Source organism: Mesorhizobium opportunistum WSM2075, assembly GCF_000176035.2.
GTDB classification, from domain to species: Bacteria; Pseudomonadota; Alphaproteobacteria; order Rhizobiales; family Rhizobiaceae; genus Mesorhizobium; species Mesorhizobium opportunistum.
This window is the reverse complement of sequence record NC_015675.1, coordinates 1,301,355-1,355,597: the sequence shown is the minus strand read 5'-3', so window position 1 is coordinate 1,355,597 and position 54,243 is coordinate 1,301,355. Positions and strand designations below refer to the sequence as shown.

Annotated in this window: 60 protein-coding genes and 1 other RNA gene (1 of these 61 cut by a window edge); 26 read left to right on the top strand and 35 right to left on the bottom strand. The window is 63.4% G+C overall.

What is annotated here, in order from left to right; all coding sequences use genetic code 11:
- Positions 1-88: the 5' end (the start) of a protease adaptor protein RcdA gene (gene rcdA / locus MESOP_RS06475; RefSeq protein ID WP_013892527.1), read on the bottom strand. The gene continues 446 nt to the left of window position 1, outside the view; the window shows 88 of its 534 coding nt (coding positions 1-88); the start codon lies at positions 86-88; the stop codon falls past the left edge of the window.
- A gap of 578 nt (positions 89-666) precedes the next feature.
- On the opposite strand from rcdA, the gene MESOP_RS06470 reads away from it, so the two are divergent.
- Positions 667-1,218 (top strand): DUF2269 family protein, encoded by a 552-nt coding sequence (locus MESOP_RS06470; RefSeq protein ID WP_013892526.1) that lies wholly within the window; start codon positions 667-669, stop codon positions 1,216-1,218.
- A 41-nt stretch (positions 1,219-1,259) separates the two neighbouring features.
- On the opposite strand, the gene MESOP_RS06465 is transcribed toward MESOP_RS06470, so the two are convergent.
- The 3 genes from MESOP_RS06465 to MESOP_RS06455 form a co-directional block, all read right to left on the bottom strand.
- Complete coding sequence (locus tag MESOP_RS06465; RefSeq protein WP_013892525.1) at positions 1,260-2,030, bottom strand: sulfite exporter TauE/SafE family protein; 771 nt, start codon at positions 2,028-2,030, stop codon at positions 1,260-1,262.
- A gap of 119 nt (positions 2,031-2,149) precedes the next feature.
- On the bottom strand, positions 2,150-2,878 hold the full coding sequence (locus tag MESOP_RS06460; protein ID WP_013892524.1) for a class I SAM-dependent methyltransferase: 729 nt from the start codon (positions 2,876-2,878) through the stop codon (positions 2,150-2,152).
- 111 nt (positions 2,879-2,989) lie between these two features.
- Positions 2,990-3,439, bottom strand: a complete 450-nt coding sequence (locus tag MESOP_RS06455; protein WP_013892523.1) for an Lrp/AsnC family transcriptional regulator — start codon at positions 3,437-3,439, stop codon at positions 2,990-2,992.
- A 134-nt stretch (positions 3,440-3,573) separates the two neighbouring features.
- Between MESOP_RS06455 and MESOP_RS06450 the strand changes: the two genes are divergently transcribed.
- From MESOP_RS06450 to MESOP_RS06410, 9 genes are all read left to right on the top strand, one after another.
- Complete coding sequence (locus MESOP_RS06450) at positions 3,574-4,458, top strand: DMT family transporter (protein WP_013892522.1); 885 nt, start codon at positions 3,574-3,576, stop codon at positions 4,456-4,458.
- A 140-nt stretch (positions 4,459-4,598) separates the two neighbouring features.
- Entirely contained in the window at positions 4,599-5,246 is a 648-nt protein-coding gene (locus MESOP_RS06445; protein ID WP_013892521.1) for a thiamine phosphate synthase, read from the top strand.
- Between the two features lies 1 nt (position 5,247).
- Complete coding sequence (locus tag MESOP_RS06440) at positions 5,248-6,291, top strand: tetratricopeptide repeat protein (protein WP_013892520.1); 1,044 nt, start codon at positions 5,248-5,250, stop codon at positions 6,289-6,291.
- 164 nt (positions 6,292-6,455) lie between these two features.
- Positions 6,456-7,022, top strand: coding sequence for an elongation factor P (efp, locus tag MESOP_RS06435; RefSeq protein WP_013892519.1), 567 nt, complete (start codon positions 6,456-6,458; stop codon positions 7,020-7,022).
- Positions 7,023-7,106: 84 nt separating this feature from the next.
- Entirely contained in the window at positions 7,107-7,907 is an 801-nt protein-coding gene (locus MESOP_RS06430; RefSeq protein ID WP_013892518.1) for an inositol monophosphatase family protein, read from the top strand.
- Positions 7,908-8,057: 150 nt separating this feature from the next.
- Positions 8,058-8,762 carry a PAQR family membrane homeostasis protein TrhA gene (gene trhA, locus MESOP_RS06425; protein ID WP_013892517.1) on the top strand — a complete coding sequence of 235 codons (705 nt, stop codon included), beginning with the start codon at positions 8,058-8,060 and terminating at the stop codon, positions 8,760-8,762.
- 152 nt (positions 8,763-8,914) lie between these two features.
- Entirely contained in the window at positions 8,915-9,940 is a 1,026-nt protein-coding gene (locus MESOP_RS06420; RefSeq protein ID WP_013892516.1) for a MotA/TolQ/ExbB proton channel family protein, read from the top strand.
- A gap of 1 nt (position 9,941) precedes the next feature.
- Entirely contained in the window at positions 9,942-10,973 is a 1,032-nt protein-coding gene (locus MESOP_RS06415) for a peptidoglycan -binding protein (protein ID WP_013892515.1), read from the top strand.
- A gap of 250 nt (positions 10,974-11,223) precedes the next feature.
- Entirely contained in the window at positions 11,224-11,649 is a 426-nt protein-coding gene (locus tag MESOP_RS06410; protein WP_013892514.1) for a hypothetical protein, read from the top strand.
- 99 nt (positions 11,650-11,748) lie between these two features.
- Here MESOP_RS06410 and MESOP_RS06405 read toward each other — a convergent pair whose 3' ends face one another.
- Positions 11,749-12,102: a DUF1304 domain-containing protein gene (locus MESOP_RS06405; RefSeq protein ID WP_013892513.1), complete on the bottom strand. Its 354-nt coding sequence runs from the start codon at positions 12,100-12,102 to the stop codon at positions 11,749-11,751.
- Positions 12,103-12,242: 140 nt separating this feature from the next.
- Here MESOP_RS06405 and MESOP_RS06400 point away from each other — a divergent pair, with 140 nt between their 5' ends.
- Positions 12,243-13,727, top strand: coding sequence for a carboxypeptidase M32 (locus MESOP_RS06400; protein WP_013892512.1), 1,485 nt, complete (start codon positions 12,243-12,245; stop codon positions 13,725-13,727).
- Between the two features lie 66 nt (positions 13,728-13,793).
- On the opposite strand, the gene MESOP_RS06395 is transcribed toward MESOP_RS06400, so the two are convergent.
- Positions 13,794-15,593 carry an ABC transporter transmembrane domain-containing protein gene (locus MESOP_RS06395; protein WP_013892511.1) on the bottom strand — a complete coding sequence of 600 codons (1,800 nt, stop codon included), beginning with the start codon at positions 15,591-15,593 and terminating at the stop codon, positions 13,794-13,796.
- 206 nt (positions 15,594-15,799) lie between these two features.
- On the opposite strand from MESOP_RS06395, the gene rpmE reads away from it, so the two are divergent.
- Positions 15,800-16,021: a 50S ribosomal protein L31 gene (gene rpmE / locus MESOP_RS06390; protein WP_010912060.1), complete on the top strand. Its 222-nt coding sequence runs from the start codon at positions 15,800-15,802 to the stop codon at positions 16,019-16,021.
- A gap of 201 nt (positions 16,022-16,222) precedes the next feature.
- Here the strand turns inward: rpmE and MESOP_RS06385 are convergent, their stop codons facing one another.
- Entirely contained in the window at positions 16,223-16,864 is a 642-nt protein-coding gene (locus MESOP_RS06385; RefSeq protein ID WP_013892510.1) for a TetR/AcrR family transcriptional regulator, read from the bottom strand.
- A 110-nt stretch (positions 16,865-16,974) separates the two neighbouring features.
- Between MESOP_RS06385 and MESOP_RS06380 the strand changes: the two genes are divergently transcribed.
- Positions 16,975-17,454, top strand: a complete 480-nt coding sequence (locus MESOP_RS06380; RefSeq protein ID WP_013892509.1) for an anthrone oxygenase family protein — start codon at positions 16,975-16,977, stop codon at positions 17,452-17,454.
- A 57-nt stretch (positions 17,455-17,511) separates the two neighbouring features.
- Positions 17,512-17,661 (top strand): glycine zipper domain-containing protein, encoded by a 150-nt coding sequence (locus MESOP_RS33395; RefSeq protein ID WP_083833219.1) that lies wholly within the window; start codon positions 17,512-17,514, stop codon positions 17,659-17,661.
- 18 nt (positions 17,662-17,679) lie between these two features.
- Here the strand turns inward: MESOP_RS33395 and MESOP_RS06375 are convergent, their stop codons facing one another.
- The 3 genes from MESOP_RS06375 to MESOP_RS06365 form a co-directional block, all read right to left on the bottom strand.
- Complete coding sequence (locus MESOP_RS06375) at positions 17,680-17,997, bottom strand: Rdx family protein (protein WP_013892508.1); 318 nt, start codon at positions 17,995-17,997, stop codon at positions 17,680-17,682.
- Positions 17,994-18,743, bottom strand: coding sequence for a YebC/PmpR family DNA-binding transcriptional regulator (locus MESOP_RS06370; protein WP_013892507.1), 750 nt, complete (start codon positions 18,741-18,743; stop codon positions 17,994-17,996). The genes MESOP_RS06375 and MESOP_RS06370 overlap by 4 nt, the downstream gene beginning before the upstream one ends.
- 203 nt (positions 18,744-18,946) lie before the next feature.
- A complete protein-coding gene (locus MESOP_RS06365; protein ID WP_013892506.1) occupies positions 18,947-19,270 on the bottom strand; it encodes an ArsR/SmtB family transcription factor in 324 nt (107 codons plus the stop codon).
- A 51-nt stretch (positions 19,271-19,321) separates the two neighbouring features.
- Between MESOP_RS06365 and MESOP_RS06360 the strand changes: the two genes are divergently transcribed.
- From MESOP_RS06360 to MESOP_RS06350, 3 genes are all read left to right on the top strand, one after another.
- A complete protein-coding gene (locus MESOP_RS06360; protein WP_013892505.1) occupies positions 19,322-19,804 on the top strand; it encodes an SRPBCC domain-containing protein in 483 nt (160 codons plus the stop codon).
- Between the two features lie 24 nt (positions 19,805-19,828).
- The gene (locus MESOP_RS06355; protein ID WP_013892504.1) at positions 19,829-20,221 is read left to right on the top strand and encodes a VOC family protein; all 393 of its coding nucleotides are present in this window, start codon (positions 19,829-19,831) and stop codon (positions 20,219-20,221) included.
- A 148-nt stretch (positions 20,222-20,369) separates the two neighbouring features.
- Positions 20,370-20,846 carry an SRPBCC family protein gene (locus MESOP_RS06350; RefSeq protein ID WP_013892503.1) on the top strand — a complete coding sequence of 159 codons (477 nt, stop codon included), beginning with the start codon at positions 20,370-20,372 and terminating at the stop codon, positions 20,844-20,846.
- Here MESOP_RS06350 and MESOP_RS06345 read toward each other — a convergent pair.
- The 6 genes from MESOP_RS06345 to ssrS all read right to left on the bottom strand — a co-directional run bounded on the left by MESOP_RS06345 (position 20,843) and on the right by ssrS (position 24,049).
- Positions 20,843-21,130, bottom strand: a complete 288-nt coding sequence (locus tag MESOP_RS06345; RefSeq protein ID WP_013892502.1) for a BrnA antitoxin family protein — start codon at positions 21,128-21,130, stop codon at positions 20,843-20,845. The genes MESOP_RS06350 and MESOP_RS06345 overlap by 4 nt on opposite strands.
- Positions 21,111-21,398, bottom strand: coding sequence for a BrnT family toxin (locus MESOP_RS33390; protein WP_083833218.1), 288 nt, complete (start codon positions 21,396-21,398; stop codon positions 21,111-21,113). Before MESOP_RS33390 ends, MESOP_RS06345 begins: the two co-directional genes overlap by 20 nt.
- A gap of 78 nt (positions 21,399-21,476) precedes the next feature.
- Positions 21,477-22,244, bottom strand: coding sequence for a TerC family protein (locus tag MESOP_RS06335; protein ID WP_013892500.1), 768 nt, complete (start codon positions 22,242-22,244; stop codon positions 21,477-21,479).
- Positions 22,245-22,314: 70 nt separating this feature from the next.
- Positions 22,315-23,139 (bottom strand): TIGR00282 family metallophosphoesterase, encoded by an 825-nt coding sequence (locus MESOP_RS06330; protein WP_013892499.1) that lies wholly within the window; start codon positions 23,137-23,139, stop codon positions 22,315-22,317.
- A gap of 71 nt (positions 23,140-23,210) precedes the next feature.
- Positions 23,211-23,798, bottom strand: coding sequence for a 5-formyltetrahydrofolate cyclo-ligase (locus tag MESOP_RS06325; RefSeq protein ID WP_013892498.1), 588 nt, complete (start codon positions 23,796-23,798; stop codon positions 23,211-23,213).
- A 95-nt stretch (positions 23,799-23,893) separates the two neighbouring features.
- Positions 23,894-24,049, bottom strand: a non-coding RNA gene (gene ssrS, locus MESOP_RS33385) — 6S RNA.
- Positions 24,050-24,193: 144 nt separating this feature from the next.
- On the opposite strand from ssrS, the gene MESOP_RS06320 reads away from it, so the two are divergent.
- A complete protein-coding gene (locus tag MESOP_RS06320) occupies positions 24,194-25,033 on the top strand; it encodes an AAA family ATPase (protein WP_013892497.1) in 840 nt (279 codons plus the stop codon).
- Between the two features lie 15 nt (positions 25,034-25,048).
- Here MESOP_RS06320 and MESOP_RS06315 read toward each other — a convergent pair whose 3' ends face one another.
- Positions 25,049-26,614 (bottom strand): MFS transporter, encoded by a 1,566-nt coding sequence (locus MESOP_RS06315; RefSeq protein WP_049802441.1) that lies wholly within the window; start codon positions 26,612-26,614, stop codon positions 25,049-25,051.
- 136 nt (positions 26,615-26,750) lie between these two features.
- Here MESOP_RS06315 and MESOP_RS06310 point away from each other — a divergent pair, with 136 nt between their 5' ends.
- From MESOP_RS06310 to msrB, 4 genes are all read left to right on the top strand, one after another.
- On the top strand, positions 26,751-27,614 hold the full coding sequence (locus MESOP_RS06310; RefSeq protein ID WP_013892495.1) for a LysR family transcriptional regulator: 864 nt from the start codon (positions 26,751-26,753) through the stop codon (positions 27,612-27,614).
- Between the two features lie 65 nt (positions 27,615-27,679).
- On the top strand, positions 27,680-28,126 hold the full coding sequence (locus MESOP_RS06305) for a GNAT family N-acetyltransferase (protein ID WP_013892494.1): 447 nt from the start codon (positions 27,680-27,682) through the stop codon (positions 28,124-28,126).
- 6 nt (positions 28,127-28,132) lie between these two features.
- A complete protein-coding gene (locus tag MESOP_RS06300) occupies positions 28,133-29,323 on the top strand; it encodes a vWA domain-containing protein (RefSeq protein WP_013892493.1) in 1,191 nt (396 codons plus the stop codon).
- Positions 29,324-29,418: 95 nt separating this feature from the next.
- Positions 29,419-29,823, top strand: coding sequence for a peptide-methionine (R)-S-oxide reductase MsrB (gene msrB, locus MESOP_RS06295; RefSeq protein ID WP_013892492.1), 405 nt, complete (start codon positions 29,419-29,421; stop codon positions 29,821-29,823).
- A 65-nt stretch (positions 29,824-29,888) separates the two neighbouring features.
- On the opposite strand, the gene MESOP_RS06290 is transcribed toward msrB, so the two are convergent.
- The 13 genes from MESOP_RS06290 to MESOP_RS06230 all read right to left on the bottom strand — a co-directional run bounded on the left by MESOP_RS06290 (position 29,889) and on the right by MESOP_RS06230 (position 44,981).
- Positions 29,889-30,182, bottom strand: a complete 294-nt coding sequence (locus MESOP_RS06290) for a hypothetical protein (protein WP_013892491.1) — start codon at positions 30,180-30,182, stop codon at positions 29,889-29,891.
- Positions 30,183-30,623 carry a hypothetical protein gene (locus MESOP_RS06285; protein WP_013892490.1) on the bottom strand — a complete coding sequence of 147 codons (441 nt, stop codon included), beginning with the start codon at positions 30,621-30,623 and terminating at the stop codon, positions 30,183-30,185.
- Positions 30,624-30,770: 147 nt separating this feature from the next.
- Positions 30,771-31,031 (bottom strand): DUF2312 domain-containing protein, encoded by a 261-nt coding sequence (locus tag MESOP_RS06280; RefSeq protein ID WP_010912082.1) that lies wholly within the window; start codon positions 31,029-31,031, stop codon positions 30,771-30,773.
- Between the two features lie 162 nt (positions 31,032-31,193).
- Positions 31,194-34,652 carry a pyruvate carboxylase gene (gene pyc, locus MESOP_RS06275; protein WP_013892489.1) on the bottom strand — a complete coding sequence of 1,153 codons (3,459 nt, stop codon included), beginning with the start codon at positions 34,650-34,652 and terminating at the stop codon, positions 31,194-31,196.
- A 293-nt stretch (positions 34,653-34,945) separates the two neighbouring features.
- Positions 34,946-36,064 carry a branched-chain amino acid ABC transporter substrate-binding protein gene (locus MESOP_RS06270; protein ID WP_013892488.1) on the bottom strand — a complete coding sequence of 373 codons (1,119 nt, stop codon included), beginning with the start codon at positions 36,062-36,064 and terminating at the stop codon, positions 34,946-34,948.
- Between the two features lie 137 nt (positions 36,065-36,201).
- Positions 36,202-36,549: a DUF6867 family protein gene (locus tag MESOP_RS06265; RefSeq protein WP_013892487.1), complete on the bottom strand. Its 348-nt coding sequence runs from the start codon at positions 36,547-36,549 to the stop codon at positions 36,202-36,204.
- 105 nt (positions 36,550-36,654) lie between these two features.
- On the bottom strand, positions 36,655-37,383 hold the full coding sequence (locus tag MESOP_RS06260; protein ID WP_013892486.1) for an ABC transporter ATP-binding protein: 729 nt from the start codon (positions 37,381-37,383) through the stop codon (positions 36,655-36,657).
- Positions 37,383-38,915 (bottom strand): ATP-binding cassette domain-containing protein, encoded by a 1,533-nt coding sequence (locus MESOP_RS06255; protein ID WP_013892485.1) that lies wholly within the window; start codon positions 38,913-38,915, stop codon positions 37,383-37,385. Before MESOP_RS06255 ends, MESOP_RS06260 begins: the two co-directional genes overlap by 1 nt.
- Positions 38,915-40,510: a high-affinity branched-chain amino acid ABC transporter permease LivM gene (livM, locus tag MESOP_RS06250; RefSeq protein ID WP_013892484.1), complete on the bottom strand. Its 1,596-nt coding sequence runs from the start codon at positions 40,508-40,510 to the stop codon at positions 38,915-38,917. Before livM ends, MESOP_RS06255 begins: the two co-directional genes overlap by 1 nt.
- A 4-nt stretch (positions 40,511-40,514) precedes the next feature.
- Complete coding sequence (locus MESOP_RS06245) at positions 40,515-41,417, bottom strand: branched-chain amino acid ABC transporter permease (protein ID WP_013892483.1); 903 nt, start codon at positions 41,415-41,417, stop codon at positions 40,515-40,517.
- 334 nt (positions 41,418-41,751) lie between these two features.
- Positions 41,752-42,753: a 4-hydroxyproline epimerase gene (locus MESOP_RS06240; protein WP_013892482.1), complete on the bottom strand. Its 1,002-nt coding sequence runs from the start codon at positions 42,751-42,753 to the stop codon at positions 41,752-41,754.
- A 30-nt stretch (positions 42,754-42,783) separates the two neighbouring features.
- Entirely contained in the window at positions 42,784-44,034 is a 1,251-nt protein-coding gene (locus MESOP_RS06235; protein ID WP_013892481.1) for an NAD(P)/FAD-dependent oxidoreductase, read from the bottom strand.
- Positions 44,035-44,087: 53 nt separating this feature from the next.
- Positions 44,088-44,981, bottom strand: coding sequence for a dihydrodipicolinate synthase family protein (locus MESOP_RS06230; protein WP_013892480.1), 894 nt, complete (start codon positions 44,979-44,981; stop codon positions 44,088-44,090).
- Positions 44,982-45,050: 69 nt separating this feature from the next.
- On the opposite strand from MESOP_RS06230, the gene MESOP_RS06225 reads away from it, so the two are divergent.
- On the top strand, positions 45,051-45,743 hold the full coding sequence (locus tag MESOP_RS06225; protein WP_412033926.1) for a GntR family transcriptional regulator: 693 nt from the start codon (positions 45,051-45,053) through the stop codon (positions 45,741-45,743).
- Positions 45,744-45,757: 14 nt separating this feature from the next.
- Here MESOP_RS06225 and MESOP_RS06220 read toward each other — a convergent pair whose 3' ends face one another.
- Together MESOP_RS06220 and MESOP_RS06215 are read right to left on the bottom strand one after the other, a co-directional pair.
- Positions 45,758-46,054, bottom strand: coding sequence for a hypothetical protein (locus MESOP_RS06220; protein ID WP_013892478.1), 297 nt, complete (start codon positions 46,052-46,054; stop codon positions 45,758-45,760).
- A 270-nt stretch (positions 46,055-46,324) separates the two neighbouring features.
- Complete coding sequence (locus MESOP_RS06215) at positions 46,325-47,821, bottom strand: CoA-acylating methylmalonate-semialdehyde dehydrogenase (RefSeq protein WP_013892477.1); 1,497 nt, start codon at positions 47,819-47,821, stop codon at positions 46,325-46,327.
- 376 nt (positions 47,822-48,197) lie between these two features.
- On the opposite strand from MESOP_RS06215, the gene MESOP_RS06210 reads away from it, so the two are divergent.
- The 3 genes from MESOP_RS06210 to MESOP_RS06200 all read left to right on the top strand — a co-directional run bounded on the left by MESOP_RS06210 (position 48,198) and on the right by MESOP_RS06200 (position 51,856).
- The gene (locus MESOP_RS06210; RefSeq protein ID WP_013892476.1) at positions 48,198-49,079 is read left to right on the top strand and encodes a LysR family transcriptional regulator; all 882 of its coding nucleotides are present in this window, start codon (positions 48,198-48,200) and stop codon (positions 49,077-49,079) included.
- Between the two features lie 174 nt (positions 49,080-49,253).
- Positions 49,254-49,697: a phospholipase A2 family protein gene (locus tag MESOP_RS06205; protein ID WP_013892475.1), complete on the top strand. Its 444-nt coding sequence runs from the start codon at positions 49,254-49,256 to the stop codon at positions 49,695-49,697.
- Entirely contained in the window at positions 49,694-51,856 is a 2,163-nt protein-coding gene (locus MESOP_RS06200) for a phospholipase D-like domain-containing protein (RefSeq protein ID WP_013892474.1), read from the top strand. Before MESOP_RS06205 ends, MESOP_RS06200 begins: the two co-directional genes overlap by 4 nt.
- 11 nt (positions 51,857-51,867) lie before the next feature.
- Here MESOP_RS06200 and MESOP_RS06195 read toward each other — a convergent pair whose 3' ends face one another.
- The 3 genes from MESOP_RS06195 to rnk are packed head-to-tail and all read right to left on the bottom strand — an operon-like array spanning position 51,868 to position 54,219.
- Positions 51,868-53,187 (bottom strand): D-amino acid dehydrogenase, encoded by a 1,320-nt coding sequence (locus tag MESOP_RS06195; RefSeq protein WP_280739553.1) that lies wholly within the window; start codon positions 53,185-53,187, stop codon positions 51,868-51,870.
- Positions 53,188-53,239: 52 nt separating this feature from the next.
- Positions 53,240-53,794, bottom strand: coding sequence for a GreA/GreB family elongation factor (locus tag MESOP_RS06190; protein ID WP_245265058.1), 555 nt, complete (start codon positions 53,792-53,794; stop codon positions 53,240-53,242).
- Positions 53,795-53,796: 2 nt separating this feature from the next.
- Positions 53,797-54,219 (bottom strand): nucleoside diphosphate kinase regulator, encoded by a 423-nt coding sequence (rnk, locus tag MESOP_RS06185; protein WP_013892471.1) that lies wholly within the window; start codon positions 54,217-54,219, stop codon positions 53,797-53,799.
- Between the last annotated feature and the right edge of the window lie 24 nt (positions 54,220-54,243).

Genomic DNA, 54,243 nt, shown 5'->3' with positions numbered 1-54,243 from the left:
CCTGGTAGAGCGGTTTGAAGGAGTGCGAAAAAACCCGGCGCTCCGCCAGTTTGACGGTTTTCGCACTGCCCTTCGAAGCCTCGTTCATGGATACGCCCCTGCACTTGCAACCGGCCGATTCGGCTCACTGCCGATACACCCGGGACCCTATAAGACTGAAGCTTGAAAATGCGCTTCGCCAGGGGTGAAGGCAAGCACATGTTTAACAGAAGGTTAACAGCGATCCCGTGCGCGCAATGTCGCTGGAATGCGGACAAAAAAAGAGCCGCGGATAAGGCGGCTCTCAGGAGTTTAACAGGGAGGCGTCAAACAAAGTGGCTCCAACCACTCGGTAAGAATCCAGATCACTGGATGGACATAGTAAACGCCTGTAAAGCTTAATGGACCCTTAACGGCGCCGATGTTTTTTGACCGAACGCCCCGCTCCTGTGCCGTAACAGCACACGGACCAAACCTCGCTTCAGGCTCGGAGCCTGTTTCGAAATTCGCTCTGGCGAAACCGCGCACCGGGCTGTTGCCGGGAGCCGCGCCGATCGAACCGCCGAAACACAGGCGGTTTTTCGCGACATCGTTCCGAAACAGGCGCTGCGCTAAACGCCCGCTCCTCTGACGGCTGGCGCATGTCCGCTCCGCCGCGGCAACCCGAAAATATTCCAGGAGCAACCGATGGACTGGTATTCGATCGTCAAATTTCTCCACATCGTCTCAGCCACCTTGTGGGTCGGCGGCGGCTTCGTACTGTTTCTGCTCGGTATGCTTGCCGAGCGCGCCGGCAACATCGAGGACAAGCTTCAGGCGATGCGTGCCAGTGGGCAGTTGGGCGGGCGTTTCTTCGCACCGATGTCGATGCTTACCTTGCTCTTCGGCCTTGTCATGTGCGGCTTCTGGGTCGGCTTCTCCGATCTTTGGATCATCATCGGCCTGGTCGGCTACGCCACCACCTTCTCGATCGGCATGTTCATTTTCAAGCCGACCGGCGAGCGCATGGCTGCGATGATCGCCACGGAAGGCGTCACGTCTTCCGTGCTTGCCATTGGCCAGCGCATGATGAGCGCGGCACGCTTCGACTATGCGGTGATGCTGGTGATCGTCGCCGACATGGTGCTCAAGCCGACCGCGGATGACATCGGCATTCTCGCCGGCATGGTGCTTGTCCTGGTGGCGGGCGCCATGCTGGCCTTCGGCGGAAGCCGTCGCCTTGTGCCCAGCGCCGCCTGATTCGGCAGATGGTGAGAGCGGCTGAACAGCCGCCTCGCCTGCTAAATGAGGCCGGCGACACCGTCCCACAGCAGCTTCAGCGCCACCACCGCCACTGTGGCGTAGGTGAAGGGGTAGAAAATCTCCGGCCGCATGCGCCGCACCAGCCAGGCGCCGGCGATGGTCGACAGCGGCGCCAGCGGCATCAGTACGGCGGACGCCGTCAGGTTGGCGGTGTCGAACTGGCCGAGCGCGAAATAGGGCACGAGCTTCAACGCATTGGTGGCGGCGAAGAAGATCGCCGCCGTGCCCGACAGCACCTTGGGGTCGAGCCGGATCGGCAAGGCATAGACCTGGAAGGGCGGCCCGCCGACATGCGCGACGAAGCTGGTGAAGCCGGCGACGGTTCCCCATAGGGCGGCAGCCACGCGGTTGGGTTCGGCGGCATGGCTCGAGCCATGGCGAAACTGCAGATAGAGCCAGCGCAGCACGAAGATGATGGCGACGGCGCCGACGATGAGCCGCACCGCCTCCTCGGTGACCAGGGCTGCTGTCAGCCAGCCGAGGCCGATGCCGATGACGGCGCCCGGCATCATGTCGACCAGCATCTTGCGGTCGTAAACGCCCCACCAGGTCCACACCGAGACGATGTCCATCAGGCACAGGATGGGCAGCAGGATGGCAGCCGCCTGCACCGGCGGCATGGTCAATGCCATCAGCGGCACGCCGACGAAGCCGACGGCGCCGCCGAACCCGCCCTTGGACAGGCCGACCAGAATGACCGCCGGAATGGCGGCCGCGTAGAACCATGGATCGAGAAGCAGGCCTGACATGGGGAGGGACTGGTCTGGAGGGAAAGCGAGTCAACGGCCTGAATAGCCTAGAATTGCGCGTCGGGCGACTGCAAATCTGGGGCCGCCGCCGCGCGCCCGGCCGATGGCTGGCGCCGGCGCTATCGCCGCGCCGAAACCAGCAGGAACATCGGCCGCTCTAGTTCTTCCGCCAGTTCCGGCCTGGCCGCGATCTGCTCGGCAGTCGGACAGAAATCCTCGACATGCTCTATGGTGAAGCCGGACCGGATCAGGCTGTTCAGCGTGGTGCCGATCGTGCGGTGATATTTGACCACGCCCTTGGCAAGCCAGTCGGTCTTGCGAGGGCCTTCCACCAGATACCGGTCGACGGGCCACGTCTTGCGGCCTTCGGCATCGATCAGCCAGCCGGGTTTGGTCGGCGCCATGTAGATCGGATGTTCCGTCGAGAAGACGAAATGGCCGCCGGGCGAAAGGGCTCGATGCACAGTCTCGAACAGCCGCGCGACGTCCTCGACATAATGGAGCGCAAGCGAGCTGTAGGCGAGATCGAAGGCGCCTGGCGGCAGGCTGAGTTGGTCGAGATCGGCCCGCTCATAGGTGATGCCGGTGTCCGGGCTGGCGGCTCTCGCCCGGGCGAGCATCTTCTCCGACAGGTCCAGGCCAAGGATCTCTCGCGCCCCTTTCTCATGCGCCCAGCGGCAGAACCAGCCGAAGCCGCAGCCGAGGTCGACGATTCTTGTGCCGGCGACTTCAGGCAGCATCGCACGCAACGCCGGCCATTCGGCGGCACCCTCCAGGCCTTCGACCGAACGGCCAAGCTGGCTGTAGCCGGCGAAGAAATCCGGCTGGTCGTAGATATTCTGCGCCATGTCTTTCTCGTTGTTCAGGCAATCACCGTTCCCGGACAATCATCTGGTGGATGACTGACATTTGGTGGGCTGGCCGCGCATTTCCACCTCGGCCACGCGGAGTCAAGGCAATCAGGCCGACGGTGCCCCGAGCGGTGGTGGCCGCCGGCGGATCGGCTGCGCCTTGATGATGGCAGTGCTGGTCTCGGCCTTGTCGGCGATGCGGTCGAGAATGCCGTCGAGATCACCGATCGAGCGCACGAACAGCCGTGCGACGAAGCAGTCATCGCCCGTCACCTTGTCGCATTCGCCAAACTCGGCAATCTCCTCGATCAGCTTCTGGACAATGTGCAGCTTGCCCGGCAAAGGCTTGATGCGCACGATCGCCTGCAGCGTGTAGCCGAGCGCCAGCGGATCGATCTCGACGGTGAAGGCCCGGATGACGCCGCGCTCCTCGAGCCGCCGAAGCCGCTCCGAAACACTCGGCGACGACAGCCCGACCTGGGCCGCCAGATCCTTCAGCGAGGTCCGCGCATCCCTCACCAGTATTTCGAGGAGATTTCGGTCGAGATCGTCAAGCATTTCAGATTTCTCACAGATTCGAAGCAGATGCCTAATATAATTAGGTCATCTATCCATATTCCCTTTTTCAGAAGATGGAAAGCACCCGCATCGCATGAGATTATGCAGCCTCAAACGGGTTTGAGAGGTCCATCATGAACGATACGGTACGCGGCACGATCGAAATGTCCGCCGCCATGGCGATCCTGGGAACGATCGGCTGGTTCGTGATCATGTCCGGCCAGCCGATCATGGATGTGGTGTTCTGGCGCTGCGCATTCGGCGCGCTGACGCTGCTCGTCATCTGCGCCGGGCTGGGGCTGCTGCGCAACGGACTGACGCTGCGCATCATCGGCCTCGCCGCGCTTGGCGGTGCCGCCATCGTCATCAACTGGGTTCTGCTCTTCAGTGCTTTCTCCCGCGCGTCGATCTCCATCGCCACCGCCGTCTACAACACCCAGCCCTTCATGCTGGTCGGCTTCGGCGCGCTCTTCTTCGCCGAGCGGCTGACGCTGACCAAACTGACCTGGCTGACAATAGCCTTCGCCGGCATGGTGCTGATCGTCTGCGCCGCCCCTGACGCCGGCGATGTCGGCACCAACTATTTCGCCGGCATCCTGATGGCGCTGGCCGCGGCCTTCTTCTGGGCAGTCGCTGCCATCGTCACCAAGAAGCTCAAGGGCACGCCGCCGCATTTGATCGCGCTTATCCAGGTCTGTGTCGGCGTCGTCATGCTGGCGCCCTTCGCCAATCTCTCGCATCTCCCCGCCGACCCATGGAGCTGGACCATGCTGGCGACGCTGGGCGTCGTCCACACCGGCCTGATGTACATCCTGATGTATGGCGCCATCCAGAAACTGCCGACACACCTGCAGGGATCGCTGTCCTTCATCTATCCGGTCGTCGCCATCCTGGTCGATGTCACCGCCTTCGGCCATCGCTTGCATCTCAGCCAGGTCGTCGGCGCCGCCGCCATTTTGGTTGCCGCCGCCGGGATGAATCTCGGCTGGACGCTGTGGAGGTCGCGGGTCCCGGCCTGACGACCGCAACCGCTCACGAGATACCTGGACGCGTTTCGACCAGCGATCCCGCCCGTCCGCCTGTTCAAAGCGGGCAGTTTGCTCTATGCCGCAATCCAACCATCTTCGCCCGGCATAGGCGAAACCCGGGATCAAGAACCATGAACGACGCCACGCCTCCCAACCGCTGCCGCATTGTGCTGATCGCGCCGCCAGGCGTGCCGGCGGACCGTATCGCGGCCGCATTCGACGGCGGCGACGTCGCCTCGCTGATCCTGCCGGAGAACGGCATGGACGAAGCCTCCTTCCAGGCCTTTGCCGAACAAATCGTGCCGGCGGCGCAGGCCGCGGGCGTGGCCGTCATCATCGCCGGCGACACCCGCATCGCGGGCCGTGTCCAGGCCGACGGCATCCATGTCGAGGTTTCCAAGACCGAGCTCGCCGAAACGATTGGGCATTTCCAGGCCAAGATGATGGTCGGCACCGGCGGCGCCAAGACGCGTGACGATGCGCTTGAGCTTGGCGAGACGCGGCCCGACTACATCTTCTTCGGCCGCTTCGGCTACGACAACAAGCCCGAGCCGCACCCACGCAACCTGTCGCTGGGGCGATGGTGGGCCGACATGATCCAGATCCCCTGCATCGTCATGGCTGGATCCGACCTCGCATCCGTCGAGACGGTGGCCGCCACCGGTGCCGAATTCGTCGCCCTGTCGAGTGCGGTGTTCGCCGACGGCGTCGATCCGCAGGCGGCGATCGCCCAGGCCAACGCGTCGCTCGACGAAACCGCGCCGCGCTTCGAGGATTGACGTGGCACTGGCAAGGCTTCCCCTTCAGGCCCTGCTTGCGGCGGTCATGATCCAGTCCGCTGCCGCCGCCGAAACGGTACCCTTGCCGCAGCCCAAGCCGGATATCGGCGCGCATACCGACAAGCCGATCGAAAACCAGCTGCCGCAGCCCGCCACCACGGCAGAGCCCGCGCCCTTGCCCTCGGCCGACAACATCAACCCCGACCGCTTCGGGGCCAAGCCGGCGGACGCGGCCTATGGCGCCTTCCAGCGCGGGCTCTACAAGACCGCCTACAACCTCGCGCTTGTCCGCGCACAAAACGGCGACTCGGCGGCGCAGACGCTGGTGGCCGAGATCCTGTCGCGCGGGCTCGGCGTGCCGCTCAATGCGGCCGAAGCAGCGAAATGGTATGCGCTCGCCGCCGAACAGGGGGTGCCGGAATCACAGTTCCAGTACGCGCTGATGCTGCTCGACGGGCGCTACGTCAAGAAGGACGAGAAGGAGGCCTATGCGCTGATGCAGGCCGCCGCCGAAGCCGGCAACCGGCTGGCGCAATTCAATTTCGCGCAGATGCTGGTCCAGCAGGATCCCGGTGACGCAGGCTTGAGCAAGGCGGTCTCCTACTATGAGCGCGCCGCCGCGACCGGCCTCGCCGACGCGCAGTACGCCATGTCCCAGATCTATGCCAACGGCGTCGGCGGCAAGCCGCGCGACGATGCGCACGCAAGGCGCCTGCTGGCGCAGGCCGCGCGGCAGAACTACGACACCGCGCAGATCGACCTCGCCGCCTGGATGATCGAGGGCCGCGGCGGCGCGCGCGACCTGAAATCCGCCTTCGGCTGGACGAAGCAGGCAGCCGAAGGCGGCAATGTCGCCGCCGAGAACCGCCTGGCGAAACTCTATATGGAAGGCATCGGCGTCGACCCCGACCTGGTGCTCGCCGCCGCCTGGTACATCGTCGCGCGCCGCGCCGGCCTCATCGATCCTCAGATGGACGATTTCCTGCAAGGGCTGAGCGACGACCAGACCAAGCAGGCCTTGCAGAAGGCGAACCGCCTGCCTTGACGGCGGTCCGCGAGATCGCCCGGCAGTCAGCCCGTCGCGCGGCGCCAGCCGCCCGCTCCCTTGCCTCTTGCGGTTATTTGTGGTCTTGGAAGCCCGAAATCGCTTTCCCAGCGACAATCCCATACCAACGGCTGGCCGTTGGCAGCATCCCGGATCACCTCATCATGGCCAAGATCAACGGCAACGAAATCCGTCCCGGCTACGTCATCGAGCACGATGGCGGCCTCTGGGTGGCGGTCAGGACCAACACCGTCAAGCCTGGCAAGGGCGGCGCCTACAACCAGGTCGAGCTGAAGAACCTCATCAACGGCACCAAGCTCAACGAGCGCTTCCGATCGGCCGAGACGGTCGAGCAGATCCGCCTCGACCTGAAGGATTTTTCCTTCCTCTACGAACAGGACGACGCGCTGGTGTTCATGGACACCCAAAGCTACGAGCAGCTCGAACTGAACAAGGACTTCGTCGGCGACCGCGCCGCCTTCCTGCAGGACGGCATGATGGTGACGGTGCAGCTCTACGAGGAAAGGCCGATCGGGATCTCGCTGCCCGATTACGTGACCCTGGCCATCACCGAGGCGGACCCGGTGGTGAAGGGCCAGACGGCGGCATCCTCATACAAGCCGGCGGTGCTGGAGAATGGCATCCGTGTTCTGGTGCCGCCCTTCATCGGTGCCGGCGAACGCATCATCGTCGACACCAACGAAATCACATACGTGCGCCGCGCCGACTGATGCATGTCGCCCAAAAGTGGCCCCGGTTTTGGGTCACCGACATGCATCAAGACAGAGTTTAATGCGGGCACAGGAAGACATACGATGGCACGCTCAGCCCTTCTCAACGTCATGGTCCAGGCCGCAATGAAGGCCGGCCGCTCGCTGTCGCGCGACTTCGGCGAGGTCCAGAACCTGCAGGTCTCGATGAAGGGGCCGGGCGACTATGTCAGCCAGGCCGACCGCAAGGCCGAGGATATCGTCTTTGCCGAACTGTCGAAGGCACGCCCGGGCTACGGCTTCCTGATGGAAGAGCGCGGCATCGTCGCCGGCGACGACAGCCAGCACCGCTGGATCGTCGATCCGCTCGACGGCACCACCAATTTCCTGCATGGCATTCCGCTGTTCGCCGTCTCGATCGCGCTTGAGCGCCAAGGTCAGATCGTCGCCGGCGTCATCTACAATCCGGCAATGGACGAGCTCTACACGACCGAGCGTGGCGGCGGCGCCTTCCTGAACGACCGCCGTCTGCGCGTCGCTGGCCGCACCAAGCTCGTCGACGCCGTCATCGGCTGCGGCGTGCCGCATCTGGGACGCGGCCAGCACGGCAATTTCCTGATCGAGCTGCGCCACGTCATGGCCGAGGTCTCCGGCGTCAGGCGCCTTGGCTCGGCTTCGCTCGATCTGGCCTATGTCGCCGCCGGCCGCATGGACGGGTTTTGGGAAATCGGCCTGTCGGCCTGGGACATCGCCGCTGGCCTGCTCCTCATCCGCGAGGCGGGCGGCTTCGTCTCCGACATGGATGGCGGACAGGACATGCTGGACCATGGTTCGGTCGTCGCCGGCAACGAGATCATCCAGCGCGCGCTGCTGAAGACGGTGAAAAAGCCCCTCGCGCCCCGCTGAAGCAATTCCGGGAAAGGCGCGTAGCGCTTTCCCTGGGGAATTGCGTAAGGCACAAATGCCGCCGCGCTGAACCGCCGCAGTCGCAAAACCGCAACCAAAGCTTGAAATACTGTCCGGCGGCTGCCCAGATAGGGTGACGCAGGATCATCGATGACGAACACACCGCCGCAACTCGAAATCCCCGCCGCACTCGAAATCCCCTTTGTCGGGCGCTGGCACTACTCCCGCGCGGAGATGATCGCCGACGGCATCGTCCATGCGGTCGGCATCGTGCTGGCGATCGCGGCCGGCTCGGCGTTGCTGGCGCTGGCGGCGTCTCGGGTCGGGCCTGGCGAATACATTGCCGCCGCCTTCTATGTCGTCTCGCTGCTCACCGTTCTGTCGGTATCGCTGACCTACAATCTGTGGCCGGTGACCTCGCCGGCGAAATGGATCCTGCGGCGTTTCGATCACGCCGCGATCTATCTGCTGATCGCGGCCACCTACACGCCGTTTCTGGCCCAGCTCGACGGCTCGCCGCTGGCCAGATGGATGATCGTGCTGGTCTGGGTCGCGGCGGCAACGGGCATCGCCATCAAGGTGTTCTTCCCCGGCCGCTTCGACCGCCTGGCGATCGTCTTCTATCTCGCCATCGGCTGGAGCGGGGTCGTACTGGTCAAGCCGCTCGTCGAGACGCTGCCGACGACATCGATCGTACTCATTGTCGCCGGTGGCGTCGTCTATTCCTGCGGCGTCGTTTTCTTCGCCTGGAAGGGACTGCGCTTCCACAACGCGCTGTGGCATGGCTTCGTCGTCACCGGCGCCGGCTTGCATCTGGCGGCCATGGTCGACTGTCTGGTGATAAACCGCCTCTGATCCTGGAAGCCGATTTCGGTTTGCATGTCGGATGGACGCGCTGCACATTAGCCCCACGGCAATATTGCCAAGCGCCATTCAATTTGGTCACAATTCCGTTTAGAGTCGCCAACGACGTGATCGGCGGCAGCGGCATCGGAAACGGGGCACGAATGGCTTTTCTCAGATCCTTCGGCATGGGCAGGCGCTCCGACGTCCTGATCTACGATCCACATAAACTGTCGAGCCCGCAGGTCTTCCTGCTCACCATGGTCATCTTCCTGGCCATCGTGGCGTTTATCGCCGCGATATTGACCCGCCAGATCTCGACCGCCTTCGTCACCAATCCCGGCCTCAACGGCCTGATCGTCGGCGTGCTCGCCGTCGGCATCCTGCTGGCCTTCGTCCAGGTCGGGCGGCTGTTTCGCGAGGTGCGCTGGGTCAACTCTTTCCGGGCCGGCTCGGAAACCACCGAACCGGTGCTGCTGGCGCCGATGAAGGCGATGATCGGCCGGTCGTCGTCGATGGCCTTCTCGACCTCCTCGATGCGCACCATGCTCGATTCCATCGCCACGCGCCTCGATGAAAGCCGCGACACCTCGCGCTACCTTGTCGGCCTGCTGGTTTTCCTCGGCCTGCTCGGCACCTTCTGGGGCCTGTTGAACACGATCGGCTCTATCCGCGAGACCATCGAATCGCTCGATCCCGGCACGGGTGACGCGGCCGCGGTGCTCGATTCACTGAAACAAGGCCTGTCGGCGCCGCTGGCCGGCATGGGCACCGCCTTCTCGTCCTCGCTGTTCGGCCTGTCCGGCTCGCTCGTACTCGGCTTCCTCGATCTGCAGGCCGGCCGCGCCCAGACGCGCTTCTACACCGAACTTGAGAACTGGCTGTCTTCGGTCACGGACCTCTCGTCCGACATTGTGGTTTCCGACCCCGCCAAGACCGAATCCTCCGACGAGATCCGCGTGCTGTCCGAAAAGCTGCGCAGCATGCAGGAGAACGGCGGCGGCTCCAACCCGCGCGTTGCCACCGCCATGGCCAATCTTGCCGATGGCATTTCCGGCCTGGTCAAGAACATGCGCTCCGAGCAGCAGATCATGCGCGACTGGGTCGAGGCTCAATCCGACGAGCAGAAGGCGATGCGCAACACGCTGGAAAAGATCGCCGACGCCCTGAAGAAGCAGGGAGTACACTAGCGTGGCCCTGGCACGGGCGCGGCGCGCCGATCGCCGCATCGACTATTGGCCAGGCTTCGTCGATGCACTGTCGACGCTGCTGCTGGCCATCATGTTCCTGCTCACCGTCTTTGTGCTGGCGCAGTTCCTGCTCGGCCGCGAAATCTCCGGCAAGGATACGGCGCTGTCACGCCTCAACTCGCAGATCAACGAACTGACCCAGCTTCTGGCGCTGGAGCGCTCGACAGCACAGGACAAGGATGATTCGCTCGCCAATCTGCAGGCATCGCTGTCGGCGGCGGAGGCCGAGAAGAGCCGGCTCGAACAATTGCTGGCGCAAGGCGCCGGCGCCGGCGATGCCGCCAACCAACGTGCGGCGGCGCTCGGCGGAGAACTCGACAACCAGCGCCAGATCAGCCAGCAGGCGCTGAGCCAGGTCGAAATCCTCAACCAGCAGATCGCCGCACTGCGCAAGCAGATCGGCGCGCTCGAGGACGCGCTCAACGTGTCCGAAACGCGCGACCGCGATTCCAACACCAAGATCGCCGATCTCGGCCGCCGCCTCAACGTCGCGCTGGCCCAGCGCGTGCAGGAACTGAACCGCTACCGCTCCGACTTCTTCGGCCGCCTGCGCGAAATCCTCGCCGATCGCGAGAACATCCGTATCGTCGGCGACCGCTTCGTCTTCCAGTCGGAAGTGCTGTTCCCGACCGGCTCCGAGGTGATCAACGATGCAGGCAAGGTCGAGATGAAGAAACTCGCCGATGCCATCATCGAGCTGCAGAAGGAAATTCCGCCGGAGATCAACTGGGTGCTGCGCGTCGATGGCCACACCGACAACAAGCCGCTGTCCGGCACCGGCCGTTATCGCGACAATTGGGAACTGTCGACGGCGCGCTCGACCTCGGTGGTCAAGTTCCTGATCGAGAACGGCGTGCCGGCCAACCGGCTGGTCGCCGCCGGCTTTGGTGAGTTCCAGCCGCTCGATCCCGCCGACACCGAAGAGGCGCGCAACAAGAACCGCCGCATTGAACTCAAGCTCACCGAACGTTGATCCATCATCACGCGATGTCACGCGAATTTGTTCGCCGGCTCAACTCTAGGGCGCAAAGTGCGGCCGGCAAGGCCTGAAAAGATTATCTTTTTTTAATTACACTTCGCGCCGGAGCGCTCCTAGCTTGCTGCGCAGGGCCGAGAACCGCCGGCGATGCCTCCCATCGCGACGCGACGGAACCGGACGGCCCGCGTCCGGAACGCGGGGCGGCAAGGCCGCTCCCTTTTCCCCAGCAAAAGGAGGCGCCCTCATGCGCTCTTCAGCATCTCTCAAGACTGCAACCCTTGCCGCAATACTGATTGCCGCCCCTCTTGCCGGCGCCTATGCCGCGGGCCATCACAAGGGCGCGCTCGACGCCGCCCCGCCGACCGAGATGAAGGGCCCGCGTGTCGAGGCTCTCATCGAACAGGCGCAGGGCGTCCGTCAGGGCATCGTGGATGCAAGACAGGCTAACAACATCACCCCAGCGGTCGCCGAACACCTGGAAATGCGCACCAACCAGATCAGCCAGGCCGCCGAGAAGATTGCTGCGTCTGATCACGGCAGGATCCCGTCCGCGCAGTATCGTGACCTGCTGCGTCATCTCGACAATGTCGACCAGCGGCTGAGGGGCGACACCGGCAGCGGTTTCATGATGGGCGACGGCTCCGACGGCGGAAACTATCCGAACGGCTGAGGCTATCCCGCCTGGAAAGGTCCCAGAGGAAGGGACCACCTGGCGCCTTCGGGACCCCAAATCCCGCAGGCGTCCTTTTTCCCCATCGGCCGAGCTTGCCTACCAACCGAGCCAGACCGCGATCAGGGCGAGCACAGCCGGAACGGTCTGGATGAACAGGATCTTGCGGCCGACCGTTGCCGCGCCGTAGAGGCCCGCAATGGCCACGCACAAAAGGAAGAAGACCTTGACCTGGAAACCGGCCGCGCCGAGGGTGAGCCCCCAGATCAGGCCGGCAGCGAGAAATCCGTTGTAAAGACCCTGATTGGCAGCGAGCACCTTCGAGGCGCTGGCGAATTCCGGCGTCAGGCGAAACGTCTTGTGCCCGCGCGGCGTGTCCCAAAGCACCATCTCGAGATAGACGATGTAGACATGGATCAAGGCCACCAGCCCGACCAGGATGTTGCCGATCATTTGCTCCCCCTTCATTTGGCCCGTCAGCATTTCATGCGCGACGGCGTCGGCGCAAGGCGCATCTGCCGGACGATCTCCGAGGGTTGCCAACGCTTTTGCGTTGGTGTCTTTTCGCGCCGTCCTCAATCACGGAAGCCGCCATGTCCTTTCAGAAACTCGACGATCTCGGCCACAAGCTCGAAGCGCTCGAGCATGCGCTGGCCATCCTCGGTGCCGATGAAGCGACCCACATGGCCGTGGGCGGTGGCGAAAAGCGTGCCGAAGCGATGGCAGCCCTTGCCGGCATGTACCACACCAGGGCGACCGCACCGGAGATATCCGACTGGATCGCCGCCGCCGAAGGTGAGGCGCTCGACGACGAGCAGCGCGCGGCACTCGCCGAACTGCGGCGCCAATACACCAACCTGACCTGCCTGCCGGTCGAATTCGTCGAACGCCAGACGACGGCGCGCATGCGTTGCGAGCAGCTGTGGCGCGACCTGCGCGCCAAGAATGATTGGGCGGGCTTTCAGCCGGCGCTGGAGGGCGTGGTGGCGCTGGTGCGCGAAGAGGCCGCCCTGCGCTCCGACGTGCTCGGCCTCGCCCCTTATGATGCGCTGATGGAGCAATACGACCCCGGCAACCGCGTCGCCGACATCACCCCTGTCTTCACCGAGTTGAAGGCCTTCCTCAAGGGGTTCGTGCCGGAGGCGCTGGCAGTGCAGGAAGCGCGGCTGCGCAAGCATCCGCTGAAGCCACTTTCGGGCACTTACGCGATCGACCGCCAGCGCGAACTCGGCCTTGCCATGATGGCGGCGGTCGGCTTCGACCTGACACACGGCTCGCTGTCGGTGTCGCACCATCCCTTCTGCGGCGGCGTGCCGAGCGACGTGCGCATCACCACCCGCTACAAGACCTCCGATTTCCTGTCGGCGCTGATGGGCGTGCTGCACGAGACCGGGCACGCGCTCTACGAACAGAACCTGCCCAAGGCATGGTCGCACTGGCCGCTCGGCAAGGCCCGCGGCATGGCCGTGCATGAAAGCCAGAGCCTGTTCGTCGAAAAGCAGATCGGCCGCAATCCCGCTTTCTGGCGCTGGGCTCTGCCGGTGGTGGAAAAGCATCTCGGCGAAGCCTGGTCGCTCGACGATATCCTGCCGCATGTGCACCATGTCGAGCGCGGCCTGATCCGGGTCGACGCCGACGAGGTGACCTATCCGTTGCACGTCATCCTGCGCTACGAGCTGGAGCAGGAACTTGTCACGGGCCGGCTGGAGGTGGCTGATCTGCCCGAAGCCTGGGACGCTAGGATGCGCGACTATCTCGGCCTCTCCACCATCGACAATCCGGCCGACGGGCCGATGCAGGACGTGCATTGGCCAAGTGCCGCCTTCGGCTACTTCCCCTCCTACACGCTGGGCGCGATGATGGCGGCGCAGCAATGGGCCGCGCTGACGCGGGAGCATCCGTCAGCCGATGGCGATCTGGCGAAAGGGAATTTCGCTGATATCAACGACTGGCGCCGCAAGAAGATATGGTCGCAAGGATCGCGCTGGTCGACCCCGGAGCTGCTCGAGCGCGCCACCGGCGAAAAGCTCAATGCCGCGTATTTTGTCAACCACTTGAAGCAGCGCTACGGCGGCTGAAATCGGCCATCGCGCCATTCCGGTTTTCGGCGACCGGCGGCAACAGCCCGCCGGATCGGAAAACGCCTACTCCGCCGCGCCCCGGAAGGCGCTGGCGCCGGTCTCGAACTGCAGCTTGGCCAACCGTGCATAGATGCCGCCCTTGGCGACGAGACTATGGTGCGTGCCTTCCTCGACGATCGAGCCGCCATCCATGACCAGTATCCTGTCGGCCTTCAGCACGGTCGCCAGCCGGTGGGCGATGACGATGGTGGTGCGGCCCTGCATCAGCCGTTCGAGTGCCGTCTGCACCAGCGTCTCGCTTTCGGCGTCGAGTGCCGACGTGGCTTCGTCGAGCAGCAGGATCGGCGCGTCGCGCAGGATAGCGCGGGCGATCGCCACCCGCTGACGCTGGCCGCCGGACAGCGTCACGCCGCGCTCGCCGACCTGGCTGTCATAGCCTTTGTCGAGCTTGAGGATGAATTCGTCGGCCAGCGCGTCCTTCGCCGCCGCCTCGATCTCGGCTTTGCCGGCGCCCGGCCGGCCAAAGCCGATATTGTCGCGCGCGGTGGCCGCGAAGATGGTGACGTCCTGCGGCACGATCGCGATGCGTCCGCGCACCGAGGCGGGATCGGCCTCGCGCACGTCGACGCCGTCGATCAGCACCTTGCCGGTTTCGGGATCGTAGAAGCGCAAGATCAGCGAGAAAACCGTGCTTTTGCCTGCACCCGAAGGACCGACGATGGCCACCGTCTCGCCGGGCATGACCTGAAAGCTCAGCCCGTGGACAGCAGCGCGGTCGGGTCTGGCCGGATAGGAGAAAGAAACGTCGTCGAAGACGATCGCCCCCCTGGCGACCGCCGGCAGCGGCTTCGGATCGGCCGGCGCCTGGATCGCCGGCTTCTCGGCCAGGATCTCGGTTAGCCGTTCTGCCGCACCCGCGGCTTGCGCAAGTTCGCCCCAGACTTCCGACAGCGCGCCGAGCGCACCGGCGGCGAACACCGAATAGAGCAGGAACTGGCCGAGGGTGCCCGGCGATATCGTGCCTTCCAGCACGTCGCGCGAGCCGAACCACAGCACCGCGACGACGGAAGAGAAGATGGTGAAGATGGCGAAGAAGGTGAGGAAGGAGCGCGCGAAGATCGAGGCACGGGCCGCCTCGAAAGCAGCCTCCACGGCGCTGGAGAAATGGCCGGTGACCAGCTTTTCATTGGTGAAGGCCTGCAAGGTGCGCACCGCGCCGATCTGCTCGCTGGCATAGGCGGTCGCCTCGGCCAGCGTGTCCTGCGCCTGCCTTGACTTGCGCCGCACCGACCGCCCGAAGGCGACCAGCGGCAGCACGATGACGGGAATGGCCGCAATGACCAGGCCCGACAGCTTCGGGCTGGTGACGACCATCATTCCCACCGCGCCCAGGCCAAGGATGACGTTGCGCAGCGCGACCGAGGCGGTGGCGCCGACTGCCGACTTGACCTGCGTGGTGTCGGCGGCGAGCCGCGACACGATCTCGCCCGACTGGGCGGTGTCGAAGAAGGCAGGCGACAGCGTCGTCACATGGGCAAAGACATCGCGCCTGATATCGGCGACGACGCGCTCGCCCAGCGTGATGACGAAATAGTAGCGGCCGGCCGAAGCCGCCGCCAGTATGGCAGCCATTGCCACAAGGGCGGCGAAATATTCGGCGATGAAGATGGTGCTCGATGAGGAGAACCCATGGTCGATCATGCGCCGCACGGCCAGCGGCAGCGCCAATGTCGTTGCCGCCGCGATGGTCAGCGAGATGAGGGCACCGACAACCAGCGTGCGGTAATGCGTTATATAGGGGAACAGGCGGCTGAGCGGCTTGAGCGAGCGTCGACGCTCGTCTGCGCTGCTGGGTTGCGCCATCTCGGTGTTTCCTCTAGCCGCCTCGGTGTGTGCGCCTCAATATGCGCTCGCCGCGGCCTTGTGATTCAATTCCGGCTGATGTATAGGCACGCCGACCGTTTTAGAAGCCGTGGCTCCTCAATAGCTGCGGCTTCGAGTTTTAAAAAGGGGCGCATCGACGCAGGCCATTGGCCCGTGAGCCGCGCCGACAAGCCAGGAACCGAACCATGAAGAGCGCTATTCATCCCGACTACCACACCATCAAGGTCGTCATGACCGACGGCACCGAATACACGACCCGTTCGACCTGGGGCAAGGAAGGCGATACGATGAACCTCGATATCGACCCGACCACCCACCCGGCCTGGACCGGCGGCCAGCAGACCCTGCTCGACCGCGGTGGCCGTCTGTCGAAGTTCAAGAAGCGTTTTGAGGGTTTCGGCCTCTAGACGCACTTCGGCATTGTCGCAGATCAAAAACCCGCCCTCGAGGCGGGTTTTTTTTGTTGTCGCAAGGTAGATCGCGTCACGCTGGCGCCTCTACCTCCCCCTTGTGGGGAGGTCGGACCGAAGGTCCGGGTGGGGTCCGGCGCCGCCCCCACCCCGCTGCTTCGCAGCGACCCTCCCCACGAGGGGGCGGGTGAGAGCATCTTACTCGGCGAGCAATTCCCTCAGCGCCATGCGCTTGTAGGCATCCACCAGTCTGTCGCCCTCCTGCCGCTCGACCGAGATCGCCAGCCGCATCGCGGCTTCGCCCATCTGCCAGACAAGAAACGCCGTGGTCTCCAGCGTCTCTGGATCGGCGCCGGGACGCAATCGCTTCAGCACCGCCACAAGGAATTCAGCGTTGGCTCGGCTGTCGGCGAGTTCCAGCTGGCGCAGCGCCTTGTCGGCCTGCGTGCCCGACCAGATGTCGCGCATCACCGGCTCGGCCAGGAACAGCCGGTAATAGATATCGACCAACTCGGAGAAAGCCCGCCGCAGGCCTTCTGCATCACTGACATCCTTGAGCGCAGCTGAAATGCAGGCCTGGCTCTCGGCGGTGTAGCGCTCGGCCAGCGCCCGGATGATCGCCCGCTTGTCGGGAAAGAACTGGTAGAGCGAGCCGATCGACACGCCTGCCCGTTCCGCCACCTCGCCCATGCGCACAGCATCGCTGCCTTGTTCGGCGATCAGCGCCGAGGCGGCGGCCAGCATGCGCTCGACCCGCTCGCGGCTGCGCTGCTGGCTTGGCGCGCGCCGTGGCGGCGCAAGCTGTTCCTGCGGCGAAACAGGCGCTGCGGTGTCCTCCATGATGGCTCCGATTTCAACAACATGGCCAGGCAATGGCTTGACTCGAAAAATACGAGGGTTTATCACGTTTTGCAAATGTGAGGATTATTCATATTTCTGGAGCAACCGACATGATCGCGAAATCTCTCCCCATCTTGATCTTCTTCGCCGCAATCGGCTCGGGCGTCGTCGGCGGCGTCTTCTTCGCCTTTTCCAACTTCGTCATGCCGGCGCTCGCCCGGCTGCCCGCGGCGGACGGCATCGCCGCGATGAACTCGATCAACGTCACCGTCATCACCCCGGCTTTCATGACCGCACTTTTCGGCACCGGACTGATCTGCCTTGTGCTTATCGCCGGCGCCATCATCGGCTGGAGCCAGCCGAGCTCGTTCTGGCTTCTCGCTGGCGCGCTGATCTATCTCGTCGGCAACCCGATCGTGACCATGGTCTTCAACGTGCCGCTCAACGATGCATTGGCGGCCGTCGACCCGGCCAACAGCGAAGGCGCAATGCTGTGGTCCCGCTACCTTGATGAATGGGTGATGTGGAACCATGTCCGCGCTATCACGGCAATAGCCGCAATGGCATCCTTCTGGTTCGCCGCGCGTTGACGGCAGGAGTCATTTCCAGCGCCTGAAAAGTTCAGGACGATCGTCGGGAGACGCGTTTTGAAGGATCAATATTCGAATATGGCCTTTGGCATGGCAATCGGAGTTGGTGTCGGCGCCGCGATCGGCACCGCCTTGGACGACCTTCCGGTGGGCATTGCCATGGGCATCGCGATTGGCGCCGCCGTCGGTGCATGGCGAGGAAAGTGATGGCAGCGCCGGCGACCCTTACGCCTTCGTCTTCCGGTCGGCATGACCGAGGTCGCGATCCGGGTCGATGACGTCGCGCACCAGTTGCTTCAGTTTGGCCGCATCCGGAAAGCCGCCGTCGCGCTTGCGATCCCAGACCATCACCTCGTTGCAGGAGATGGTGAAGATGCCGCCGGTGCCGGGCACCAGCGTCACTTCGCCGAGATCCGTGCCGAAGGTGGAGAGCAGTTCCTGCGCCATCCAGCCGGCGCGCAGCAGCCATTGGCACTGCGTGCAATAGGTGATGCGGATGCCGGGCAGCCGCTTTTCGTCCACGCCGGGTTGAGCTGCGCTCATGCCGCGCTGAGCTTGGCCAGGGTCGCCTCATCGACTTCGAAGTTGGCGTAAACGCTCTGGACGTCGTCGTCATCCTCGAGCGTGGCGACCAGCTTCATCAGCGACTGTGCGCGCTCCTCGTCGACCGGAACGGTGTTCTGCGGCTTCCAGATCAGCTTGACCGATTCCGCTTCGCCGAGCGAGGCTTCCAGTGCCTTCGACACCTCGCCGAGGTTCTCGAAGGCACAATAGATCGTGTGGCCTTCCTCGTCCGACTCCACGTCGTCGGCGCCGGCTTCGATCGCCGCGTCCATGACCTTGTCGGCGCTGCCGGCCGACGCCGGATAATAGATCTCGCCGGCACGATCCCACATGAAGGACACCGAGCCGGTTTCACCCATTGCCCCGCCGGCCTTGGTGAAGGCGGCGCGCACGTTCGAGGCCGAGCGGTTGCGGTTGTCGGTCAGGGCCTCGACGATGACGGCGACGCCACCGGGACCATAGCCCTCGTAGCGTACGGCTTCATAGTTTTCGGCATCGCCCATCGAGGCCTTGTTGATGGCGCGCTGGATGTTGTCCTTCGGCATCGACACCGCCTTGGCGTTCTGGATCGCCAGGCGCAGGCGCGGGTTCATCGAAGGATCGGGCGTTCCGCTCTTGGCGGCAACGGTGATTTCGCGCGCCAGCTTGGAAAACATTTTCGACCGCACCGCGTCCTGACGGCCCTTGCGGTGCATGATGTTCTTGAACTGTGAATGGCCAGCCATGGCACCCCTGTCGTGTTCGGCTAGAGCACACTGCGACGAGGTGGCTCACCTCGCTTTTGCAAAATGCTCGAATTCAAAATTTCAGAGCGTCCCGGGTGCAACTCGCGGAAGCACGGCGTTCTCTGTCGGAATGGCCGGCTTATAGATAAATCGGCTCAATTCGTCCAGCCGCGCCGCGTTCGCGGCGCGAGAGACAGCGCGGCTCACGCCTCGAGATCGGATTTCAGCCGGTCGATGATGCTGAGCGCATGGCCGGCATACTGGCTGATCCAGCGATCGTGGATCTGCTTGATCGGCAGCGCATTGAGATGGTTCCAGCGCTCGCGTCCCTCGCGGCGCGCCACGATCAGCTCGGCCTCCTCCAGCACCTTGAGATGCAGCATGACGGTGCAGCGGTCGATGTCGGGAAAGGCATCGCACAGCATCCCCGTGGTCTTCGGCTCGTCCTTCAGCAGGTCCAGCATTTCGCGCCGGCGAGGATGCGCCAGCGCCTTGAAAACATTGTCGTCTTGCGATCGGCTTGACATGTTATGTTTCTATAACATATTCTCGGATCAATCAAGGAAGGAGCTGTGGATATGTCTCTTGGATTCAAGGTTTCCGCACGCATCGGCAAGCCGGTCGCCGAAGTCTTCGACGCCGTCGTCAATCCGAAGAAGCTGAGCGGCTATTTCACCACCATCGGCGGCGCCAGCGCGCCGCTTGAAGCCGGCGCGGGCGTCGTCTGGTGGGGCAAGGTGCCGGTCGAGGTCGACGAAGTGGTCAGGGACAGCCGCATCGTGCTGCGCTGGGACGCCACCGGCGCCGACGGCAAGCCCGCCTACAAGACCCGTATCGAGATGAATTTCGAGCCGCTGGACGATGGCGGCACCTTCGTCACCATCGCCGAGAGCGGCTGGCGGGAGGGCTCGGTCGGGCTGAAGAAATCCTACCTCAACTGCGAGGGCTGGTCGCAGATGCTGGCCTGCATGAAGGCCTATGTCGAATATGGCATTAATTTGCGCGACGGCTACTACCGCAGCGAGATGAAGGGCGAACCCGCCAACGAGACCAATGTCTGATCTTGATCAGGACGGAGCCCCGCGATGACGAAAGTAACGCCATTCCTGATGTTCGAGGGCAAGGCCGAAGAGGCCATGACCCTTTATTGCGAGACCATTCCCGACAGCAAGATTCTTGACGTCACGCGCTACGGCGCCGGCGAGGATGGCCCGGAAGGCGTGGTCAAGCTGGCGCGTGTCTCCATGGCCGGCCTGGAGGTCATGGCCTTCAACAGCCCGGTGCATCACGCCTTCACCTTCACACCCTCGGTCTCGCTCTACGTGGACTGTTCCTCCGAAGAGGAGCTGAACCGCATTGTCGAGACCCTGGTAAAGGACGGCGCCTTCCTGATGCCGCCTGACAACTATGGCTTCAGCCGCCGCTTCGCCTGGCTGAACGACAGGTTCGGCGTCTCCTGGCAGATCAATCTGGCCTGAGGCAACTTGGGGGTGAGGCAACTTGGGGATGAGGCAACTCCGGGATGGCGTTTGGCGTTTGCTGTCTGGAACCGCGCAAAACGGCGGTCACGGTGCGATGTACCATCTTTCGTGCGATGTACGACCTTTTCGATCGAAGGAGGACACCATGGAAATCCGCGAAACTCCAACCGCCGAGGCAGGCATGCTGATCCGAAGGCCCGTCGCCGAGGTGTTCGAGGCCATCGTCGATCCGGCCATCACCGCCAAATTCTGGTTCACGGACGGCAACGCCCGGCTGGACAGCGGCAAGGAGGTTCACTGGGAATGGCCCATGTATGGCGTCTCGACGACGGTCAATGTCAGCGAGATCGTCAAGAACGAGAAGATCGTCATGCGATGGAGCGATCCGCCGACCACGGTGGTCTGGACCTTCACCGAAATGCCTGATGATGCGACCTTTCTCAAGGTTCGCAATTTCGGCTTTGCCGGCAATGGCGACGAGCAGGTCAAAACGGCTATCGGTTCGACCGACGGTTTCGCTCTGGTGCTGGCCGGCGCCAAGGCCTGGCTGGAGCAAGGCCTGACATTGGGCCTGATCGGCGACCGTCACCCAAAGGGCGTGCCGGGGAGTGAACCAACTTAGGTTCTACGCCGTTCCTGTTCGATCACATGATGGCGGAGCACGCGATTGATTTCGGTTTGATAACCGCCGCTCCCGACATGTTCCTTGAACCAGGATAGCACGTCAGCATCGAGTCTGATGGTCACCGGCTGTTTGAGTGGTCGGTAAAGATGTCCGCGGCGAGCATGAACCCAATTCTCCGCCGGAACCTCCGGGATATCGGAAGTATCAATCTCGCTGTCAGCCAAGTCAGCCAGCTTGGCGAGTTGATCGCGTTGATCCCGACTAAGGTTCTTCTTGCTCATAGCGCCTCCTTTCATGCGGTGTCGCTTTCCGGGCGCCAACAATCCTAATCCGTTCTTCATCTTCGCGATCAGGATAGGTGTGGACAACCAGCAAGACCACTACGGCTCCGATCGCCCCGATCGCATGCCACCGTTGTTCGCCATCTTCAAAGCGGTCAGGCACTATGAGATGAAGCGGATCAGCGAACACCTTTTGGGCCAGATCGAACGCGATGCCGTGCTTGGCAAGGTTGCGCCTGGCTTTTTCAAAGTCCCATTCGAACTGCAAAACAGCACCGTCGATTTACAGTAATGTACGTACAATTTCGTAAGAGTCAATCCAGTTCGGCATCCGGCAAGCGCCGCCTCAGTGCCGTTCGCCGGATTTCGCCTTCTTGCGGCGCCGCGCCAGCATGTTGAGCCCCTCGACCAGCGCCGAAAAACCCATCGCCGCGTAGATATAGCCCTTGGGCACGTGATAGCCCATGCCGTCGGCGATCAGCGTCATGCCGATCATCAACAGGAAGCCCAGTGCCAGCATGACGATGCTCGGGTTCTTGGCGATGAAATCCGCCAGCGGCCCGGCCGCAAGCATCATGACGCTGACGGCGACGATCACCGCGATGTACATGATGGCGATCTCGTCGGTCATGCCGACGGCGGTGATGATCGAATCGATCGAGAAGACGAGGTCGAGCAGCAGGATCTGGAAGATCGCGCCGGCAAGGCTGATCTGCAGCGTCTCGCCCACCATCGAGTCCTTGTGGTCGTCGGGATCGACCGTGTGGTGGATTTCCTTGGTTGCCTTCCACACGAGGAACAGGCCGCCGGCGATCAGGATCAGGTCGCGCCAGGAAAAGCCGTGGCCAAACGCCGTGAACACCGGCGTCGTCAACTGGACAATGATCGAGATGGTGGCGAGCAGCACCAGCCGCATGATCAGCGCCGCCGAGATGCCGAGCCGGCGGGCGCGGGCGCGTTGGGCTTCCGGCAGCTTATTGGTCAGGATCGAGATAAAGATCAGATTGTCGATGCCGAGCACGATCTCGAGCACAACCAGCGTCAACAACGCGACCCAGGCAGTTGGATCGGAAACAAATTGAAAATGCGGCGCAAGGAATTCGATAAGCTGCATGGAGGTCGTCCCCTCTACGATCTAGAGCAGTGTCGCCGGCAGTTAGGTATTGCGACCCCCTATATCAATGTCACGACCAGAAGGACGGAGCCGTTTCTTCCAGGCGCGGCCCGCGACGAAACGGCGCGATCTTCTCGGTCAGTCCCGTGCGGTCGGAAATGGTGACGCCGACGCCGCACAATGTCGCCGGTCCGTTCGCCGCCTCGAACCGCCCTTTCGGCACTTTCGACAGGAACCGGTTGAGCGGCTCCTCCTTGTCCATGCCGAGCGAGGAATCATAGTCGCCGCACATGCCGGCGTCGGACAAATAACCGGTACCGCCGTTGAGGATCTGGTGGTCGGCGGTCGGCTGGTGGGTGTGGGTACCGACGACGAGGCTGGCGCGGCCATCGACGAAATGCGCGAAGCACATCTTCTCCGAGGTCGCCTCGGCGTGGAAGTCGATCACCACGGCATCCGCCTGCTCGCCGAGCGGACAGGCGGCAAGCTCGCGTTCACCGGCCTGGAACGGATCGTCGAGCTCGGGATGCATGAACACCCGGCCCATGATGTTGGCGACCAGCACGCGCGCGCCGCTCCTGGCGATGTAGACGCCGGAGCCGCGCCCGGGCGTGCCCTTCGGGAAGTTGGATGGCCGCAGGAAGCGCTCCTCGCGCGGCGCGAAGGCCAGCGCATCGCGTTGGTCCCAGACATGGTTGCCGGTGGTGACAACATCGGCGCCGGCGGCGATGGTCTCGCGGAAGATCTCCTCGGTGATGCCGAAGCCGCCGGCGGCGTTCTCGCCATTGACGATGACGAAGTCGAGTTTGAAGTCCGAGATCAGGCCGGGCAGTTGTTCCCAAACCGCCGTGCGTCCCGTCTTGCCTACCATGTCACCGAGGAAGAGAAGTCTCATATGATCCCGCACCGAAAGTCAGCGAAGCAAAAAGCTGCATGACGCCAGCGAAAGATCATGCGTCCATTTATCTACAATTTTGGCGCGAAGCGGCGCAACCCGGTTTCGGTGAGTATTTCCGGGATGATGATGTCGTGGGGTTCGTCCGGAACCTGCGGAACTTCCTGGCAGTCGAAGGCGATACCTATCAGCCGGGGCGCATGGCCCTTGTCGACCAGTCTAGCTATGGCGCGATCGTAATAGCCGGCGCCATAGCCGATGCGATGGCCGCGCGCGTCGAAAGCGGCGAGCGGCACCAGCATCACCGAGGGGTCGAGCACCTCGGCCTCGTGGTGCGGGCCGACCGTGCCAAAACCCATCTCGACCATCGGCGCGCCGCGCACCAGTTCGCGAAAGACGATGGTGGTCTTGTCGAGAATGGCAGGCAGGCAGAGCCTTGCCCCTTTTTCGCGCAAGGCGAACATCAGCGGCCGCACGTCGACCTCCGAGCGCATCGGCCAGAAGCCCGACACGATCTGGCCGGGTTCAATGGCGAGCTGGTCGCGCGCCGTCTCGGCCATTTCGAGCGCTGCCTCCACACGCCAGAATTCATCAAGCGCATCGCGGCGGCCGAGAGCCTCGAGCCGAAGCTGTTTCTTCAGATCTTTGAGAGATGTCATGCCGCGACGATAGAAAAGGTCAAATCTGGAGGGCGTTTTAGGAGCGACGTTTTCTACCGCATCATCAAACGGAATGCGCGGAGATGGGCAAGAAGTGACGATCCACACAACCGGTGGAGAGAGCGATCCCGGGAACCTACAAAGTAGGTGGGCGCCGTGTGAGAAAACCCACGGGTCTTCCCAGGGACAGCTCCCTAAGGATCGTTAAGGCCCCGGGGAAAATGTTCTCCTGCCGGGAAGCGCAGACCGTCCCGCCTAATATAGGCCGCCGGTCGGCTAAGCGCCAGAGAATTGGCGTTCTTTCCCCGCGGGTCTCGCACAGTCGTCACGGACACCCACCTTGCGCGGGCCGAGCCGCCTCCTTACGGTCGCCCGGAATGAACCAAGGAGCAGAAATGCGTTTCGAAGGCACGGAGGCCTATGTCGCCGACAAGGATCTGATGGTGGCGGTCAACGCGGCGATCGCGCTGGAGCGGCCCTTGCTGGTCAAGGGCGAGCCCGGCACCGGCAAGACCGAACTCGCCCGCCAGGTGGCGGCGGCGCTCGGCCTCGACCTCATCGAATGGCACGTCAAATCGACGACGCGAGCCCAGCAAGGTCTTTACGAGTATGACGCCGTGTCGCGGCTGCGCGACAGCCAGCTCGGCGACACCAGGTTCAACGACATCAAGAACTACATCAAGCGCGGCAAGCTCTGGCAAGCATTCGCCGCCGGCAAGAAGGTCGTGCTCCTGATCGACGAGATCGACAAGGCCGACATCGAGTTTCCCAACGACCTCCTGCAGGAGCTCGATCGGATGGAGTTCTTCGTCTACGAGACCGGCGAGACCATCCGCGCCGCCGTCCGTCCCATTGTCATCATCACCTCCAACAACGAGAAGGAGCTGCCGGACGCCTTCCTGCGCCGCTGCTTCTTCCACTACATCCGCTTTCCCGACGTCGAGACGCTGCACAGGATTGTCGACGTCCACTATCCCGGGATCAAGCACAATCTGGTGCGCGCGGCGCTCACCCAGTTCTACGAGATCCGCGACGTGCCGGGGCTAAAGAAGAAGCCGTCGACCTCCGAGGCGCTCGACTGGATCCGCCTGCTGGTCGCCGACGATATCGCGCCTGAGGATTTGCGCGCCGACCCGAAGAACGCGCTGCCCAAGCTGCACGGCGCATTGCTGAAGAACGAACAGGATGTCCATCTGTTCGAGCGGCTTGCATTCATGGCGCGCAGGCAAGGGTGAAAAGCCAGGCATTGGCTACGATCGAGCTTCGCTTGCGCCCTGAGAACGATGACGGTCCCTTGCCTCTTGCGGCGCGTTTCTGAGGCCGAAGACGACGAAGCTGATGACGGCAAGGGCAAGAACGCCGATCCCGCTATAGAGCATGACCCAGCCAAAACCATTGACCAACGCGGCATGCGCAAGCGCGCCGGACGGGTCGAGCGTCGCCAGCCTCGGCGAATATTGCGAAAGGCCATCGAGATTTCCGGTGGCGATCCTTTCCGCCAGCGCGCGCAGTTCGTCCGGATCAAGGGCCGTGCCCAATGCGATTTTGAGATAGGAAGCAATTCCCTGCGTCAACAGCAGGCCCAGCACCGCGATGTTGATGGCGAGCGTGATCAGCCGCGCGCTGATATCGATGCCCGAAGCCATGCCGGCGCGATCCGGCGACACCGAACCCGTCGTGGTGTTGGTGGTCGGTGAGTTGGTGAGGCCGATACCGATACCGGCGATCAGCGTACCGGGCAGCATCGTCAGCCAGTTGGCTCCCTCAAGGCTCGAACCTATCCTCATGGCGATAAAGCCGACGCCCAATGTCAACAGCCCGAGCGGGATCGCCACCCGCGCCTGATAGCGGGCGCGCAGGCGCTCGGCGGTCGAGGACATCAGCATCAAGGGAAGCGTGTAGACGAGCAGCAGCAGGCCGGTCGTGGTGCTGTCGTAGCCGAGCACGCCCGAGAAATAGATCGGCAGGTAGATGATGAATGGCCAATAGCTGAAATTCATGCCGATGCCGCCCATGATCGCTCCCGAAAATTGACGGATCCGGAACACCGAGAAATCGAACATCGGATAGGGGCTGATCTTCTCGGCAACGAGGAATGCTGCAAAGGCCAGCACCGCCGCGCTCGCCACGCCGATGCGGGCGGCAGAGCCGAGATCGGCCCCTTGCGTGATCAGATAGGAGAAGCCGAACACCGCGAAGGAGAGCGTCAGGATACCGGCACGGTCAAGCTTCTGGGCATTGCGGTCGCGCGATTCGGTGACACCGGCACCGATGAAGACCAGGGCAAGGAGGGCAAGCGGCACATGGATGAGGAACACCCACTGCCAGCTCGAGAATGCGACGATCAATCCACCGATGGCGGGACCAAAGCCAAGCCCGATCCCCGACACGACGCTCCAGGCCACAAAAGCCTTGCCGCGTTCGCTGCCGTCCTGAAACTGGTGGGACAAGACGGCCACGCTGCAGGTGAACATCGCCCCTCCCGCCAGGCCTTGCAGGAAGCGTGCAATGATGAGGAGCGGAGCGCTTGCTGCCAGACCGCACAGCAATGAGGCCAGGCCGAAGGCGATGGTGGCGATCACCATCACCCGTTTGCGGCCGAAACGGTCGGCCAGCGTTCCTGTCGCCATCAGCACCGTGGTGCAGGCAATGGTGTAGGCGTTCATGATCCATTGCAGATCCTTGAAGTCGGCGGCGAGCACGCTTTCCAGTTTCGGAAGGATCACCGGGACGCTGGAGATTTCGAGGCCGAACAGCAGCGAGGCAAGGCAAGCCCCGGCAAGCGCAACGGTGTTTCGGTCGATTTGAAATGTCATATCGATCACTTTCAATCGGAACATTCTGGAACCGGGCCGGCTCTTCGAACCGCGGTCGAGATGACATAGACGAGGCTTGACCATGAAAAAAGACTATGCATCTCTATTTCAGAGATAACAAAATGGAATGCTGGAGATGACCAGTCTCGATGTCGATGCCGTGCGCACCTTCGTCATGGTGGCCGACCTGCAGAGCTTCACCCGGGCGGCTGCAGCACTTGGGAGCACCCAGGCGACGATCAGCGTCAAGTTGCGGCGGCTCGAAGACAAGCTCGGCGCACGTTTGATCGAACGAACCCCGCGTCGCGTGGCCCTGTCGGAAAGGGGGGCTGTCTTCCTGCCCGTGGCCCGCGAATTCCTTGCCGCCCATGAACGCGCCGTCGCGGAGTTTTCCGCTGCGCCATGTCGGCTTGCGCTCGGCTTCGTCGATCATGTCGCGGGGCCTGAGCTTTCCACGCTGATCGCCCAGCTTCATGCCCACGATCCGTCGCTCGCGCTCAACATACGGATCGACACCAGCTCCATGCTGGAAGAAGCTTTCGATCGCGGCGAACTCGATGCGGTGATTGTGCACCAGGAAGATGACAGTCGCCGCGGTGAAGCTTTGTCGCGCACCCACTATGGCTGGTTCGCGGCCCCCGCCTTCGAATGGCGACCAGGCACGCCCCTGCGCCTGGCTCTTTTGAGCACCAGATGCAATTGCCCGGACCGCATGAGAGCGGTCGAGGCGCTGGACCGGGCAGGCATCGCCTGGAATGAGGCCTTCGTCGGCGGTGGCGGCGCGGCCGTCAACATCGCAGTGTCGGCCGGCTTTGCGCTTTCCGCCCTCGCTTACCGGGTTGTGCCTCCGGGCCTGATCGAGGTGGGCCGCAAACTCGGCCTGCCACCAATTCCTCCGTCGGATATCATTTTGCAGTCGCACGCTCTGTCGCCGCGGGCGCGAGAGGCGCTGCACATGCTCGCGACCGCTTTTCGCGAATATAATTCGCCTGCCGAATAGGCAAAGGTGTTCCTGATCCCGATTCTGTTGGTATGGATCGGGTTCCAGATTTCAGAGGGAACGAAATGACCGAGATTGTAGTGCGCCCGCTTGCCCAATCCGACCATGCCGACTGGCGCCGCCTGTGGACCGACTACCTGACCTTCTACGAGACCAAGCTGCCGGAAGAGGTCTACGCCGTCACCTGGAAGCGGCTGTTCACTCCGGGTGAGTTCGAGCCGAAAGGCTTCATCGCCACACTGGACGGCAAAGCGGTCGGTCTCACGCACTACCTGTACCACCGCTCCGGCTGGTCGGAGAAAAACAACTGCTATCTGCAGGATTTGTTCGCCGACCCGGACGTCCGCGGCAAGGGCATCGGTGCCGCACTGATCGAGGCGGTCAAGCAGGAAGCCGGCAAGATCGGCGTCAAGAATGTCTACTGGATGACGCACGAGACCAACACCACCGCGCGCAAGCTTTACGACCACGTCGCCCGCCGCACGGGCTTCATCGAGTATGATTTGCTATAGCCGGCCATGTTCATCCCTTTCTTCCTCGAACTGAAGGCCGCGCGCGTTCCCGTCTCGCTCAGGGAATATCTGTCGCTGCTGGAGGGTCTGGAAGCCGGGTTGGTCGACTACGACGTCGAAGGTTTTTATTACCTCGCGCGCGCCGCCTTGGTGAAGGACGAGCGCCATATCGACCGCTTCGACCAGGTGTTCGCGCATGTCTTCAAAGGCATCGAGGCGCTGGGCGGACCGGACGCGGTGGATGTCGCCAATATTCCCGAGGAATGGCTGCGCCGGCTTGCCGAAAAGCATCTGACCGAGGAAGAGAAAAAACTGGTCGAGGCGCTCGGCGGTTTCGACAAGCTGATGGAGACCTTGAAGCAGCGGCTCGAGGAGCAGAAGGGCCGCCACCAGGGCGGCTCGAAATGGATCGGCACTGGCGGCACCTCGCCCTTCGGCGCTTATGGCTACAATCCCGAAGGCGTGCGCATCGGCCAGCATGAAAGCCGCAACCGCCGCGCGGTGAAGGTATGGGACAAGCGCGAATTCCGGAATTTCGACGATGCCGTCGAACTCGGCACCCGCAACATCAAGATCGCGCTGAAGCGGCTGCGCCGCTGGGTGCGCGAGGGCGCCGAGGAGGAATTCGACCTGCCCGGCACCATCCATGCCACCGCCGAGCACGGCTATCTCGACGTGCAGACGCGGCCCGAGCGGCGTAACGCCGTGAAGCTTTTGATGTTCTTCGATGTCGGTGGCTCGATGGACGATCACATCAAAAGCGTCGAGGAGCTGTTTTCGGCCGCCCGCGCCGAATTTCGCCAGCTCGAATATTTCTATTTCCACAACTGCCTCTATGAGGGCGTGTGGAAGGACAACCGGCGCCGCCATGCGGAGGTGATCCCGACCTTCGATCTCCTCCACAAATACGGACCGGACTACAAGGTGATCGTCGTCGGCGACGCCTCGATGAGCCCTTATGAGATCGCCCATCCCGGCGGCTCGGTCGAACACTGGAACCCGGAAGCCGGCGCTGTCTGGCTCGCCCGTCTGCTGCGGCAATGGCCGAACGCGGTATGGCTCAATCCGGAGAGCGAAAAGAACTGGGGCTTTACCCATTCGATCGCGATGATCCGCGACATCTTCGGCGGCCGCATGTTCCCGCTGACGCTGGCCGGGCTCGAAGGCGCGACTAAGCAGCTTTCAAGGAAGCATTGAGTGCGCCAGAACTGGCCATGCCGGTAACAAACGCCTATCTTCGGGCGAATATGAGGTTGCAACCAATAACGAGCCGCCAAGGCTGAGGAGATCACATGGACACCCACACCTATCCCGTTACCCGCACCGACGCCGAATGGCGCGCCCGGCTGACGCCGGAGCAATATGCGGTCATGCGCGGCCACGGCACCGAGCGTCCGGGAAGCTGCGCCTTGCTCTACGAGAAGCGCGCCGGCACATTTTCCTGCGTCGGCTGCGACCAGCCGCTGTTCGAATCCAAGCTGAAGTTCGAGAGCGGCACCGGCTGGCCGAGCTTCAACGACCCGGTGCCGGGTTCGGTCGAGAACACAATCGACCGCAGCTACGGCATGGTCCGCACCGAATGCCACTGCGCCCGCTGCGGCAGCCATCTCGGCCACGTCTTCGAGGACGGCCCGCCGCCGACCGGCCTGCGCTACTGCATCAACGGTGTGGCGCTGAAATTCGAACCGGCCGCCTGAGCGGCGCCTTATGGCTCTGAAAAAGGGCGGCCTGGGCCGCCCTTTTTCATGCCTGGTGCCGTTCTTCAGACGACCACTGTGGCGATAAGCCAGAGTGCGGAGCCCAGCAGCATCAGCGAGGCCTTGGCACCGCTTTCGGTCGTCCGCCACACGGCCGACGTCAGGAAGATGTTGTAGGGCACCGGCGCGAAATGCACCGCCAGAACCAGCCACAGCGGCAGCTTCAGGCCGAGCAGGACCAGCGCCAGCGCCGAAGACGCCATATTGATCAATGTCCCGACGAGCAGCATGTCGCGCCAGAACAGCCGGCCGAGCGGCACCTGGCCAAGCCACCGCGAGCGGAAGAAATCCGCGATCACCTACCCCTGCCCCAGGACTTCGGCAACGGCGCGCTCGACACGCGAACATTCCGTCACCAGCCAGTCGGTCATCGCCGGCCAGTTGTCCTCGGCATAGCAGTTCACCCGCCACATCGAATTGATGCCGAGGCCCTCGCAACTTTGCTCCGGCCTGAGCTTCAGCCTCTCTTCGATCGCCGGCTGGAACGGCTTCAGCCGCGACCAGCTCTGCGTGGCGCCGAACTTCTCGTTGCGGCCGAAGAAGACACCGACATGGTTCTGCGCCGGCGCGACATACATGGACAGGACCAGGGCGAAATCGGGCAATCCGCGCTGCCAGAACCAGGGTCCACGCCGCGCCAGCCGCGCCCTTTCTTCCGGATGCCGTTCGGCGAACAGCGACCAGAAGCCGCGATGGCGGAATTCCGAGGCGCGACGGCCGCCAAAATCGAATTCGCTCATGGTTCGAACCGTATCTCCAGCAACCGCATCGGGCGCCGGACGCCAAAGCAATTCCAGGAAAAGTGAAAACGGTTTTCCGTCCGGAATTGCGTCAACAAAGAGATAGCGCAATTCGCCGTTTCCGTGAAACGGCGAACTGCGCCAGTCTTAGACCATGCCGAGCGCGGCCATGTACAGATCGAGGATGGCGTCTTCCTCCTGGCGTTCGGCCTGATCTTTCTTGCGCAGACGGATGATGGTGCGGATCGCCTTGGTGTCGAAGCCGGTGCCCTTGGCCTCGGCGAACACTTCCTTGATGTCGTCGGCGATCGTCTTCTTTTCTTCCTCGAGTCGCTCGATGCGCTCGATGAGGGCACGCAGCTGGCCGGCGGCAACAGTCTGGCTGGTCTCGGTGATATCGTCGGCCATGTTTTTCTCCAAAAAATCGGTTCTGCGCCGCGACTCGGGGACCGTGCCACGGCGAATTTCAGCGGTTCGATGCCCGACCAGGGGCACGGGGTCAAGCGGTTATCGAACAGCGCACTGAGGGCTGCCGACAGAAGCCGACAGCCTGCCCGCTTGCGCGAGGTTTCAGGCGAAGGCGATCAGCAGATCCTTGGCATCGATTTGGTCGCCGGCCTTGACCAGCACCTCGGCGACCGTGCCGTCGCGCTCGGCATGCAGTGCCGTCTCCATCTTCATGGCTTCGATGGAGAGCAGCACGTCGCCGGCCTTCACCGCCTGGCCGGCGGCGACCGCAAGCGCGGAGACCACGCCCGGCATCGGCGCGCCGACATGCGCCTCGTTGCCGGGTTCGGCTTTGCGGCGCGCCTTGGCGGCGGAAGCGCCATGCGCCCGGTCCGGCACCTTGACGCGACGCGGCTGGCCGTTGAGCTCGAAGAACACGGTGACCATGCCCTTGTCGTCGACATCGCCGATGGCCAGGCACCGTATCACCAGTGTCTTGCCCTTCTCGATGTCGACGAAGATCTCGTCTTCCGATTTCATGCCGTAGAAATAGGTCGGCGTCGGCAGGACGCTGACCGGGCCGTATGCTTCCTGCGCCGCGGCGAAGTCGGAAAACACCTTCGGATACATCAGCCACGAGGCGAACTCGTATTCCGAGAGCTTGCGCTCGAGCTTCTCCTCGATCTCCTTGCGGCTGGCCTTGAGATCGGCGGGCTTCAGCAGCGAGCCGGGCCGCGCCGTGATCGGCTTGTCGCCCTTCAGCGCCTTTTTCTGCAGCGCTTGCGGCCAGCCGCCCGGCGACTGGCCGAGATCACCGCGCAGCATCGAGACGACCGAGTCCGGGAACGCGATGTCCCTGGCCGGGTTCTCGACATCGGCGACCGTCAGGTCCTGGCTCACCATCATCAGCGCCATGTCGCCGACGACCTTGGACGACGGCGTCACCTTGACGATGTCGCCGAACATCAAATTGACGTCGTGATAGGTCTGCGCCACCTCGTGCCAGCGCGTCTCCAGCCCAAGGGAGCGCGCCTGTTCCTTGAGGTTGGTGAACTGTCCGCCCGGCATTTCGTGCAGGTAGACTTCCGAGGCCGGTCCTTTCAGGTCGCTTTCGAAGGCGGCATACTGGTTGCGCACCGCTTCCCAGTAGAACGAGATTTTGCGGATCCATTGCGGGCCGAGGCCCGGATCGCGCTCGGTGCCCTTCAGCGCCTCGACGATCGAGCCCAGGCAAGGCTGCGACGTGTTGCCGGAGAAGGCATCCATCGCCGCGTCGATGGCGTCGACGCCGCTCTCCACCGCCGCCAGCACCGTCGCCGCCGACAGGCCTGACGTGTCGTGAGTGTGGAAATGAATCGGCAGGTCGGTCGCCTCGCGCAGCGCCTTGAACAGCACGCGGGCAGCACTCGGCTTCAGCAGGCCGGCCATGTCCTTGACCGCGATGATATGGGCGCCTGCCGCCTGCAACTCGCCCGCCAGCCCGACATAGTATTTCAGGTCGTACTTGGCTCGCGCCGGATCGAGAATATCGCCGGTGTAGCACATCGCCGCTTCGATCAGCTTGCCCTCGGCGCCGACCGCGTCCATGGCGACGCGCATGTTCTCGACCCAGTTCAGGCAGTCGAAGACACGGAACAGGTCGATGCCGCCGGCAGCGGCCTGCTTGACAAAATGCTGCACGACATTGTCGGGATAGTTGGTGTAGCCGACGCCGTTGGCGCCGCGCAGCAGCATCTGCAGCAACAGATTGGGTGCCGCCTCGCGCACCAGCGACAGCCGCTCCCAAGGGTCCTCGGTGAGGAAGCGCATCGCCACGTCGAAGGTCGCGCCGCCCCAGCATTCGAGTGACAGAAGCTGCGGCAGGGCGCGCGCATAGGTGCCGGCGATGCCGGCAATGTCATGCGTGCGCATGCGGGTCGCAAGCAGCGACTGATGCCCGTCGCGCATCGTCGTGTCGGTGACCAGAACTTCCTTCTGCTCGCGCATCCAGGCGGCGAACTTTTCCGGGCCGAGCACATCGAGCTTCTGCTTGCTGCCGGCGGGGACGTTGCCGTTGAGATAGGGCACCACGGGCGGCGCCGCATCGGCCTTCGGCATCGGCCGGCCGCGCGTCTCGGGATGGCCGTTGACGCTGACATCAGCCAGGTAGTTGACGAGCTTGGTCGCCCGGTCCTGCCGCTTGACCTGCTGGAACAGCTCCGGCGTCGTGTCGATGAACTTCGTCGTATAAGAATTGTCGGCGAAGCTCGGGTGATTGATGATCGCTTCGAGGAAAGTGAGGTTGGTGGCGACGCCCCGGATGCGGAACTCGCGCAAGGCGCGGTTCATGCGCGCGATGGTCTCGGCCGGCGTCGGCGCCCACGCCGTCACCTTCTCCAGCAGCGGATCGTAGAAGCGGGTGATGACAGCGCCGGAATAGGCGGTGCCGCCATCAAGGCGGATGCCGAAGCCGGTGGCGCCGCGATAGGCGGTGATGCGGCCGTAATCCGGGATGAAATTATGCTCGGGATCCTCGGTCGTGATGCGGCACTGCAAGGCGTGGCCGTTCAGCCTGATGTCCCTCTGCGCCGGCACTCCCGATTCCGGCGTGCCGATGGCGAAGCCGTCGAGAATGTGGATCTGGGCTTTGACGATATCGATGCCGGTCACCATCTCGGTGACGGTATGTTCGACCTGGATGCGCGGGTTGACCTCGATGAAATAGAACTTGCCGGTATCGGCATCCTGCAGGAACTCGACCGTGCCGGCGCCGATGTAGCTGGTTTCGCGCGCGATCTTCAGCGCGTGGCCGCAAAGCTCCTCGCGCTGCGACATTTCGAGATAGGGCGCGGGCGCACGCTCGACGACTTTCTGGTTGCGGCGCTGGATCGAGCAGTCGCGCTCGAAGAGGTGCACGGCGTTGCCGTGGGTGTCGCCAAGTACCTGCACCTCGACATGGCGGGCGCGTTCGATCAGCTTTTCGAGATAGACCTCGTCCTTGCCGAAGGCGGCTTTCGCCTCGCGCTTGCCTTCCGTGACTTCGCGGGCGAGATCGGCCTCGGCGCGGATGGCGCGCATGCCGCGTCCGCCGCCGCCCCAAGAGGCCTTCAGCATCACCGGATAGCCGATCTCCTTGGCCAGTTTCTTGACCGCGTCCATGTCGTCGGGCAGCGGATCGGTGGCGGGGATCACCGGCACGCCGACCTCGATGGCGAGATTGCGCGCCGCGACCTTGTTGCCGAGCCGGCGCATCGTGTCCGGCTTCGGCCCGATGAAGGTGATGCCGGCCTGCGCGCAGGCCTCGGCGAATTCGGGGCTTTCCGACAGAAGCCCGTAACCTGGGTGGATCGCATCGGCGCCCGAAAGCCTGGCGACGCGGATCACTTCCTCGATCGACAGATAGCTCTCGATCGGCCCCATGTCCTTGGCGAGATGCGGGCCGCGCCCGACCTGGTAGCTCTCGTCGGCCTTGAAGCGGTGCAGCGAATATTTGTCTTCCTCGGCCCAGATCGCCACGGTTTTGAGGCCCAGCTCGTTGGCCGCGCGAAAGACGCGGATGGCGATTTCTGACCGGTTGGCGACGAGGATCTTCGTGATGGCCAAGGACTGGGCTCCAGCAGCGGAAGGGAAGAGAAACCGGCGCCATGATTAGCGTGAAAATGCTGCAGTGCAAACAAAATCAACGCCCATTTAAACCGATTTAAATCAATTATCCGGCCAACACTCGCACGCATTCGCTCGAACGGACGGAACAAGGGCGACAATTTCGATCCTGGATGCGATCTCTCCGGCCCAAGGAGGGCCGGCGAAGAGGGGCATCAGCCACCGGAATGCGCCAAAGAAAATGCCCGGCGCGTGGCGCCGGGCATCATTGGTCTCAGATCTGTCTGAGTGGATTACGACTTCGGGAACCAGGAATACTTTCCGTCGTCCTTCTTCTTCCACTCGTACATGATGTAGCCTGGCAGCTTCGGGTCGCCCTTGGCGTCATAGGCAAGATCGCCCAGAACGGTCGGGAACGGACCGTTTTCATGCATCGCCTTGGCAACGGCCTGCGGGTCGTTCGTCTTGGCGGCAGCGGCCGCCTCGGCGACCACCTGCACGGCGGCGTAGGCGTAGAGCGTGTAAGCTTCCGGCTCGAAGCCCTGCGCGCGGAACTTCTCGACGAGTTCCTTGTTGGCCGGGATCAGGCGTGGGTCGGGGCCGAACGTGTTGAGCGTACCGGCGACGGCGTCGCCCGCGATCGCCGCAAGCTCGTCCGTCACGATGCCGTCGCCCGACATCATCGGTGCCTTCAGGCCCTGATCCGCGGACTGGCGGATGATCAGGCCGGCTTCGGTATGCAGGCCGCCCCAGTAGATCAGGGTGACGCCGGCTTCCTTCATCTTGGCGATCAGCGCCGAGAAGTCCTTGTCGCCGACATTGATGCCTTCATACATGACTTCCTTGACGCCAGCGGCATTCATTGCCTTCTTGGTTTCGTCGGCGAGGCCCTGGCCATAGGGGGTCTTGTCATGAATGACGGCGACCTTGGCATCCTTGAAATTCGCGGCGATGTAGGCGCCGGCGATGCTGCCTTGCTGATCATCGCGTCCGCAGGTGCGGAACACATTCCACAGGCCGCGCTCGGTGAACTTCGGGTTGGTCGCGGCCGGCGTGATTTCGACGATGTTGTTTTCAGCGTAGACTTCCGAGGCCGGGATCGACACGCCCGAGTTGAAGTGGCCGATCACGAACTTGACGCCGTCGCCGACGAACTTGTTGGCGACCGAGATGCCCTGCTTCGGATCGGAGACGTCGTCGCCGATTTCGAGCTTGATCTGCTCGCCGTTGATGCCGCCCTTGGCATTGATCGCAGCGACGGCCGCCTCGGCGCCCTTCTGCAACTGTGCGCCGAAGGCCGCGTTCGGGCCCGTGATCGGACCGGCGACGGCGAACAGTACGTCAGCCCACGCATTGCCGCTGAACGCGATCAGCGCGGTCAGGGCAACAGCGGACAAAAGTGACTTTTTCATTTAAACGCTCCCATTAACGGAGTGGGCGTGGATGAAGCTTTCATGCGATGCCCACCCTTATCGCAGAAAGCATAGTTTGCCGATTTTCAGGCACTTGTCACGCCGTTTCATCCCTGACGCGGCGTTAATGATGAACGTCAACCTTTCGGTTTCCAGCTCAAAATCGAAGCTCTTTCGTAGAGCCAATTATACTGTGTGACCATCTGGTTGGTTCGTGTGTATTGATAGCCGACGAAGCCCAATATCATCAGCACGATTGTGTCTACGATATAGTAATGCAGCGAGAACATCGTGCCGTCGAACAGCGCATGATGGATGAAGCGGATGCCGATGCCGAGCCCCAGCAGATAGGCGAACAGCTGGATAAAGCTGCGCCACGTCTGGGCGCTCGCCTTCCCGGTCATCCAGGCAGCCCAGCCGCCGAGCAGGCAGGTGACGAAGAAGAACTGCCAGATCGACGGTTCCTCATAGAGAATGCCTTGCATGGTGAAGTCTCCCTGGCATGATCCCGAAAAGTTGCAGACTTTCGGACAAAGATCATGTGACAAACAATTTGGAGCGGAATGCCGGATGCACATCCCGCTCCAAACTCAATGATGTCCGCCTTCGAGATAGGCGGCACGCACTTCCGGATTGGCGAGCAGTTCCTTGCCGGTGCCGCTCATCGTCACATTGCCATTGACCATGACGTAGCCGCGCGTGGCGAGCTTGAGCGCGCCGAACGCGTTCTGCTCGACCAGGAACACCGTCAGCCCTTGCGTGCGGTTCAACTCGCGGATGGCGTCGAAGATCTGCTTGACGATCAGCGGCGCCAGCCCCAGCGACGGCTCGTCGAGCAGCAGCAGTTTCGGCCGCGCCATCAGCGCGCGTCCGATCGACAGCATCTGCTGCTCGCCGCCCGACAGCGTACCGCCACGCTGGGCGATGCGCTCCTTCAGTCTCGGGAACAGCGTGAACACCTTCTCGACGTCCTCGTCGTAATGTTTGAGGTTGTCGAGGCTGGCGCCCATCTGCAGGTTTTCCATCACCGTCATGCGCGGGAAGATGCGGCGCCCCTCCGGCGATTGCGCGATGCGCATGCGCGCGATCTCGTGCGTCGGCATCTGGGTGATGTCGGTGCCGGCGAAGGTGATCGTGCCCGAGCGGGCGCGCGGCGCACCGAAGATGGTCATCATCAGCGTCGACTTGCCGGCGCCGTTGGCGCCGATCAGCGCCACGATCTCACCCTCCCTGACGGTGACGTCGACACCATTCAGCGCCCGGATGTTGCCGTAGTAGGTCTGCACACCCTTGATATCGAGGAGCGTTGTCCCGGCCATCACTTGCTCCCTCCGCGCTTGCCTGCGGCAGGCTTGGCAGCAGTCTTCCCGGAAGCCGCTTTTGCGGTCTTCCCGGAAGCATGGCTGGTCGCCACCTTGCCCGCATCGACGCGGCGCGAGAATTCCGTATCCTTGCCCTGGCTGAGCAGCTTGGCCTGCTTGACCCATTCCTCGCGCGTGATGCGTCCATCGAAGGCGAGATAGGCTTCGACCGCCTCGACATCGGCCTTCTTCCAGGCGCCGATCTGGTCGAAATGGAAGATGCCGTGTTCGTTGAGCTTCTTCTCGTTGACTGTACCGATGCCTTTGATGCGGGTCAGATTGTCGGCCTTGCCGCCACGTGGGGCAGCGAGGCGGTTCGAAACGCCTTCGGCCTTCGCCGCGGGCGCCTTGCCCGTCGTTTTCGTCGCGGCCGTTTTCTTGGCCGCCGGTTTCTTCGCTGCCGTTTTCGCCGCCGGGGCCGGGCTGGCGACGATTGGCCTGCTTGCCACGCTCGCTGCGCGCGCATCGAACTGTGCCGCCTTCGAGGCGCCCTTGGACACCGTAACGCGCTCACCTTCGCTGTGGCTAACCGTGTCGCTCACCGGCCCGGCGAGATACGACGATGACGTGCCCGGCCCATGCGCGGAATCCGGACCGGTATCGAGCTGTTCGATCACGTCCTCGTCGCCGACTTCGGTCAGCACGGTCTCGACCTCCTCGTCGTCGACGCCGAGATAGGCAGCGATGACGCGGGGATCGGTTCGCACCGACTGCGGGTTGCCGTCGGAGATCTTGCGGCCGTATTCCAGCACCACGACGTGGTCGGAAATCTTCATGACCACCGACATGTCGTGCTCGATCAGCAGGATCGAGGTGCCCGACGTATTCTTGATGTCCATCAGCAGCGTATTGAGCGCCAGCGATTCCTTCGGGTTGAGACCGGCCGCCGGCTCGTCGAGGCACAGAAGCTCCGGCCCGGTGCACATGGCGCGCGCGATCTCGAGCCGCCGCTGCGCGCCGTAGGGCAGGTCGCCGGCCGGATCGTCGGCACGGTCGACGAGGTCCGCCTTCTCCAGCCAGTGCTTGGCGAGTTCCACCGATTCGGCCGAGGCCTTGCGATAACCGCTGAAGCCGAACAGACCAAGCACCGTATAACCGGATGCCTTCATCAGCTTGTTGTGCTGGGCAACCAAAAGGTTCTCCAGCAGCGTCATACCCGAGAACAGGCGTATGTTCTGGAAGGTGCGCGCCACCTTGGCGCGCGCCGGGATCTCGTGGTTGGGCAGCCGCTCCAGCAGGTAGCTCGAGCCGTCGGCCCGGTTGAGTGTGATCATGCCTTCCGACGGCTTGTAGAAGCCGGTGATGCAGTTGAACACTGTGGTCTTGCCGGCGCCGTTGGGACCGATCAGCGCCGTGATCTCGCCGCGCCTGGCGGTGAAGGACAGGTCGCCGATGGCGACCAGGCCGCCGAACTTCATCGACAGGTGATCGACCTGCAGGATAGTGTCGTTCATGCCCGGGCTGGTCTTCTCGATCGGGTTCGCGTTCATCAGCCGTGTCCTTCTTTGGTAAAGGAACCGGAGACAGCCCTTCGCTCTTTCAGGAAAGCGGTCGGTTCGCGACTGCCGACGAAGCCACGCGGCTTCCACAGCATGACGATGACCATCGCCATGCCGAAGAGAAGCATGCGGTAGAGTTCGGGCGTGAAGTCCGGCCCGAAGATTTGCTTGAGGAAGTCGAGTTCGCGTAGTGCCTCGGTGCCGCCGATCATCACCATCGCGGCAACCGCGATGCCGACCAGCGATCCCATGCCGCCGAGCACGACGATGGCCAGGATAATGGCCGATTCGAGGAAGACGAAGGATTCCGGGCTGACGAAGCCTTGCCGTGCGGCGAAGAAAGAGCCGGCGAAGCCACCGAACATGGCACCGGTGGCAAAGGCGGTCAGTTTCGTCGTGGTGGTGTTGATGCCGAGCGAGCGGCAGGCAATCTCGTCCTCGCGCAAAGCTTCCCATGCACGGCCAACAGGCAGACGGCGCAGCCTGATGGTGACGAAGGCGGTGAGCAGGCAAAGGCCCAGGATCAGGTAGTAGAGGAAGATCTTGTAGTAGGCGCCCGACTGGGCGATGCCCAGCACCTTGGCAATGTAGTTCGGGTCTGACACGTTGAACGACATCAGGCCGAAGAAGCTGACCTTGGGAATGCCGGAAATGCCGGCTGAACCGTTGGTGACCTCACGCCAGTTGATCAGCACCAGGCGGATGATCTCGCCGAAAGCCAGCGTGACGATTGCCAGATAGTCGCCGCGCAGGCGTAGCACCGGGAAGCCGAGCAGCACGCCCCACAGCGCCGCCATGGCGCCCGCGGCCGGCAACAGGATCCAGAAAGACAGGCCGAAATGCGTGGCGAGAAGTGCATACGCATAGGCGCCAAGTGCATAGAACGCGACGTAGCCGAGGTCGAGCAGGCCAGCGAGGCCGACGACGATGTTCAGGCCCCATGCGAGCATCACATAGATCAGGATCTGGATGCCGAAATTATCGACCCATTTCAGCGAGCCCTGCATCCCCCCGACAATCGACCAGGCGTTCAGCGACAGCACTGCGATCACCAGGATCGGATACAGCACCAACGCCGTGATCCCCAATTTGGTGAAGTTGGCATGGATGAAGGCGCGGAAGTAATAGATCACGCAAGCCAGCACGTAGATGACGGCCAGGGCGCGCAGGAATTGCAGATAGCCGGCCGGCTCTGCTCCCACCCATCCGGCGAGAGAACTGTTCAATGCAAACAGCAGCACCGCCGCGACAACGGCCGCGATAAACCACGGCAGTTGGAAGAACCGTGACGCCACGCTGGCCGGCAACAGGCCAGTGGCAACATTGGTTATCTTCTGGCTGGCCATAAACGGCTGGCCGTAGGCGACATAGAGGAAGCGTCCGACGGCCGTGGCGATCACCACGGCGGCCAGCAGGCCCCAGCGCGTCGTCACGACCAGTTCATTGGACATGTTCTGGCCGGTCTTCAGCCCGATGAACAGCACGAACAGGCCAAGCGAGATGGCGCCGGCATAGAACGCTTCCTTGAGGGCGCGTTGGACAGGGGTGGCGACGGTGTCGCTCTCGGGAGATACGGTGACGGCCATGATCTCAGACCTTTTCGACTTCTGGCCGGCCCAGAATGCCGGAAGGCAGGAAGATCAGCACGATCGCCAGGATCGAGAACGCCGCGACGTCCTTGTAGTCGATCGAGAAATACGCCGACCACATGCTTTCGATGAAGCCGATCAGCAGCCCGCCGAGTACGGCGCCCGGCAGCGAGCCGATGCCGCCGAGCACTGCGGCCGTGAAGGCTTTCACACCAGGCGTGAAGCCGTCGGAGAAGGCAACGACCCCGTAATACATCAGGAACAGCGTGCCGGCGACGGCGGCGAGGGCGGCGCCCATGATGAAGGTGATCGAGATGGTGCGGTCGACATCGATGCCAAGCAGCGCCGCCATCTTGCGGTCCTGTTCGCAGGCGCGCTGGGCACGGCCAAGCGAGGTCTTGTTGACCAGATACCAGAACAGCGCCAGCAGCAGCGCGGTGACGATGACGATGATGATCTGCTTCAGCGACACGCTGACACCGTTGATGTTGTAGACCTCGGACACCATCGGCGGGATCGGCTTGTTGCGCGGTCCTTGGGTCACCTGGACGAAATTCGACAGCGTGATCGACATGCCGATGGCGGTGATCAGCGGCGCCAGGCGGAACGAACCGCGCAGCGGCCTGTAGGCGACTTTCTCGATCGTCCAGTTGTAGAGGCTGGTGAGCAGCATCGCCACGATCATCATGACCAGCAGTGCGATGACCACGGGCACCGAGTAGAACAGCGCACCGAGGATGAGGAACACGATCAGCGCCGCGAAGGCGCCCACCATGAAGATATCACCATGGGCGAAGTTGATCATGCCTATGATGCCGTAGACCATCGTATAGCCGATCGCGATCAGCCCATAGATCGATCCCAGCGTCAGCCCGTTGATAAGCTGCTGGACAAAATACTGCATGTGTACATGGCTCCCCTGGAATGTCGCCCATGCAGACGCATTCCTTTTCGTATTTCCCCTAGTCGTAAAGTTTCGAGGCCGGATTGCAACGTGATTTTTCAATCGTCATGCGTGTTTTGGCGGCACGCCGTCCGATTGCCCGTTTTTTCGCTCCCGACCCCTGGACTATCGCGGACCCTACCATTGGCATAACGCAATGTCTTTGACGATTCGACCTCATCATGCTCCCCGCTTCGAAGAAATCGCCGTCAAAATTAGGTGATGAGAAGAATCGTTGCGTTCCTGACAGAATTCCCTTTTGCGTTTGCGCGCCTTCCCTAGCGTGATGAATCGACTATTTGACGATGAACCCATGCGCGAACGGATCGCGGTCATCGATGAAGATCGTGTTCAATCCGGTCGTGCGCGCCCAGCCGCCGATCGAGGGAACGATCGCCGGCTTTCCCGCGACCGTGACCTCCTTTTCGACCTTGCCCTTGAACAGCGAGCCGATGATCGATTCATGGACGAAGCTGTCGCCGGCCTTGAGCTTGCCCTTTGCGTGAAGCTGCGCCATGCGTGCCGAGGTGCCTGTGCCGCAGGGTGAGCGGTCGATCGCCTTGTCGCCGTAGAAGACGGCGTTGCGGGCGTCGGCTCCCGCGACCGTGGGGTTGCCGGTCCACAGCATGTGCGACAGCCTGTTGATGCCTGGGTTCTCCGAATGCACGAAAGTGTATTTCTCGTTGAGTCGCTGCCGCACCACGGGACTCCAGGCGATGAAGTCGCCGGCGGAATAGTCGGCCATGTCGCGGTAGTTCGCCTGCGGCTCGACGATGGCGTAGAAATTGCCGCCATAGGCGACATCGACGGTGATCTCGCCAAGCCCGGGACACTCGACCGTCAGTCCTTCGGCATGGAGGAAGGACGGCACGTTGGTGATGCGCACCTCCTCGACATATTCGCCGACCTGTTTGTATTCGGCGATGACCAGGCCGGCCGGCGTGTCGAGCCTCAGCACGCCCGGCGTCTTCGGCTTGATCAGTTCGTGCTCGATCGCCATCGTCACCGTGCCGATGGTGCCGTGGCCGCACATCGGCAGGCAGCCGGAGGTTTCGATGAACAGGATGGCGATGTCGCAATCCTCGCGCGTCGGCGGGTAGAGGATCGAGCCGGACATCACGTCGTGACCGCGCGGCTCGAACATCAATCCGGTACGGATCCAGTCATACTCGGCGAGGAAATGCGCGCGCCGTTCCATCATCGTCGAACCCTGCAGCAATGGTCCGCCGCCGGCGACCAGCCGCACCGGATTGCCGCAGGTGTGGCCGTCGATGCAGAAGAAGGATTTCTTGGCCATGTCGTTCCTCGAAAATCAAACCCGAAAAAATCAAAACCGTTGTGGACTGAAGGGGGCCAGATCGACAGGTGGAGTCTGCCCCAGGACGAGCCCCCGGATCAACCGCCCGGTGGCGGCCGCCTGGGTCAGGCCGAGATGGCCGTGGCCGAAGGCATAGACCACCGGCCGGCTTCCTTGCGCCTTGCCGATGACCGGCACCGAATCCGGCAGCGAGGGCCGGAACCCCATCCATTCGCGCCCGCCCGAGGGATCGAGCCCCGGCAGGAATTTCTGCGCCTTCCGCAGCAGCGTCCTCGACCTGGCATAATTGGGCGGCCGTTCGATGCCGCCGAGTTCGACCGCACCGCCGACGCGCAGGCCGGTTTCCAGCGGCGTGATGACGAAGCCATGGCCGGAGAAGATCAGCATCCGCTTCACGTCGAAGGCGCCCGGCGGCAAGGTCGTGTTGTAGCCGCGCTCGGTTTCGAGCGGAATGCGGTCGCCGAGCTGCCTGGCCAGAAGGTGCGACCAGGCGCCGGCGGCGATGACGAGCTGTCTCGCGCGCCTTGTGGATCCATCGGCCAGCGTCAGCGTCGCACCATCCTGGTCCGCCGCGACACGATCGATCCGAGCCATTTGAAAACGCGCGCCCTTGGACTGCGCATAGGCCCACACCGCCTTGCCGAGCAGCTTTGGGTCGGCGACCGTCTTCCAGCCCGGCACGAACGTGCCCTTGACGAAGCGTGGCGACAGGCCCGGCTGCAGCGTCGCAAGATCCTTGCCCTCGACATGGCGGAAGCCGATGCCAAAACGTTCGCGCGCGGCCCAGCCGGACAACCCGGCCTGAAACTCGCCTTCGCTTTCGTAAAGTTCGAGCGAGCCGTCCTCGCGCAGCATCGATCGCGTACCGGAGCGGTCGAGCAAGCCCATCCACTCCGCTTCGGCGAGCTTCATCATGCCGGCCTGGGTGGTGAGGCTCGCCTCGTATTTCTCCGGTGCGCCGGCCCGCCAGAAACGGATCAGCCAAGGCAGGAGCCTCGGCAGGTAGGCCGGCGGGATGCTGAGTGGCCCGAGCGGGTCGGCCAGCCATTTCGGCAATTGCCGGATCATGCCCTTGTGGGCCAGCGGCAGCACGTCGGAGAAGGCGAAGGCGGCGGCATTGCCGGAACTCGTCTCCTCGCAGATGCCGGTACGATCGAAGACCGTGACGTCGCGCCCCGCCTCGGCAAGCAAGGCGGCCGCACAAATGCCGATGATGCCGCCGCCGATGATGGCGATGTCGATTGCAGCATCGCTATTCATGGCTGCGTGCCGTGGTGCATGTGCCAGCCCTTAGCTCGATCCGCCCAGCCAGCTTAGAACTGCGGCAGCGTCGGCCGCACCGCCAGCGCGTCCTTGATGATCTTTTCGACCGCCTTGCGGCGCTCGCCCGACAGCGGCTGGCGCGGCATGCGCACGCGATCATTGGTTTGGATGGCGAACACTTCGGCAAGCTTGATGTTCTGCACCAGGTAGGTCGAGACGTCGAGATCGAGCAGCGGCCGGAACCAGCGGTAGATCGAAAGCGCCTCCTCGCGGCGGCCCTGCTTCATCAGCTGGTAGATGGCGACGGTCTCGCGCGGGAAGGCGGTGACCAGGCCGGCCACCCAGCCGATTGCACCGACCGACAGCGCCTCGAAGGCCAGATTGTCGACGCCGGTGAACAGGTCGTAGCGGGTGCCCAGGCGATTGATGATCTCGGTCGAGCGGCGGATGTCGTCGGAGGACTCCTTGACGGCGACGAAGCGCTTGTCCGACGCCAGCTCCTCCATCTGGTCGACGGTGACGTCGACGCGATAGGCCAGGCGGTTCGAGTAGATCATCACCGGCAGGTCGCCGGCCTGCGCAACCGCGCGAAGGGCCGCCACCGTCTCTTCCTCATTGGTATGGTAGATCGGGCTCGGCACCACCATCAGGCCGTTGGCGCCTTCCTTGGCGGCGCGCTTTGCGATGCTGGCGGCCTCGCGGGTGCCGGCCTCGTTGACCGTCAGCAGCACCGGCTTGTTGCCGGCGACTTTCTGGGCCGTCTTCAGCACCTCGATCTTCTCGTCATGCGACAGCATCGGTCCTTCGCCGAGCGAGCCGCAAACGATAATGCCGTCGCAGCCAGCCTCAATCTGGAGGGCAAAGCAGCGCTCCATCTCGGCATGATCGAGACGATCGTCGGCGGTGAATTTGGTCGTGACGGCGGGGAAAACTCCGGTCCACATGATCATTGCTCCATCTGATATATCAGCCGTATATCTGTTAAGAAACCCGCTGTCAATACGGAATCCGTTATGATATATCCTGGATATATCAGGAGACAGCCTTTGATATCCAAGGAAGCAAGCGCCTTGTCGGAGCCGGCCGCGACCCGGGCCTATCGCGTGCTCGAGCACATGATCGTCACGCTCGAACTGGCGCCGGCGAGCTTCGTCACCGAGGGCGCCCTCATCGATAGGCTGGCGCTCGGCCGCACGCCGGTGCGCGAGGCGATCCAGCGACTGGCCTGGGAAGGGCTGCTCGACGTGCGTCCGCGTGCCGGCATCGCGATCGCGCCGCTGCATCCTGGCGACTGGCTGCGCGTGCTCGACGCCCGGCGCGGCGTCGAGGTGGTGCTGGCCCGCTCGGCCGCACGCTTCGTCACCCGCGAGGCCGCCGACCTGTTTCACGAGGCAGCCCTTGCCATGCAGAAGGCGGTCATCTCAGGCAATGTGCTGGCCTTCATCCAGGCCGACAAAGCGCTCGACGAGGCTCTGGCGATGGCCGCCGACAACCCCTTTGCCGCGCGGCTGGCCGCCCCCTTGCAGACCCACAGCCGCCGCTTCTGGTTCCGCTACAAGGCCGACACCGGGCTCGCCGAATCGGCCGAGCACCACGTTGCCCTGATCCGCTCTATCCTTGACGGAGACGAAGAGGCAGCGGCCAAGGACGCCAAGCGGCTGATGGCGCTGCTGCGCGGCCATGCCGAAGCCGCCGCGACGCGCTGAGCCTGCTTGTCAATTCAGGCTCCGGGCATCCCCGCCATCACGGCACCGTCCCAACCTTCGCCCGCCGTGATGACGCAGCTCTGGCCATGGATGTCGGTGGCCAGGATGGTCCAGGTGCCCTGCTCGGACACGAAGATCTCGAGTATCACGCTCGGATTGACCAGGCCGTGCGCCGCCTGGCTTTCGTGGAACTTCTCACCAAGCGCCTTGACCATATCCGCGCGCGCCGCGCATTGCGGTGCTGCCGATGCCTGGGCGGCGAAAAACACGGAAGCCGCCACGAGAGTTATCGTTGCGATAAGACGTGTCATCTGACACCTCCCTGCGCCAAACGATTGTCCCCGAAGCTGTCGCCAGCGCCGTTGGTTGATCTGCCGCGCCTCCAGGCCTCCAGGCGGCAGGACTGCAACCTAAGACGGCAACGCGCCCCAGGTTCCATCACATTAGCGTTCACGTGGATACCGACCGCGACCGGGCAAGAAAAGGCTCGGGTTTTGAGCCCGAGCCTTTGCTGTCTGCCTTCATGCCCGCCCGCGCGCCCGCAGCCGAAGGCGAGGACGCGCAAGCAGCAAAGCGGCCGGCTAGTTCATCGTCGGGATGACGAATTCGGCGCCGTCCTTGATGCCGGACGGCCAGCGCGAGGTCACCGTCTTGGTCTTGGTGTAGAAGCGGAAAGCGTCCGGACCGTGCTGGTTGAGATCGCCGAAGGACGACGCCTTCCAGCCGCCGAACGTGTAGTAGGCGATCGGCACCGGGATCGGCACGTTGATGCCGACCATGCCGACCTGGACACGGCTAGCGAAGTCCCGCGCGGCGTCGCCGTCACGGGTGAAGATGGCGACGCCATTGCCCATCTCATGGTCGTTGGCAAGCTTGATCGCGCTCTCATAGGTCGGCGCGCGCACCACCGAGAGCACCGGCCCGAAAATCTCTTCCTTGTAGATACTCATGTCGGCCGTCACATTGTCGAACAGGCAGCCGCCCATGTAGTAGCCGTTCTCATAGCCCTGCATCGAGAAGCCGCGGCCGTCGACGACCAGCTTGGCGCCTTCCTTGACGCCGGTGTCGACATAGCCTTTCACCCGCTCCAGCGCCTGGCGCGTCACCAGCGGGCCGAAATCGGCGGCCGAATCCGTCGACGGGCCGACCTTCAGGCTCTCGACGCGCGGAACGAGCTTTTCCATCAGCCGGTTGGCGGTGTCGTTGCCGACCGGGACGGCAACCGAGATCGCCATGCAGCGCTCGCCCGCCGAGCCGTAGCCGGCGCCGATCAGCGCATCGACGGTCTGGTCCATGTCGGCGTCGGGCATGATGATCATGTGGTTCTTGGCGCCGCCGAAGCACTGCACACGCTTGCCGGCGGCAGTGCCGCGCGAATAGATGTAGTGCGCGATCGGCGTCGAGCCGACAAAGCCGATGGCCTTGATGTCGGGATCGTCGAGGATGGCGTCGACGACTTCCTTGTCGCCATTGACGACGTTGAGGATGCCCGCCGGCAGGCCGGCCTCGAGGAACAGCTCGGCGATGCGGATCGGCACGCCCGGGTCACGCTCCGAAGGCTTCAGGATGAAAGCGTTGCCGCAGGCGATCGCCGGGGCGATCTTCCACAGCGGGATCATCGCCGGGAAGTTGAACGGCGTGATGCCGGCAACGACGCCGAGCGGCTGGCGCATCGAATAGACGTCGATGCCGGGACCGGCGCCGTCGGTGAACTCGCCCTTCATCATGTGCGGGGCACCGATACAGACCTCGACCACTTCGAGGCCGCGCTGGATGTCGCCCTTGGCGTCGGCGATGGTCTTGCCGTGCTCGCGCGCCAGAATGTCGGCCAGCTCGTCATAGTCGCGGGCGACCAGTTCGAGGAATTTCATCAGCACGCGCACGCGGCGCTGCGGGTTGGTGGCGGCCCATTTCGGCTGTGCCGCCTTGGCGTTCTCGACCGCCGCGCGCAATTCCGCCTGCGAAGCCAGCGCCACCGTGCCGCGCACCGTGCCGTCCATCGGCTGCATGACGTCCTGCTTGCGGCCGCTGGTGCCGGCGACATGCTTGCCGCCGATGAAATGACCGTATTCGATCATGATATCTCTCCCTTTGTTCGTGATACCCGCATTGTCCGCCTTCGGCCGGCGAATGGCAACGCGAGCGAGAACGCAACCGTTGTGCGAAAAATAGATAGCGGTTGACGGAAGAGCATCAATTCTCGCAAATGATGGGGCCTCTTACACCAGGAATGATCAACGTTGAGTTCCTTAGCGCCCCCCTCTGTCCTGCCGGACATCTCCCCCTCTAAGGGGGAGATTGCGCTGTCATATTCGCCTTCGCCAATCATGGAGGCTGTCAAGGAGGGACTGTCGGCGACGCTGCCAATCTCCCCGCTAGAGGGGGAGATGTCCGGCAGGACAGAGGGGGGCGCCACAGAACGCTACGCTGACCATTGTCATTCGGACCACTCTCATGAACTGGGATGACGTCCGCATCTTCCTCGCCGTGGCCCGCGCTGGGCAGATCCTCGGCGCCGCCAAACGGTTGGAACTCAACCACGCCACCGTCTCGCGCCGCATAGCGGCTCTCGAGGAGGCGCTGCGCACGAAACTCTTCCGCCGTCTGACCACCGGCAGCGAACTGACGCCGGCGGGCGAGCGCTTTCTCGACATTGCCGAGCGCATGGAGGGCGACATGATCGCCGCGCGCTCGACCATATCGGGCGAAGGCGACGACGTCTCGGGTACGGTCCGCATCGGTGCGCCCGACGGGTTTGGCGTCGCCTTCCTGGCCAAGCGCCTCGGTGAACTGACCGCGCTGCACCGCGAACTGACGATCCAGCTTGTGCCGGTGCCGCGCTCCTTCTCGCTGTCGCGCCGCGAGGCCGACATCGCCATCACCGTCGAGCGGCCGACCGAGGGTCGGCTGGTGGCGGGAAAGCTGGTCGACTACACGCTCGGCCTGTTCGCCTCCCGCGCCTACGCGCAAGCGCATGGCCTGCCCAGGACCGCTGCCGAACTCGGCCAGCACACGCTGATCGGCTATGTGCCCGACCTCATCGTCAGCCCCTCGCTCGACTATGCCGCCGAATTCAGCCCGGACTGGCGCACCAGCTTCGCCATTTCCTCCGCACTCGGCCAGGCCGAAGCCGTAAGGTCTGGCGCCGGCATCGGCATCCTGCACACCTTTGTCGCCCGCTCGATGCCGGAACTGATGGCCGTCGATGTGGTGGCACCCATCCGCCGCGCCTACTGGCTGGTCTATCACGAGTCCGTCAGGCCGCTGCGGCGGGTCCAGATCGTCGCCAGCTACATCACCAAGGCGGTGGAGCGGGAAAAAGGTCTCTTCGTATAAAGGCAATCACGGCCCATCGTGCCGGCCAAGCTGTGCCGCCACGACATATCACGATCCGGCGATGGACGCCGCCTTTACCTTGCCACAGAACCAGCCAGTGTGGCATCAGCCATGCGATCGCGGCCATGGGCGGATCGCCGGGTGGGGAAATCTTTCGGAAAGCTGCGCGGAAATATGCGAGCCGATCTTGCCATCCTGCCGCTGCTTCTCTTGTCCGCATGCGCCAACCCATGGACGAAAGTGCCGGAAGCCGAATTGCCCAAACCGATCCGTTACGCCATGGCGCGTCCCTCGCCCTTCGTCATCGGCAATTATTGCGGCCCCGGCACGCGCACCGGCGATCTGTCGGCCCGGCCGGTCGACCGCCTCGACGCGGTTTGCCGGACCCATGACGCCTGCTACATCGCCCGCCACAACCATTGCGACTGCGATGGCGCCCTTGTCGCCTCGGCCAGGGCGATCCGCGACGACAAGACGGCGCCCCGCAAGATGCGCAACGAAGCGGAATTGCTGATCGCCACCTTTGCGATTCCGATCTGCAAGGTTTTTCCGCAAGGCTTCATGCCACCGCGAGACCCGGCGCAGTTGAGTACCCTGAAGGCCGGAGCAGCGGGTTGAACGGCAGCGCATCGATCACCCTGGCCGCGTTCGGGCTGGCGCTCACTGCCCTTGCCGGCTGCGCGGACCCAGGCCGGAACGCCTGCGAGTTCCTGCCGGGACAGGCGGCATGCACCCGTCCCGCGCTGTCGGCCGGCACGCCCGGCCCGCAGGTCGCTGCGGCACAATTTTTCGGAAACACCGGCACCAGCGACTATGAAAGCCGCTTCCTGGCGCTGCTTGCCCATAACCAGCTCGGCGCCATGGACCGCGCCAACGGCACCGGACCGTTCGGGCGAAACCGCCGCGACGTCCAGAACCGCGACGTCCAGGCGACCTACACGACGCTGCAGCAACTGGCCGGACCCGTGGCCACGCCGCGTCTGCCGCCGTCCGGTGGCAATGTCGGCGAGGGCCGTTTCGACGGACGCTGGCGGGTGTCGCGGCAGACACTCTACATCGACGCCGCGGCACGGCCCTCGGCGCCCAAGATTTTCGATTTCTCCGGCCTGCAGGCACGCAGCGTCGAGATCGTCGTGCGCCAGGCCGGCAAGCAGGCCGCCGACATCGAAGGGTCTTGCGACGGCGCGCTGGTCATTCGTGCCGGCGGCGGCTCACGCACCATCGCCGCGAGCACCGCATTCCGCTTTCGCCTGTCCGGCGCGAACGACACGGCCAGCCTGTTTCCTAGTGACAGCCTGAACCGCTGCAACGCGACGATTCGCTCCAGTCTTGCCCAGGCAGGCGCACCGCTCGCCATCCGGCGCGAAGAGGCCGCCGATCCGGCGCTTGCCGCCTTCGACAGCCGCTACCAGCGCTGCCCGGTTCCCGACGATGCCAGCCTAGACGCGCTTGAGCGCGTCTTCTACGCCAGCCGCTGGCTGTCGCAGACCTGCGCCGTGCCGATCGGCCAGCCGCGCCTGCTGCGCAAATCGCGCGACGGCTTCAACGCCAAGGTCGAGGCGCTGATGGGCGCGCCGCTGTCCGACGCGGCCATCGACAAGGGTGACCCGGAACTGCCGCTCGATTTCTCCAGGGCGCCGAGGCTGAAGCTGATCTATCTCTCGTCGCTCGAGTTCAAGGCGGATTTTTCCGGCCGCATCATCGAAAGGCTGATCCGTCATCATGCAGCGCTTGGCACCAAGGTGCGGATCATGGTCACCGATGTGCTGGAACGCGAGAAGGACGACGCCATGCTGCACCGGCTGGCGGCCGAGTTCCCCAATGTCGAACTGCAGGAATACCGCTGGCGGGCGGACCATGGCGCGCCGATCGACGAGCAGATTTCACAATTGCACAAGGTCCATCACGTCAAGATGCTGGCGACGCTGGCGCTGGATCCCGCGCGCTCGCGCGTCATCATCGGCGGCCGCAACATCCATGACGGTTTCCTGTTCCACCAGCCGATCGATCTGTCGCGCTATCCGGGCCTCGAGCAATACGGCAAGACCGACGGGTTTTCGCTGAACTATTACTCGAACTGGAGTGACTTCGACATCGAGTTCGCCGACCCTACCATTGTCGACACGCTCGCCGCGCATCTGTCTACGATATGGTTGCGCGACGCCGACACCAACCTGGCGCGCCCCTTCTCTATCCCGGTCCGTTCCAAGGGTGGCCGCCCGTCGGGCAATGCCCGGCATTTCATTTCGGTGCCCTATGAGGACAGCCATGCGCTGGAGGATTATTTCGTCGAACTGGTCGATGCCGCCAGCCATCATATCCAGATCGTCAATCCCTACCTCAACCTGACGCCGAGCCTCGCGCGAGCCTTCGACCGGGCGCTGGCGCGCGGGGTCAAGATCGATATCGTCGGCCGCATCGATCTCAAGGGCGATATCGGCGGCAAGTTCCTCACCGCGCTCAACAAGCTGTTCGTCGAAGAATATGGCGACCGCATCAACATCCGCGAGTTCAAGGCGCCCGATGTGGTGCTGCACTCCAAGATCATGATGATCGACGAGAGGCTGGTGGCCATCTCCTCGGTCAACCTCAACAACCGCAGCTTCTTCCATGACTCGGAGAACGGCATGGTGGTGCTCGACCCCGCCTTCTACGCCAGAATGAAGCCGGTCTATGACGATTACCTCGCCCATTCCAACCCGGTCGCCGCCAATGTGACGATCCCATGGGCCTACCGGCTGCTGTTCGACGACGTCTGGGTCAGGCAGGCGTTCTGAATTGGCGGCCGCTATTTGAGATAGCGCTCCTGCGCCAGGGCGCGGACATCGATATCAGGCACCCGGCTCGAGATGATGTCGGCCAGCACCTTGGCCGAACCGCAGGCCATGGTCCAGCCGAGCGTGCCGTGGCCGGTGTTGAGATAAAGGTTGGACAGCTCGGTGCGGCCGATCAGCGGCGGCCCGTCCGGCGTCATTGGCCGCAGCCCGCACCAGAACGTCGCCTCGCGCATGGCGCCGGCACCGGGAAAGAGATCGCCGACCGAGTGTTCCAGCGTGCGCCGCCGCGATTCGTGCAGCCTGAGGTCGAAGCCGGAAATCTCGGCCGTGCCGCCGACGCGGATGCGGTCGCCGAGCCGCGTGATCGCCACCTTGTAGGTCTCGTCCATGACGGTCGACACCGGCGCCAGCGCGGCATCCTTGATCGGCACGGTGATCGAATAGCCTTTGACGGGATAGACCGGGATCGGCCGCTTCATCCGGCGCATGAACCCCGCCGAATAGCTGCCCATCGCCATGACATAGGCGTCGGCCGCCTTGAAACCCTTGCTGGTGCTGAGATTGGCAACGCGGTTGCGGCTGCGGAGGACCCGCCAGATCGTCATGTCGTATTCGAACGTCACGCCGCGCGCCACGCAGAGCTCGGCCAATTTGTCGGTGAACATCTTGCAGTCACCGGTCTCGTCATGCGGCAGTCTGAGGCCACCGACGAACTTCTCGCGCACGCTGGCCAAGCCCGGCTCGGCCGCGATGCAGCCGTCCTGGTCTAGGATTTCGTAGGGTACGCCGTATTTCTTCAGCACCTCGACATCGCCTGATGTACCGTCGAGCTGCTTTTGCGTGCGGAACAGCTGCAGTGTGCCCTGGGTCCGCTCGTCATAGGTGATGCCGGTCGCTTCGCGCAGCGCCTTCAGCGTGTCGCGGCTGTACTCGGCCAGCGGCACCATGCGCGACTTGTTGATCGCGTAGCGCTCGGCCGTGCAGTTGCGCAGCATCTTGACCAGCCAGGTCCACATATGCGGGTCGAAGGCCGGCCGCACCACCAGCGGGCCATGCTTCATCAGCAGCCATTTGATCGCCTTGAGCGGAATGCCGGGCCCGGCCCAGGGCGAGGCATAGCCGGGCGAGATCTCGCCGGCATTGGCGAAGCTGGTTTCCAGCGCCGGGCCTTTCTGGCGATCGACCACCGTCACCTCGTGGCCAGCCTCGGCGAGGTAATACGCCGTGGTCACCCCGATGACGCCACCGCCCAGCACCATGATTTTCATCGTCCACTCCTTGCGCGGCGCCGGTCGGGACGCCGATAGACACAACACCGCCGACTTGCGCATGATCCCTGGTGAAAATCGATCCCGATTTTCAAGACCATGCGCTGTGGCCCATTCACGCCGCCGACGGACCGGGGTCGTCATCTTCTGTCTGCAGCATTCCAGCCGTCTCGCCAAGGGGCCGGATGCAGGCTTCGGCGCTGTAGACGAGCGTGAGCCCGTGCGGTCGCCGCTGATCAGCCTGGTGTTTCTGCCCGAGAGCGCGCCGGGCAGCCTCCGGCTGGTAGAGCACCGCTTTGATCCGGATCGACTCCCGCCTGCCGTCAGGGTACTCGACCGACGCTGTCTGGCCCTGCGCCATGCCTAGCACGCAGAGCCCGCGCCGCGTTGCCACCGACAGGCTCGATCCGACCGGGCCGTGCACCTCATCCTGCACCAGCGTGCGCGTCTCGGCCGGACCGGCATCGATGCAAAACACCGCTCTGCTGTTCAGTGTCACGATATCGGGATCGATCGAATCGACGGGAACGACGTCGGAACTCGAAAGCTTGTGTTCAAGCATATGCACGATCGGATCGGCGAACGCCCGCCGGCGCTCCAGCATGACTTCGAGGACAGCGAAGTCCTTTCTCGTCAGGCAACAATTCGTGGTCGTCATCACCGCCTCCACGATCAGATCCGCTGCGGGCCGGAGGTCAATGTATCGACGGCTTCGATGGTCACCGACAACTCCCGACCGTCACGACTGCTCCAGCACACAACCTGCCCAATGGCGGCGCCGATGAGCGCCGTTCCCATCGGCGTCAGCACCGAAATCCGGTTTTCGGCAATATCGGCTTCACCGGGATAGACCAGCGTGATGCGCTGGATGTCCCCGCCTTCGCTGCTGACCGCCACTGTCGAACCCATCCGCACCACGTCGGCCGGCATCGCCGCCGCGTCCGCGATGACGGCCCGGTCCATTTCCGAGAGCAACTCTTCGGCCACCTCGGGGGTGCGGTCGAGCAAGGCTCTCGCCAGGCCGGTCAGCCTGTCATGGTCGATCTCACTGATCAGTATCTGGCCGCTCGGACGCGATTCCGTTGCATGTTGCATGGCAAACCTCATGGATCGGCGCAT

What these genes read in the sequence shown, in the direction of transcription:
- MESOP_RS06355 (WP_013892504.1), top strand. Translation starts at nt 19,829, where the DNA reads ATGACGAAAGTAACGCCATTCCTGATGTTCGAGGGCAAGGCCGAAGAG.
- MESOP_RS06370 (WP_013892507.1), bottom strand. Translation starts at nt 18,743, where the DNA reads ATGGCTGGCCATTCACAGTTCAAGAACATCATGCACCGCAAGGGCCGT.
- MESOP_RS06365 (WP_013892506.1), bottom strand. Translation starts at nt 19,270, where the DNA reads ATGTCAAGCCGATCGCAAGACGACAATGTTTTCAAGGCGCTGGCGCAT.
- MESOP_RS06345 (WP_013892502.1), bottom strand. Translation starts at nt 21,130, where the DNA reads ATGAGCAAGAAGAACCTTAGTCGGGATCAACGCGATCAACTCGCCAAG.
- MESOP_RS06335 (WP_013892500.1), bottom strand. Translation starts at nt 22,244, where the DNA reads ATGCAGCTTATCGAATTCCTTGCGCCGCATTTTCAATTTGTTTCCGAT.
- MESOP_RS06330 (WP_013892499.1), bottom strand. Translation starts at nt 23,139, where the DNA reads ATGAGACTTCTCTTCCTCGGTGACATGGTAGGCAAGACGGGACGCACG.
- MESOP_RS06455 (WP_013892523.1), bottom strand. Translation starts at nt 3,439, where the DNA reads ATGCTTGACGATCTCGACCGAAATCTCCTCGAAATACTGGTGAGGGAT.
- MESOP_RS06460 (WP_013892524.1), bottom strand. Translation starts at nt 2,878, where the DNA reads ATGGCGCAGAATATCTACGACCAGCCGGATTTCTTCGCCGGCTACAGC.
- MESOP_RS06255 (WP_013892485.1), bottom strand. Translation starts at nt 38,915, where the DNA reads ATGAACGCGAACCCGATCGAGAAGACCAGCCCGGGCATGAACGACACT.
- MESOP_RS06375 (WP_013892508.1), bottom strand. Translation starts at nt 17,997, where the DNA reads ATGAGCGCAGCTCAACCCGGCGTGGACGAAAAGCGGCTGCCCGGCATC.
- MESOP_RS06300 (WP_013892493.1), top strand. Translation starts at nt 28,133, where the DNA reads ATGTTCATCCCTTTCTTCCTCGAACTGAAGGCCGCGCGCGTTCCCGTC.
- MESOP_RS06385 (WP_013892510.1), bottom strand. Translation starts at nt 16,864, where the DNA reads ATGGAGGACACCGCAGCGCCTGTTTCGCCGCAGGAACAGCTTGCGCCG.
- MESOP_RS06310 (WP_013892495.1), top strand. Translation starts at nt 26,751, where the DNA reads ATGACCAGTCTCGATGTCGATGCCGTGCGCACCTTCGTCATGGTGGCC.
- efp (WP_013892519.1), top strand. Translation starts at nt 6,456, where the DNA reads ATGGCCAAGATCAACGGCAACGAAATCCGTCCCGGCTACGTCATCGAG.
- MESOP_RS06215 (WP_013892477.1), bottom strand. Translation starts at nt 47,821, where the DNA reads ATGATCGAATACGGTCATTTCATCGGCGGCAAGCATGTCGCCGGCACC.
- MESOP_RS06430 (WP_013892518.1), top strand. Translation starts at nt 7,107, where the DNA reads ATGGCACGCTCAGCCCTTCTCAACGTCATGGTCCAGGCCGCAATGAAG.
- MESOP_RS06405 (WP_013892513.1), bottom strand. Translation starts at nt 12,102, where the DNA reads ATGATCGGCAACATCCTGGTCGGGCTGGTGGCCTTGATCCATGTCTAC.
- msrB (WP_013892492.1), top strand. Translation starts at nt 29,419, where the DNA reads ATGGACACCCACACCTATCCCGTTACCCGCACCGACGCCGAATGGCGC.
- MESOP_RS06265 (WP_013892487.1), bottom strand. Translation starts at nt 36,549, where the DNA reads ATGCAAGGCATTCTCTATGAGGAACCGTCGATCTGGCAGTTCTTCTTC.
- MESOP_RS06395 (WP_013892511.1), bottom strand. Translation starts at nt 15,593, where the DNA reads ATGGCGCAACCCAGCAGCGCAGACGAGCGTCGACGCTCGCTCAAGCCG.
- livM (WP_013892484.1), bottom strand. Translation starts at nt 40,510, where the DNA reads ATGGCCGTCACCGTATCTCCCGAGAGCGACACCGTCGCCACCCCTGTC.
- trhA (WP_013892517.1), top strand. Translation starts at nt 8,058, where the DNA reads ATGACGAACACACCGCCGCAACTCGAAATCCCCGCCGCACTCGAAATC.
- MESOP_RS06320 (WP_013892497.1), top strand. Translation starts at nt 24,194, where the DNA reads ATGCGTTTCGAAGGCACGGAGGCCTATGTCGCCGACAAGGATCTGATG.
- MESOP_RS06305 (WP_013892494.1), top strand. Translation starts at nt 27,680, where the DNA reads ATGACCGAGATTGTAGTGCGCCCGCTTGCCCAATCCGACCATGCCGAC.
- MESOP_RS06400 (WP_013892512.1), top strand. Translation starts at nt 12,243, where the DNA reads ATGTCCTTTCAGAAACTCGACGATCTCGGCCACAAGCTCGAAGCGCTC.
- rnk (WP_013892471.1), bottom strand. Translation starts at nt 54,219, where the DNA reads ATGCAACATGCAACGGAATCGCGTCCGAGCGGCCAGATACTGATCAGT.
- MESOP_RS06240 (WP_013892482.1), bottom strand. Translation starts at nt 42,753, where the DNA reads ATGGCCAAGAAATCCTTCTTCTGCATCGACGGCCACACCTGCGGCAAT.
- MESOP_RS06270 (WP_013892488.1), bottom strand. Translation starts at nt 36,064, where the DNA reads ATGAAAAAGTCACTTTTGTCCGCTGTTGCCCTGACCGCGCTGATCGCG.
- MESOP_RS06410 (WP_013892514.1), top strand. Translation starts at nt 11,224, where the DNA reads ATGCGCTCTTCAGCATCTCTCAAGACTGCAACCCTTGCCGCAATACTG.
- MESOP_RS06230 (WP_013892480.1), bottom strand. Translation starts at nt 44,981, where the DNA reads ATGTGGACCGGAGTTTTCCCCGCCGTCACGACCAAATTCACCGCCGAC.
- MESOP_RS06450 (WP_013892522.1), top strand. Translation starts at nt 3,574, where the DNA reads ATGAACGATACGGTACGCGGCACGATCGAAATGTCCGCCGCCATGGCG.
- MESOP_RS06420 (WP_013892516.1), top strand. Translation starts at nt 8,915, where the DNA reads ATGGCTTTTCTCAGATCCTTCGGCATGGGCAGGCGCTCCGACGTCCTG.
- MESOP_RS06315 (WP_049802441.1), bottom strand. Translation starts at nt 26,614, where the DNA reads ATGACATTTCAAATCGACCGAAACACCGTTGCGCTTGCCGGGGCTTGC.
- MESOP_RS06285 (WP_013892490.1), bottom strand. Translation starts at nt 30,623, where the DNA reads ATGAGCGAATTCGATTTTGGCGGCCGTCGCGCCTCGGAATTCCGCCAT.
- MESOP_RS06470 (WP_013892526.1), top strand. Translation starts at nt 667, where the DNA reads ATGGACTGGTATTCGATCGTCAAATTTCTCCACATCGTCTCAGCCACC.
- MESOP_RS06360 (WP_013892505.1), top strand. Translation starts at nt 19,322, where the DNA reads ATGTCTCTTGGATTCAAGGTTTCCGCACGCATCGGCAAGCCGGTCGCC.
- MESOP_RS06220 (WP_013892478.1), bottom strand. Translation starts at nt 46,054, where the DNA reads ATGACACGTCTTATCGCAACGATAACTCTCGTGGCGGCTTCCGTGTTT.
- rpmE (WP_010912060.1), top strand. Translation starts at nt 15,800, where the DNA reads ATGAAGAGCGCTATTCATCCCGACTACCACACCATCAAGGTCGTCATG.
- MESOP_RS06195 (WP_280739553.1), bottom strand. Translation starts at nt 53,187, where the DNA reads ATGCGCAAGTCGGCGGTGTTGTGTCTATCGGCGTCCCGACCGGCGCCG.
- MESOP_RS06380 (WP_013892509.1), top strand. Translation starts at nt 16,975, where the DNA reads ATGATCGCGAAATCTCTCCCCATCTTGATCTTCTTCGCCGCAATCGGC.
- MESOP_RS06210 (WP_013892476.1), top strand. Translation starts at nt 48,198, where the DNA reads ATGAACTGGGATGACGTCCGCATCTTCCTCGCCGTGGCCCGCGCTGGG.
- MESOP_RS06205 (WP_013892475.1), top strand. Translation starts at nt 49,254, where the DNA reads ATGCGAGCCGATCTTGCCATCCTGCCGCTGCTTCTCTTGTCCGCATGC.
- MESOP_RS06445 (WP_013892521.1), top strand. Translation starts at nt 4,599, where the DNA reads ATGAACGACGCCACGCCTCCCAACCGCTGCCGCATTGTGCTGATCGCG.
- MESOP_RS06280 (WP_010912082.1), bottom strand. Translation starts at nt 31,031, where the DNA reads ATGGCCGACGATATCACCGAGACCAGCCAGACTGTTGCCGCCGGCCAG.
- MESOP_RS06235 (WP_013892481.1), bottom strand. Translation starts at nt 44,034, where the DNA reads ATGAATAGCGATGCTGCAATCGACATCGCCATCATCGGCGGCGGCATC.
- MESOP_RS06225 (WP_412033926.1), top strand. Translation starts at nt 45,051, where the DNA reads ATGATATATCCTGGATATATCAGGAGACAGCCTTTGATATCCAAGGAA.
- MESOP_RS06465 (WP_013892525.1), bottom strand. Translation starts at nt 2,030, where the DNA reads ATGTCAGGCCTGCTTCTCGATCCATGGTTCTACGCGGCCGCCATTCCG.
- MESOP_RS06245 (WP_013892483.1), bottom strand. Translation starts at nt 41,417, where the DNA reads ATGCAGTATTTTGTCCAGCAGCTTATCAACGGGCTGACGCTGGGATCG.
- MESOP_RS06260 (WP_013892486.1), bottom strand. Translation starts at nt 37,383, where the DNA reads ATGGCCGGGACAACGCTCCTCGATATCAAGGGTGTGCAGACCTACTAC.
- MESOP_RS06325 (WP_013892498.1), bottom strand. Translation starts at nt 23,798, where the DNA reads ATGACATCTCTCAAAGATCTGAAGAAACAGCTTCGGCTCGAGGCTCTC.
- MESOP_RS06350 (WP_013892503.1), top strand. Translation starts at nt 20,370, where the DNA reads ATGGAAATCCGCGAAACTCCAACCGCCGAGGCAGGCATGCTGATCCGA.